We start from the raw sequence: 55,035 nt of genomic DNA, 5'->3' as shown, positions 1-55,035 counted from the left end.
CCGAGCGCCCCATGTCGAGGAACATGTCGACGCCCATGATCAGCAGCAACCCGGCTTCGGGCATGTTGAACTGGTTGAGCGTCGCCGCGATCACGACCAGCGACGCGCGCGGCACTCCCGCCATCCCCTTCGACGTGACCATCAGCATCAGCAGCATCGTGATCTGCGTGCCCAGCGGCAGATGGATGCCGTACACCTGCGCGATGAAGAGCACCGCGAACGTGCAGTACATCATCGAGCCGTCGAGGTTGAACGAATAGCCGATCGGCAGCACGAAGCTCGAGATCTTGCGGTTCACGCCGAAGCGGTCGAGCGCGTCCAGCAGCTTCGGATACGCGGCTTCGGAGCTCGCCGTCGCGAACGACAGCAGGAACGGCTCGCGAATCAGCCGGATCAGCGTGAACGCCCGCTTGCCGAGGAACGTCACGCCGGCGAGCGTCAGCACGCCCCACAGCAGCGCCAGCGCCAGGTAGAAGCTCGCCATGAACTTCGCGAACGTGAGCAGGATGCCGAGCCCCTGGGTCGTGATCGTCGACGCCAGCGCCGCGAACACCGCGACCGGCGCGAACCACATCACCGCGCCCGTCACCTTCAGCATCACCTGCGCGAGATCGTCGATCACGCCGGTCAGGCGCTTGCCCGACTCGCCGAGTGCGGACAGCGCGGTACCGAAGAAGATCGAGAAGACGACGATCTGCAGGATTTCGTTGTTCGCCATCGCTTCCGCGATCGACTTCGGCACCAGGTGGACCACGAAGTCCTTCAGCGTGAAGGCGCCCGTCTTCAGGCCGAGGGCCGCATCGGACGCCGGCAGCGGCAGGCTCAGATGGCTGCCCGGTTGCAGGATCGTCGCGGTCAGCAGGCCGAGCAGCAACGACGTGAACGACGCGATGAAAAACCAGCCGAACGCCTTGACGCCGACGCGGCCCACCGCGCTGCCGTCGCCCATCTGCGCGATGCCGACGGTCAGCGTCGCGAATACCAGCGGCGCGATGATCATCTTGATCAGGCGCAGGAACACGTCGGACAGCAACGACACGTAGCCGGCCACCTCCTTTGCCATGTTCGGGTCGGGAAATGCGCTATGACAGGCGTAACCCACTGCGATACCAAGGATCATCGCGACAACGATGTACTTGGTGATGTTGTGCTTCTTCTTCATTAGTAATCCAAATCACAAAGCGTATGTTGCTAACGGCTGGCACAGCTTTCGCGCCCGGCTACGAATCGAAACCCATGTCTCACTGGGTGCGACAAGTCCGCCGTTGGCAGTCGCCATGGCGGACAAGGGGGGGCATTCTAACGCAAATGGCACCCCGGCTTTCAAATCTGAAAGTCAGCCGGGTTGATCGGCGTCCGGATGTCGTCGAAAAGGCGGGTTTTGTCGCGATCCTGCCCGTTTCCTGCGCGGTCGGCGGCGGGGTAACCGGGCCACCTCGCCGTTCGCACCGGGCTCGCCACGGTTCATGTGCCGGCGAGTGGAAACACGTCGCCGGACTCCCCCTCGCCCCCAAGGCGGCATCGCACTGCGTGACGACACGGCCAACGATCGCGACACATTCTCACAAAGATGCGCAGACCTTGACACTACGGCCCGTAACGCGTCTGTAATATTTGGCAACGATTCGAGGTGACGTCCCGCCCGGGCGCCGATGCGCAATCGTGCATCGGCAGCACAGAACCGGATTCGAATCATTGCTCTCAACCGGCTGAGGTATTCATTTTTATCAGTAATCCTGCCCAATGAATGATCGAGGAAAGGCGGCATCGTGATGAACATACTGTATACCAACTTCCACGGCGACTACGGCGGCGGCCAGGACACCTACGTCCGCGATCTCGCCGCCGCGATGAGCCGGCATCATCGCGTGACCGTTGCGTCACCGGAAGGCAGCCGCCTGTCGCGACTGCTGAAGGACAGTCCCGACGTGGCCATCTTCGACATGGAATTCAAGCCGCGCTGGAACCGGATGTGCCAGGAAATCCTCCGGCTGCGCCAGCGGATCGTCGCCGAGCGCTTCGACGTCATCCACGTCAACGGGTCCGCCGATCACCGGCAGGTGATGCTCGCGCTGCTCGGCTGCCGGTATCGGCCGGCGGTCGTGCTCACCAAGCACAACACCTATCGCGCCGACAGCTTCGGCAACGTGCTGCGCGCCCGGCTGGCAACCGACCACACCATCGCGGTCAGCGACTACGTGGCGGGCATGCTCGCGCTCCGGTCGCCGTATGGAAACGTGACGGTCGTCAAGCACGGCGTGCGCCGGCAGGCCGCGGAGCGACTGGCCGGCGACGAAATCCGCCGCCGCAAGATCGCGCTGTTCGGGCCGTCCGGCGCGGACGCGATCGTGCTGGGCAGCAGCGCCGGCACCACGCCGGAGAAAGGCTGGATGGACCTGATCGCGGCGCTGGGCCGCTTGCCCGAACACGAGCGCGAGCGGTTTCGCGTGCTGCTGGTCGGCGCGGAGCCGACCGGCGAGCAACGCGAGCAGATCGCGCTGCACCGCATGGCCGCGCGCACCGCTTTCACCGGCCGGCTCGACGACGTGCGGACACCGTTCTCGATCGTCGACGTGTCGTTCGTGCTGTCGTACCAGGAGAGCCTGTCGTATGCGTGCCGCGAAGCGATGTCGCTCGGCTGCCCCGTGATCGTGACGCGCGTGGGCGGGCTGCCCGAGAACGTCGAGCCGGGCGTGGACGGCTGGGTCGTCCCGCCGCGCGAACCCGAAGCGATCGAGGCAATCCTGCGCGCGATCATGCGCGAGCCCGGGTGCGTGCAAGCGATGGGACACAACGCGCGGCTGAAGGGCAAGCGCGAGTTCTCGTTCGAACGATTCGTCGACGCGACGCTGTCCGTCTACCAGAAATCGATTCGCCACAACCCGTATCGTCGGGTGACGTCCATGAGGTCCGTTTGATGGCCATGAACATCTGGAAGAAGTACTGGGACCTGCGCACGCAGGAGTGCCCGTGCGACGTGCACTTCGTCGAATGGCTGGAAACCGCGCGCCTCAACGGCATCCGCATCTATCACTTCGGCACCGGCGGCCACCACCATGTCGGCGTGGAATGCGCGCGGCCGCACCTGAACAACACCGTCTTCGGCGTGACGGCGTCGCCGAAGGAATACAAGTCGTACGTCGATCTCGTCACGCGGCAACCGGAGGTGAGCAAGACCTATCTGGCCTATTTCGGCGACATCTACACGAGCAACTCGGACCTGCTGCCGGCGTTCGACGTCGTCACGCTGTTCCATCTGTGCGAATTCCGCGACGAGACGAACAGCCGCTACGGCGCGAAGACTGACGCCGACGTGCTCGACCTGTTCGCACGCCATACCGCGCGCGACGGCCACTTGCTGTTCTACAAGGGCTCGTCGGCGTACCGGAAGGCCGAGCCGATCATCGAGCAATGGGCGGCAAATGCCGATTTCGTCGAAGTCGGCGACTTCAAAACCCTGCGGATTTTCCGCAAGGCCGCGTCATTCCCCGTTCTCGCGACCCGCTCATGCTGCTGCCCGCCACGCGCTACCCGATCCTGATGTATCACCAGGTCCGCACGCCGCCGCCGCTCGACCGGTTGCGCGGCCTGAGCGTCGCGCCCGACGCGTTCCGCCGCCAGATGACACTGTTCAGGCGGCTCGGCTACCGCGGCCTGAGCGTGCGCGAACTGCAACCGTACCTGCGCGGCGAGCGCAGCGGGAAGGTCTTCGGCATCACGTTCGACGACGGCTTTCGCAACGTGCTGACGCATGCGATGCCCGTGCTGGACGCGTTCGGCTTCACCGCGACCTGCTACTTCGTCGCCGGCCGGTTCGGCGGCGAGAACGACTGGGACGCGGGCGCCGATACCGCACGCTCGCCGCTCATGACGTACGCCGACATGCTCGCATGGCGCGATCACGGCCATGAAATCGGCTCGCATACGCTCGATCACGTCGCGCTGTCGCACGTGCCGGCGCACGTATCGGCGGTTCAGATCATCGAATCGAAGCAGCGGCTCGAAGCGTTGAGCGGCCAGCCCGTCGAATCGTTCTGCTACCCGTACGGCGATCTGGACCCGCGCGTGCGCGACCAGGTCGCCGCCGCGGGGTACCACAACGCGACGACGACCCGGCGCGGCTGCGCCGATGCGTACGACGATCGGTTCCTGTTGCCGCGGATTCCGGTCGCCGGCGGCGTCGGTGCGATGCGACTGTGGTTCAAGTGTGCAAAGGCGCGGGTTCGGAGGCGCAGGTAGTTCACGCCGCCGCGACCGTGGCCCCGGCTATTCCGGGCGCTGCCCGCGGAATGCGAGCAGGCCGGCCAGCGCGATTCCCATAAAACGGAACCATCCCGACGCGCGCACTCATCCATCATGTTCTCCGCTGACGTTCGAGGCCGGCCAGGCGGAGCATGAAAAAAGCCCCATCCGTTTCCGGCGGGGCTTGGGGTGAGTTCGACGCACTGACCTACGACGCGCAACCTCCTCCCGGCCCGCCATGGGCGGTCGTGGTGGTGGTCGTGATGAAAAGTGCGTGCATGGAGAAGAATCTAGACAACCTGCTGTCGGACAGGAAGTCCGTCGACATCGCGGAAATCGCACCGGTCTTCCTGATATCGCATGGCCGCCGGACCGTGCAACCCTCCACGCACGGCCATGCGCTCACCGCTGGAACGCCCTGCGCATCCACGCGCCGGCCACGTCGAACACCTGGCGGGCTGCCGGCGTCACGCCGACCATATGGATGCACGCATGGATCATCCCCGGCAGCACGACCAATTCGACCGGCACACCGGCCTCCCGCAATCGTTCCGCATACGCGTGCGCGTCGTCGCGCACCGGATCGTACTCGCACGCCAGCAACGTGGCCGGTGGCAGACCCCCGACCGAAGCCGCCCGCAGCGGCGACACGCAGGGTGAGCCGGCATCGGCCGGATCGGTCAGGTACAGGTCGAAGCAATACTGCATGATGGCTTGCGTCAGGTAGTAGCCCTGCCCGCAGGTCCGATAGGACGTCGTGCTCATCGACGCATCCAGCGGCGGGTACAGCAACAGTTGATGCGCGATCGACGGGCCGCCCCGCTCCCGTGCGACCAGGCAGGCAGCCGCTGCAAGGTTGCCTCCGGCACTGTCGCCGCCGACGGCGATGCGCGCCGGGTCCAGCCCCAGGCCGTCCGCCTCGCCGAACACCCAGTCCAGCGCATCGCAGAAATCGTCCACCGGCACCGGAAACCGATGCTCCGGCGCGAGCCGGTAATCGACCGACAGCACGACGCACTGCGTCGCGTTGGCCAGCGCGCGGCAAGGATTGTCGTAAAGCTCGAGCGTGCCGAGGCACCACCCGCCGCCGTGCGCATAAACGATCGCTGGCCGCCGTGCCGCGCGCGCCGCCGCGACCGCCGGCCAATAGGCCCGCACGCGAATCTGCCGCCCGTCGCGCGTGGGCACCGCGAAGGTTTCCGTGCGGTCGACCGCTTCCAGCGGCCCGTGCCAGCCTCGCAGTGTCGTCTCGGTCGCCTGCCGCAACGCGCCCAGCGACGCAGGCGCTTCAGCCAGCGCCAGGCGCGCCAGCAGCGCGGCGATGTTGTCGTCGATCGGCATGTTCAGCGGCTCCGTTCCAGGAACGGCAGCAGATGGCCGATGAATGCGTCGGGCGCCTCTTCCATGATGAAGTGGCCGCAATCGGGCACGACCGCGCCCTGCAGATCCGTCGCGTTGTCGCGCATCGTGACCAGCGGCGCATCGCCGGTGGCATGTTCGGCGCCGATCGCGAGCACCGGCATCGTCAGCTTGCGCTGCGCCCGCGCCTGGTTCTGCCGGATCGTCTCCGGAATCGCACGGTAATAGGAGAAGCCGCCGCGCAGGCCGCCCGGCGCCGCATAGGCGTCGATATACACGTCGACGGCCACGCAATCGCGCCGGAACGACCAGCGGTTGAACATGAACTCCAGATAGGCGCGTTCACGTCCGGCAATCAGCGTCTCGGGCAGGTCGGCCAGCTGGTTGAACATGAAATGCCACAGGAAGATGTTCTGTTCCGGCGGAGCGAAGATCGACGGCGCCGGCGCCAGCCCGGGGATCACCGCCTCCGTGAGCGCCAGCGACTTCACCGCCTCGGGCCGATCGCTCGCCAGCGCATAGGCCACCCACATGCCGACGTCGTGGCCGGCCACCTGGTACACATCGAAGCCCAGTTGCACCATCACGCGATGCAACGTGGCCGCCGTGTGGCCCGTGTCGTAACCCGCATGCGGCCGGTCGGAATAGCCGGTGCCGGGCGGATCGACCGCGATGGCCATGAAGCCGCGCGCGGCGAGCGCCTGCATCACATGACGCCATGCGTACCAGGTTTGCGGCCATCCCGGAATCAGCAGGACCGGGGTGCCTGCGCCGGCCGTCACGCAATGAATGCGCTGGCCGTCGACGCGGACGTATTGATGGGCAACGCGTTGAGCGTCGGCTGACGATTGAAGTTGAGCGGACATATTGATGGTTCCTCGCAATGGGGGGCGGCTCAGGCGATGCCGAGCATGTCGTGGATTTGCCGTTGATCGACCGCGGCACCGGCGAAGTCGTCGAAGATGCGCTCCGTCACCCGGATGATGTGGTCGTTGATGAACGCAACCCCTTCGCGCGCGCCGTCCTCCTGGTCCTTGAGGCAGCATTCCCACTCGAGGGTGGCCCATCCTGCATAGTCGTACTGAGCAAATTTCGAAAAAATCGCCTTGAAGTCGACCTGACCGTCGCCGAGCGAGCGGAACCGGCCGGCGCGCTTGAGCCACGAACCGTAGCCGCCGTAAATGCCTTGTCGGCCCGAAGGCCGAAACTCGGCATCCTTCACATGGAACATGCGAATGTGGTCGCGGTAGATATCGATGTACGCGAGATAGTCCAGCTGCTGCAGCACGAAATGGCTCGGATCGAACAGTATCTTGCAGCGTGCGTGCTGGCCGACCAGCGCATGAAAACGCTCGAAGCTGACGCCATCGTGCAGGTCTTCGCTGGGATGGATCTCGTAGCAGAGGTTGACGCCGTTTTCATCGCAGACGTCGAGAATCGGCCGCCAGCGGCGCGCCAGCTCGTCGAAGGCCGCCTCGATCAGGCCGGCGGGCCGTTGCGGGAACGGAAACAGGTAGGGCCACGCGAACGAGCCCGAAAACGTGCCCATGTCGGTCAGCCCCAGGCGTCGGGAAGCCCGCGCGGCCAGCTTGAGCCGATCCAGCGCCCACGCGGTACGCGCGTTCGGGTTGCCACGCACGGCCTCGGGCGCGAAGTTGTCGCACATGGCGTCGTACGCCGGATGCACGGCGACCAGTTGCCCGAAGATGTGCGTGGTCAGTTCGCTGATCTCCAGCCCGTGTTCGGCCAACATCCCCTTCACGTCATCGCAATAGGCCTGGCTTTCCGCGGCCGTCGCCACGTCGAACAGCCGGCCTTCCCACGCGGGAATCTGCAACGCCTTGAAGCCGACGCCGGCCGCCCATTGCGCGATGTTCGGCAAGCTGTTGAACGGCACCGCATCGTCGGCGAACTGCGCGAGATGGAGACTGGGGCCCTTGAGGGTACGCATGATCAACTCCTATTGTTTGTTGATCGACAAAGAATAGGGTAGCGGTACGGCACGTGTCAACACGGCGCGCGATAAAATCGGTGCACGATGTGACGACGGACGAAAGGGATATGGCGGGACGACCGAGAGAATTTGATCGCGACACGGCGCTGAAACGCGCGATGCTGGCGTTCTGGCGACACGGCTACGAAGGCACGTCGATGTCCGACCTGGTCGAAGCGATGGGCATCGCGTCAGCGCGCATCTATGCCGCCTTCGGCAGCAAGGAAGCATTGTTCCAGGAGGCCGTGGCGCTCTACGAGCAAGGCGAAGGCGGCTTCGCCGATCGCGCGCTCGTCGAGGAAAGCGATGTCCGCGCAGCCGTCGAACGGATGCTGCGCGACGCCGTCGCCGCCTATACCCGGCGCGGCCAGCCGCACGGCTGCATGGTGGTCTCCGCCGCCACCAACTACTCCGCCGAAAACGAAGGGGTGATGGAATGGCTGGCCGCCCATCGGCGCGCACGCACACACTCGATCGTCGAGCGCCTGCAGCTCGCGGCCGAACAGGGGCAACTCGCGCGGGGCACCGACATCAAGGCGCTGGCCGATTTCTACGCGACGCAGTTGCACGGCATTTCAGTGCAATCCCGCGACGGGGTATCGAAAGAGCGGCTGCTCGCCTCCATCGGGCCGGCGATGCTGCCGCTCGCGATGGCGGTGCGCGACGCGGCGTGACGCGGCACGACTGACGGGACGCGGCGCTCCGATCGCGACGCGGACGCAGTCGGGAACGCTGAATCGTTGTCACCCTCCGGTTTGAGCACACCGGAAGGAAGCGCAATTCAAGTGCTTCCGGACCTCGAGGCATCGCCTCTCGCGGCACGTCGCCACCACCGGGAATATTCGCGCACACGGAATCGCGTCCCTCACCGTGTTTCTGCCGGACAACGTTCATCGAAAATCAGGTACGCACCGCAATGGACCAGGATATTCAGAACATGCTCCGCCGCTATCGCGAACGAGAGATCGCCCTGCATCAGGTACGCGCGTGGCTTGACGGCGAAAGAGCGCGTGTGGATGCACAAGTCCCACGCGGTGAATGGCTGAAACTCATGCGAGGGAGTGAAGCGCAAAGCAACGGCGCGATCGCGCGCCTGCTTCCGGCTTGCCTACACTGTCTCGGTGTCGGCAAGCCCAAAGCGTTCGCGTCGCGTCAGGAATATCAGCAATACACCCGTCGTCGTGACGCAGCCGTCGCAAGCGGCGTCCTCTCCGAAATCATTCCTCAACCTCATTTTGCTTCCGAAGGCCACGATTCAGCGGGTTCGGTCATGTACTGTCGCTGCACCTGCTGCCGCTCGATCTGGGCATTCGTCGAGCCAGAGAAATCGGAAAGCGGTTCATGGAACCGAATCCTCTAGACGCGGCGTCCGAAATCCCGCATCACCATCGCGGTCAGCATGCCGCCGGGCGCCACCGGGTGTCGCGACAGCGCAAGTTCCGACCTGGCACCTACCGCAGGGATCGGCCATCGCTTCGCCGTCGCGTACATCGCGCACGGATAGAAGTGGTCACGCCCGTCATATCCGGGATCAGAGCGGAGCGTGAGAGCGACGCGCCGATCGCCTCGGCGCGCCGCTTCGCGGCTGCGTTGCATATCGATATGCAAACATTCGCGCGGCCGCGCCATTTTCATCGCAATACACTGAGCCGGCTGACGGGCTCGGAAAGCGCGCAGAAGCTCCTTCGGGGTGCGCTTCGAATCAGCCGAGCGGCTAGCGATATCTCGGGCGACGTCCGGAGGACGCACTGAAGACCCGCTGCCTGACGTCACATCGATCGAGGCCGGTGCGGCGGGATAGGGTCGGGTACACACGTCGCGGGTTTGCAAAATTGCGGGGCTGCTCTCACGTCGTAGCCAGCCTATGTTCGGCGAAAGAAAACAGGGGGCGAGGCTTACCGGCTTGGACGTGGTTCCGCCGCATGTTCCCACCCCATCTCTTCAAACGCCTGCTTGATGAGCGGGCATTTTCTGTTTCGCTCCCCTTCGTCCGATTGTCCACAAGAAAGCGTGTATTTCGCACCCGCTCGCACGCAACGAGCGGTTGTTCGTGAACCTTGGATATGGGGCGCTACCGATCAGGTAGAGGGCGAGCGTACCGTCCCCATGATTGGGAAGGCGGTTCGTCTGCGCGGCATGACGCAGGACTTCGGAATCCTTCCTGCAAGACGCCTAGAATTCAGTCATGGCTGCATTCCACAAGGAGGCTGTCATGACTCAGTCGATGATTGGATGGGTGGTTGGTCTTGCGGTGATCGCGGTGGTTGCAGTCGCGTTGGCGCGTCGTTTCCAGAGCGAACATCCAGGTATGCACGTCGTTCAATGGTTGGATTCCCATCACTTGGGGTGGATGCATCGCAAACATTGACATCTCCGCGCGGGCGGCGATAACGCCGCCTTGCCGAAGTTTTCCGGGAACCACGCTCACGGACGCCGACGGGCGGGTGAAGTCGGCTATGTCGTTGTCTCACCAAGTGTCTTGGCAAGGAAGGCATCATGGATGACGAAGTGTGTACGACCCATACGCACGTGGCGCGCCTTCGTGTGATGAAGACCGTGTCTGGGCGCTATCGCGGCATCGTCCACTTGCACCGCATCGGAGAGGATCCAGGCTTCTCCGAACAACACGATACCGAAGGGGATTTTGCGACGAACGTGGAAGCGCGCGACGCCGCTCGGTCGCTCGCGCGCGCTTTGCTCGAAGAAAAAATCCAGGGGTACGAAAAGACGCAGGGAATCGATTGAACCAGCCTCGCGGCTCGGTCGTTACGCAGCCTCGATCGATAACACGACGTTCGTCAGCGCGTCGCGCGGGCGTTGCACAATGCTGCTGCAAGGAACCGACCATGACACCCCATGACGTGATGACAATCTTCGAGCGGATGAACGCACAGGGAAGGGCTGCCGCCGATCTGGACCATGCTTGCGCCGAGTTCGCCGGCTGGTTGGCGGAGGCATGGAGTCGATTGAGCGAGGATGAGGTCACACTGCTGACGTCGATCGGCGCGTCGCTGTATCGCGAGGGGTATGCGAGGCGGTACTAGGCAGGTTCTGGGGCCGGCGTGAATATATGGGCGGGGCGGATCGAAAGAGCGTATAAAGTTCGAATGACTATCCCTTCCGTTACCGCCGAGTCGGTCCTGGGTCTGTTCCGGCTAATTGCCGGAAGAGAGGAACGCCGGACTTCCGGCGAGTCGCCAAGAATGGCGGCGCTCCTGACACTTGCCGAGCAGCTTGCACGCAACCATCAGGTCATGACGGAAGATAGTTGGGATGCAACCGTTCGTGTTGGCGGCCTGCTGTTGCGAGCGGAAATGATCAACAACGACGCCGACACGATGGTGCTCGAGTTGCTGAGCCGGCTGCGGCAGCGGAAATGAGAAACCTCGTTCGAGAGTATAGCGAGTCGTCCCCTGTGGAGTGACCAACGTGTCGACACACCTGCATATTTTCTACAAGGGGTACGAACTTCATCCCCTCGTCTTCGCCCGCACATTCAGTCGCTTTGACGGACATTCCCGTTACGCCGAAGGGTATGACATCGCGGTACGGATATGTCGCCCGGGCGCGATCGCAACCTCCACCGCAAGCCGTGTTTTCAGGCTGGGCCAACCGCATGCATTCTCCGACTTTGGAATGGCAAGGCGTGCCGCCGGGCAGCAGGGAAAGGACATCATCGACGGAAAGGTGAGCGGAGCTTCGGTCCTCGACATGTGATCAGGCTGCCGGCGTCCTGCATCGGCTGATTGGTTCGGGCCGCGGGCGGCGCTCTCGTTGATGTTCACCCGGAATTGACCCGCCTGGGGCTGTCGGGGATCGCGATGCCAAGCTCGACCCGCATCTGGCCGCGGCCAATTCGCCGACTATCACAACGGAAGATCGCGGCGCCACTCCGCAGACTAATAAGACGGTTACACATCTAGTGTTGGAAGGATACGTTGACGACGTAATTCGCTACGTCGTTTCGCTTGAGGCAGGCGAGGGGGCTCGACTGTACAGAGCTACGGAGGGTACGTCCTACGAGGGCACGGAAATTTTTGCTAGCGATACCGTGATCTAGCGCCATCGACATTAAAAAAGGCCGACCGCTCCAAAGTCGACCAACAGAAAATCATTCATTTATGCATGGCGCTTCTCGTGATCCAGAAGCCATTGCTTACGAGCTAGGCCACCGCCATAACCTGTTAGCGTCCCATCCTTCCCCAGCACTCGGTGACACGGTATGACAATCGAGACTCGATTAGCCCCATTGGCGCCCGCTACTGCCCTCACTGCCAAGGGTTTGCCGAGTTTCTCCGCCTGCTCACCGTAACTGGCCGTACTTCCATAGGGGACGGCCTGCAACGCTTGCCATACCGATTGCTGGAATGGGCTCCCGGGCGTGTCTAGTGTCAGATCAAACTGTTTGCGCGTGCCGGCAAAGTATTCGCCGATTTCGCGCTCGGCTTGGCGCGTGTGAGCATTTTCCCCAGCTAGGATGCGTGCCCGCAAGAGTCGTTGGAGATCCTTGAATTCGGTTTCCAGCATCCGCCGATCAACGAACTCCAGCAGACATACGCCCTGCTCACTGGCGCACACGAACATCGGTCCCAAGGGCGTGGTGAAGCGATGGATGAGGATGACATTCGTCGCCTCGGTCGGCGCGCGCCCCGTCAGTTTCCTGCAGGTGTAGCCGAATCCGCTGAGCGAGTCGTATCCACTGTCTAACGCGACCTCGGTGGTACTCCGACCGGCCTTCAGTTCCTCCAGCGCCGTATTGATCCGCAGCGAACGCTGGAACGCTTGGAAACTCATCCCGTAGTGCTGCTGGAACCAGCGACGAATACGCTCCGGACTAAGACCGCGTTGCCTGAGGAGATAATCACTCAGGCGCTCCTTAGGATGGGTGCGCACCCAGTCGATGGCCTCCGCCACCTCGGGTGGCGCAGTGTTAGCGTTCTCGGTCGGCTTGCATACCTTGCAGGGTCGATAACCGGCGTCGAGTGTTTCCTTGAGCTCTGTATAGAACACGACGTTCTCGCGTTTTGGCTTGCGCGCCCGGCATGTCGCAATACAAAACACACCAGTGGTCTTCACCCCAACGTAGAAGATGCCGACATGGTCCGCCGCGCGCTCAACCAGCGCACGGTAATAAGTATCGATCTGCCGAGTGTCAGTGACTTGCATGATCGAATACCGGCTTGAAAGACTGGCTTGCTCGCACGTCGATGAAAAGTTTCTGTAATACTTGGAGCGCATGTTGGTGCAAGAAATTGCCCATGCTGACGCGCTTGACGCCCAGTGCAGCCAATCGCTCGAACGACGGCAAATTCGGCATGCACATCACGTTCAACGGAAGTGAAATACCGTCGACGATCGCGGCGATATCCGCTTCATCGGTTACGCAGGGCACAAAGAGACCATTTGCCCCGTTTTCCGCATAGCGCCGACCGCGGGCAAGGGTTTCTTCACGTGCATGGGCGACGCCCATCAGGAAGGTATCGGTGCGCACGTTGAGAAACAGCTTGACTCCGGATGCTAGCAAGCCCGTATCGATATCGTGCAGACGCCGCGAGAAGGTATCTGCGTCCACAAGGGTACGCTGCCCCTCACGCACCATGCTGTCCTCCAGATTGACACCGGCCACGCCCAGAGCGGCCAGTTCGCGGAGATTGGCTACCACGGCCTCGGGAGTCGCGCCATAGCCAGCCTCGACATCAACGGTCAGCGGCAGATCGGATACGGATCGCAAACGAGCGACCAGTGCCTTCAATTCCGGAAAACTGACCCCTTCTCCGTCGGCATAGCCCAACAAATCGGCAATAGCTGCACTGGAGGTTCCGAGCGCCGCGTAGCCGGCGGCTTCTGCCGCACGAGCACTGGTGGCATCCCAGACATTGGCAAGCAGCAGCGGTTCGTTTTGTTGATGGAGTTGGGCAAATTTCATGGACTGTTCCTCACTTGGATATGGTTCAAGTATGGGTTTCAGACCGATGACCTTACAACCGAAAACCAGACGGGTATTTTTTGGGTTCATCGTGGAAAGCCGTGGACGTTTTCGAGGCAATTGGTAATCTGATGCTGCTAGAAACGGGCGTTGGATGCCAAATTGCTGGATCGCAAAGCACTGCAGGCGCTGAGCTGCTGGACGGGCTACCGTGTTGAACGGGTGGAGTGGCCGTCAGAGAGCAGCCGAACGCTATCGCTGGATCTCAAGCCGGTCAGCAAGGCGGATGTACTGCGAACAGTGCGGCAAGCGCTGCCAGTACATTCATGAGACGACGATCCGACGGGGGCGGGATTTGCCGCTGTTCGAGTATCGAGTGGTACTGCGCGTTCCGCGCCGGCGGGTCTGGTGTGAACACTGCGGCGGCCCTCGGCTCGAGAAACTGGACTGACAGGAGCGCTACCCGCGAGTCACGGCCCAGTTTGCCAAGGCTTACGAAGTGCTGCTGAAGTCGACCAGTGTGCAAGCCGTGGCAGCGTGCTACGACTTGAACTGGCACACGGTCATATCCATCGACAAAGCGAGTCTGCAAACCAGTATTGTGCAACTCCACTGGACGCAAGTGCGCTATCTGGCGATGGACGAATTTGCCCTTCACAAGGGCCATCGCTATGCGACAGTGGTCGTCGATCCGATCAGCCACCAGGTGCTCTGGATCGGCCCCGGACGCTCGCGCGAAACGGCTCGAACCTTCTTCGAACAGTTGCCTGAAGGCGGTGCCGAACGCATCGAAGCGGTCGCGATCGACATGACCACGGCCTGTGAGCCGGAGATCAACGAACACTGCCCGCAAGCGGAAATCGTCTTCGATCTGTACCACGTCGTGGCCAAAATGCGGTCGCGAGGTGATCGACCGGGTGCGCGTGGATCAGGCCAATCAACTCCGACATCACAACGAATGTGGGCTCTCAGAAAAGATGTCTTTGGCACCCTATCGAAATCAATATCTCGGACATCTTTTCCGAGATAACTCGATGTCGCCCGTCTCAGCAATGACGTCCTTGGGCGCGGGAATTCCCAGAAAAGTTGTCTTTGAAAAAATCCCCCGCCAACGGAAGACGTTCAGGAAATGCGACTGTCGCCTGGGTCGTCGCGGCGAATTGCGGCACGTCAGATCCGGCCACGCCATTCGATGCCAAGCACTGGAGGAACTCCGAGTTGGCCTCGGCCGGCCATGCCCACACGAGAACGTCTTGGTACGCACCGGAGATCGCTCTGCTTGTTCGCTACGTTGCGATCTCGAGGCAGTGTCGCTGCCAGGGAACACCGCCACGGATTATTCGCGATCGGCATCGTAGTCGATGGACAGCCGTCGTACCAGCGACGCGGCAAAAGTGAAGTCCGTGCCACGAAGGTCAACGAGGCACTTCGCCATCGGCATCACGGATCGAGCGGGCAGTGCGTGGCCGGAACGATGGTTTGCTCGAAAGGCGGTTGCGGGAAATATTGCGTGGTCATCTGGACCTGCTTGGCGACATCCGATCCTGCGACACGCGCTATGATGGCCAGCGCCTCATCCAGTCCTGACGAAATGCCGCCGCCGGTGATCCGGTTGCCGTCGATGACATAGCGAGGGAAGCCTTCGGCTACCTTGATCGCGGGGAATTGGCTGAAGCAAGGGATAAACGCCCAATGCGTGGTCGCCCGATAGTTATCGAGCAGACCTGCGGCGGCGAGCAGCATGGCACCCTCGCATACGGACGAGACGTAGTCCGCGCCAGCGCTCTGCGCCTTCAGGAAGTCCAGATACGGGCCACCCTGCATCAACTGCTGCAGGGCACTCGGATTCCCACCCGGCACCCATAACAAGTGTGTTTGGGATACAGGCTCGGCGTAGTCGGCAAATCGACGCTGCGGCGTGAGGATCAGGCCATCGCGAGTTTTGAGCGGAGACAGGTGCTCCGCAGCCAGGGTGATCGTCGTCGCCCGCGTGGTCCAGGTTTCGGCCATCCAACTGAACAGCTCGACCGGCGCGGCCACGTCCAGCAGGTCAACACCGGGATAGATCGGGATCGTGATGTGGAACGGCGGACGTTCTTGCGTCATGGCGTATCTCCAGGTCACTCCGGGAAGGGCTCACAGCGGCGCCTGTTGCGAAGAGGCACCTGATCCGTCAGTCCGTCCCCAGCGGGATATTTACCTCGATGGTGGGGTTGCCCATCAACTCATACGGGAAGCGGTTCCCGAATTTCGACGAAAGAAAACTCATGGCGTAGGCCAATCAGCACCGCAGGCATGAGCGATGGTATCGCCAAGCTACGGTGTGGAAGCCCTGACGCTGGCTTAGGGGAAGTCGCCGGTCGGATGGTTGTGGTTCGCGTGATTCATGCCAACCATGCCGATGCCGCCGCCGGGGGCCGTCGCATCCGGAACAATGCGGATGTTGGTCATCATCCCGCCGTCTTCGTGATCGAGGATATGGCAGTGGATAACGAACTCGCCGATGTAGCGGTCGTAACGCGTGCGCACAAGCACCTGGTAGTTGTTCTGCACGAAGACGGTGTCCTTGAAGACGTGCCACATCCCGCAATACTGGTTTTGCAGGCCGATGTCGTCGGGCGGAACCAGGCACTCTCCGTTCGGGCCGAAGATGCTCTTGGGCTGCGCACCTGGCGGCGCGTAGCGGACATCCATCACCTCGAACGGGTTGACATGGATATGGAAGATATGCGGTTCGCCCTGCGAGGTGAGCACCCAGTCGTCCGTGGTCCCCACTTGGCGCGTGAAGTCGACGCGGTCTGGATCGTAGGCCTTGTAGTTGATGTAGAAACCGAACGGGCCAGTCCAAGGCGCACCCGGCTTGGCTGGCGGCGTGGCAGGCGGCGCCGGCGGGAAGGGCGGATTGCCGATGAAGAAATCGACCTTCTGCACAGCGGGGTTGACAGCCACATTCCTGAGGTCGTCCATGGCACGCCAGGGTGTCAGGTCACCTGCCAGCAGCCCATTCAGGGCCGCGGGTGGAAGCGTTTTGTCGGCCTTGTTCCCGTCATAGAGAGCCTGCTGGACATAGGTTTTGAGATCGCCAGCCACAGGCTTGCCGTCCGACACGATCACCGTTGCGAGCAGCTGCGTCTCGTTTGGCCCTTGGCCGCCCGGCCCGCCATGGGGGCCAGCGTTGGCCCGCTCCGCAGGCGTTGCAGCCTGGTTCAGGATGCAATAGGTACCTGGCCGCGGGAACGCGATCAACACGTCGCTGCGATAGCCCGGCTGCAGGAAATTGCTGCCGATGCCGCCGCTCACGCTTTTCTTATCGACGCCGATCGCGCGTATGGCCGTACGGGTCAGGCCATCTGATGCGATTTCAAATTGTGGCACCAGGTCGACAGGCTTGCTCTTGTCCGGCACAAGCACCGGGCAGAGTGCCGCGACCGCGGCCAGCTGCTCCTTGCGCGAACCCGTCAGTACGCCCGCGAGTGCCGCCCGGGACTCAGGCGTATTGGTGGCCATTGGCACGATCTGCAAGTTGATCGTGTCGTGGATGCCTGCATGGATGAAGCGCCAGCGCTGAATCTCCCCAGCGGCTACGTTACGTAGCGTCGGTTGGACAACGCCGTTGATGCTTGTGAACCGGCCGCTGTCGTCCCATACGGTTGACGAAGAGAGTTGCTCGTTGAAGTCTTCAACGACACCGACCTTTCCAGCCGGACATGACCATTGGCCCTTCGCCTGGATGATCTTGCCTTCGTCGTCGAAGCAAGCGTACGGAATTTGCTGGAAGAGGAAGATTTGCTCGGGGATCGGCCGTCCCGAGGCGTCGTGCAGGATGGTATCGATGTCTCCCGGCGCTGCACCGACGTAGCGCCGATTGCCGCGCACGATCAGCGGCCCTGCCGCTCCGCTCGCGACTTGTAGCGCAGTTGAGCCGTGGCGGTGCGCGTGGTACCAGAAGGTGCCCGATGGATGATCGGACGGGATGTTGATCTCGTACTCGAATTTTGTTTGCGGGCCGACGTTGAGCAGGACATTGTCGCTGTTTCCGGCAGGCGACACATGCAGTCCGTGGAAATGCATGTTGATCGTGTTGAAGCAGCCTGGCCTCCCGCCCGCCGGATCGCGCCCGCCAGGACAGCTCGGGTCATGCTTGTCCAGCCGGTTGTCAAGATTCACCCGCAGCGTGTTTCCGGGTTTCAGTTCAAGCAGCGGGCCGGAAAGGCAGCCGCCATACGACCTCAGCCTGACGCGATCCTCCGCTCCGTTGGGATTGCCGGGGTTGTAGATCTGGTTCTCTCGCTTCTCGACCTCCAGGTTGAGCGTGACGGTCTGCCCGTCACGCGTGATATCGCCCGAAGGATTGCATGTCGTCGCAGAGGGTTGCTTCTCGATTGTCGCCAGCGCTTCCAGCGGCCCCTTCTCTGCCAGCTTTGGCGGAGGAAGAAAAGGCTGCGCGGCCAATTGCGCCAGCGCGGGTTCGTTGGCCACAAGCATCAACATTGCCCATCCAGCGATGCAAGCCGCTTTCATTGTGCGCCCCCGGGAAATGCCGCAAAAGGCGGAGTCTTCACGTCTTTGTATTAAAGCTGATTCTAGAAATCGCGCACTGATACTGCAACCTCGTTTTCATGAAAATAAATTTCATCTGCGATATAACGCACTATGCACTTATTTTAGAATTTTCAAGTTTGAGGCGATATGACGGTAAAACGAAACAATAAAGATGACAAAATCGCTTTATCGTGACCACCGCTTCCAGGCTGTCGTCATTAGCTGTGCGATTCACTGGTATTTCCGGTTCAACCTGAGCCTGCTGGACATCATGGAGTTGCTGCTCGATCCTGGTGTCGTGGGCACATGCGAAACGATTCGTTGCTGGTGCAACAAGTTTGGCGTGGTGCCCCTTACCGACTGAGCGCCTTGCTTACAGCACGGGTTTCAGTGCAGCCAGGTGTGAAACTGATGGTCGCGTGCGAAAGCAAAAAAGTCATTCAGCATCGCCTGCTCGAACTCGTCGTGCCGATTTTCAATCTGGTCGAGGGCGTGAGCGCGCTCGGCGGCAAAATGGATCGAGAGCGAATAAGTCTGCGCGGATTGCAAGTTTCTCACCGCGATCGACGTGACGCGCGGCGAGTCCGCCTTGGTCTGGTCGTAAAGAAGCTCGCAAAGGTAGTGAACGATGAGCGTGTTTTCTGGCTTCTTGAACAGATCATTCAGTTGCGCTTTCGCCCGTTTCCAGCGGTCGTAAAGGTCTTGTTGTTGGCCCATGGTCCCGTGGCTTTTACTCGTTCCGGCGCATAAACCTAGCACGACTCAATCTGCACGACGGGCGCCGGTTTCCAGGTGCCGCGCTGTTAGAGACCAAGACGATCGCCGTTGAGCGGCGGCAGCGGGACGTCGATCACCTCGTCCGCCACGTCGCGCAGCGTACCGGCTTCGCGGACTTGGCAAGCACGCCACCAATCGCCACAAGATCGCTCGAAGGTCTTCTTACCGCAAAAATCGACTCTATATTCGACTCATGGCGCCGCAGATAGAGCACATATCCAGTGAAACGTCGCTTTTTATTCAAAGACAACATATTGAGACTGCAGACATCTTTTCTGAGAACCAACAACAAATGTGGGCTCGCAGAAAAGGTGTCTTTGGGCCCCTATACAGATCAAGGACTTGGACATCTTTTTTGAGAACACCGCATGCTTCTTGTCTCAGAAAAGATGTCCTTGGCCACGAAAATTCTCAGAAAAGTTGTCCTTCGGAATGTCACGCCCCTACCTAGGCGCCTCGGCGGAACTCGGCGACCGGCAGCACAATGGATGAGCGTTTCAGCGGCCAGCGATGTCGGCACTTCTTGTGCTATAAATGTGCATATAGTGTGCGCCAAGAAAGCTTCCATGAGCCCCGGTCTGGCCCGAGATTCAACGCCACCCCTCGATTTCGATCACTTCCTGGCGTCTTTGAAGGACTCGGAGAGCGCTGCGCCGATCGTCTCGGCGCGACGCTTCGCGGCCGCCCTGCATATCGATATGCAGACACTCGCACGGCTGGCCCATGTCCATCGCAATACCATCAGTCGTCTTCCCGGCGCCGAAAGCGTGCAAAAGTATCTTCGAGACGCGCTGCGGGTCATCCGAGCTGCAACCGATATCTCCGGAGATATACGGAGCACGCTGTTTTGGTATCGCAATGAACCACTGCCGACCTTTGGCTACAAGACTGCCGAAGAGCTGATATCGGAGGGACGCACTGAAGACCTGCTGCGTTACGTCACATCGCTCGAGGCCGGTGCGGCTGGATAGCCGGAGACACACGTTGCGGGTCCGCAAAATTGCGGCTAACCGCAATTTCCTTTGCGAGTCCAGAGCGGCCTCGAGCAATGAAGCGACATCGGCGTTGCGCATGCCGAGTACCGCAGCTATCCGCTCAATTTGTTCGGTCGATGGCGGCGGCTTAACCGCGCGCTCGAGCTTCCAGACATATTGAATCGCGACCCCAAGTTGCTTGGCCACATTCGTTTGACTGAGACCAGCTCGCTTTCGGTAGTACACCAATGCATTTGAGAATGGAGTCATCGCCTTGCACCTACACATGTCCTATCTCTCAATGTATGTGGTGACCCAGCCGTCGGACAAGTAAATTTTTTCTTCTTCTACGCCACAACAAAGGCGGAAGAACCATCGTTCGGATCAAAAAATAGAGGCATGCGTTATGGAAACGCTGAAAAGGAGAAGAAAATAATTTCCCTTTTTGTACAAGTGTCGGCTCGTATATTTCTCGAGTAGGGTCGATTCATTCGTCAAACTTCTGAACGGCGTACGCAAGGAAATCGACGAAAATTGATCTATAGGTGTTCAAACGACACGCAGATTTGCGGTGACGGATGAACGGTGCCGGCCGGCCGATAAGCATCTGTTGCGCGAAAGTTACACTCTCAGGACAAGTATGGGCCGGGTTGCAAAGCGACATAAATAGCCATGGTTCACATCGCCACGATTGGTATGACAATTCGGAGTTTGTACCGCAGAAAAGCTGCACAGAGCCTCTAGGTTTACTTCGTCAGGCCATCAAGACGATCGACAAAGCCATCCCCGGCGATTCGATGAAGTTCTCGCTAAAGACAACCTCCGACTCGGAGCGGCCGTAGAAGCCGATCTTGGCGATGCGCTCAAGTGCCACATCGACCTGCACGGGGAGGGTTAGCCGAACGAGCCGAGTGGCTTCGGCAGATGGCTTGCGCCCTGCACTAAGCATCGCCCCCCCATTGGCTTGTGGAGACACGCCCCAGACGTGAAACGGCGATTGGGCATCGCCAATGCGACGACATCGATCTGACACCATCGACTAAACATTGCGTCGTAGGCCGTCACTGCCAAATATTCTCCGATCATTTTCTGCCTATCCATACGGGTTACATTCCCAACGCATGGAAGGTAGCCAATTATTCAAAGACAACTTATTGAGACTGCGGACATCTTTTCTGAGAGACAACAACAAACACTCGCAACACAAGCCCACCCACCTCTCCCCGTACCGGCAATCGTCAATCCAACTGTACCGGTACTGTACAGAAATCCATCGCTAAACTGACCTCCATCCCAGTCCAGAACCGAACGGAGAATCCGCGATGGAATTCCTCACCCTGAGCGCGTTGCCCGCCGGCATGCTGTTCGCGCTCGTCACGTCGATCACGCCCGGCCCGAACAACACGATGCTGCTCGCATCCGGCGTCAACTTCGGTTTCCGCCGCACCATGCCGCACCTGTTCGGCATCAGCACCGGCGTCGCGATCCTGATGCTCTGCGTCGGCTTCGGCCTCGGCGAAGCGTTCAAGCGCATGCCGCTTCTGTACACGATCCTCGAAGCCGCGAGCGTCGCGTACCTGCTGTACCTCGCGTGGCGCATCGGCACGTCGGGCGAAGTGAAGGCGCACGGCGGCAAGCCGCGTCCGATGACGTTCATCGAAGCCGCCGCGTTCCAGTGGATCAATCCGAAGGCATGGATGATGGTGCTGACCGCCGCGACGACGATCCGCCTGTCCGCCGACTACGGAATGAACGCCGCATGGATGGCCGTCGTGTTCATCCTGATCGGCTTCCCGTGCATCAGCCTATGGGCTGCTTTCGGGCTCGGCCTGCGACGCTTCCTGTCGAACCCCCGCGCGCTGCGCATCTTCAACGTGACGATGGCCGTGCTGCTGATCCTGTCGCTGTATCCGCTGGTCGCACACCTGCTGGCGTAGTGGGTGCTCGCCGTGCGCCCGTTGAGATTCGCCCGATGCAGGCGTACCCTTTTGTGACGGGCGCGCGCAACCGTTTCGCTGGTTGCGCCGCCGCTGCCGGGAGAGTGCCGATGAAGCCACTGCTGAGGGCGGGCGAACACATCGAGGGGATGCACTGGATCGCCGAATATCATCCGCTCACGCACGAGATTCGCGTGCTGCGCGAAAACATCGAGATCGGCATCTACTGCGCCCCGCCGACGATGTTCGGCGAAGAGGAAGACATGGGCGCCGCGAACCTCGCCGATCATCGCGGCCGGGAGGCCGCGCTGCGCGCGTATCTGCGCAACTTCGTGAAGGAACACGACGCGGAAGAATAGCCGGCGGCCGCCGTATCGGCGGGCCGGCGCATCGCACCGGCCCGCGCTTCGCTCAATGCCCGAGCGACTCGATCTTGCCTGCCGGCTGCGTCACGCCATGCGGCCGTGCCATCTGCTTGATCAGCAGCGCGACACACGCGAGCAAGCCCGCGACGGCGATCGTCGCGAACACGCCCGTGAACGAGACATGCCGGCGCGTCAGTTCGGCGACGAGGAACGATCCTGCAATCCCGCCGAAGCGGCCGACGCCGAGCATCCACGCGACACCCGTGCCGCGCCCTTCGGTCGGATAGAACGCAGCGGCGAGCGCCGGCATCGACGATTGCGCGGTATTCATCAGCACACCGGCCACGAAGACGACCAGCACGAGCAGCCCGACGTTACCGGCCGCCTGCCCGATCGCATAGACGCTCACCGCCGTCAGCGCGTAGCACACGGCGATCACGCGGTTCGCGTTGAAGCGGTCCATCAGCACGCCGCACAGCACCGCACCCACGCCGCCAAGCGGGAACAACGCGGAGATCAGCGTCGCGCTCTTCGGCGTCAGGCCGGCATCCTTCAGCAGGATCGGCATCCAGTTGATCGACGCGTAGAAGATCACGAGCCCCATGAAGTACGCGAGCCACAGCATCACCGAGCCGACGATGTACGAGCGCGACAGCACGACGCCGAGGCCCTTGCTGCCCGTCTGCGGCGCGGCTTCGGTCATCGCGAACGAGCCGGCGTTCAGCGCATCGCGCGAAATGCGCGCGAGCGTCGCGCGGATCTTGTCGACAGCGTGATTGTTGGCGACCATGAAGCGCACCGATTCCGGCATCTTCAGCAGCAACAGCACACCGAGCAGCAACGGCGTCACGCCGCCGAGGATCAGCACGCTGCGCCAGCCGAAATGCGGAATCATCCAGGCAGCCAGGAAACCGCCGAACGCGGCGCCGAGCGGAAAGCCGCAGAACATCAGGTTGATCACGGTTGCTCGGCGCTTGTCCGGGCAGAACTCGCCCATCATCGTGACCGCGTTCGGCATCGCCGCGCCCAGCCCGACGCCGGTGATGAAACGAAGGATCGTCAGGTGCCCGATCGTCGTCGAGAATGCGGACATCAGGCATGCGACGCCGAACAGGAATACCGAACCGAGCAGCAGCGAGCGACGCCCGAGTTTGTCGGACAGCGGGCCCGACACGAGCGCGCCGCACGCGAGGCCGAACAGCGCGGCGCTCAGCACCGGTGCAAGATCCGGCTTGGTGAGGTTCCATTCGCCGAGCAGCGACGGCGCGATAAAGCCGATCGCAGCCGTATCGAAGCCGTCGAGCAGCACGATCACGAAACACATGAGGAATACGAGCCATTGAAAACCGCCGAACGGCTGCTCGTTGATGAAGGTCTGGACATCGACCACGGGTGTGCGATTCATCGCTAGTCTCCTTGTCGGCCGGCGTTGTTACGCCAGTCCCATGCAACACCGATATAGATGCAAGAAGCGCGGCCTCCCAGCCGCGCCATTCTTCTGTTCACGCGCCGATGCGTTGCCGGCGCGATCATTCATCATCGAGGCCCGCCGACCATCAGCGGCCTCGCCTCGACATCGAACTACAGCCGGCACTTAACCGGCCGCATCCTGTTCCTTGAAGATCTTGTCCGCGAGATGGAACGCGGAGTTCGCGGCCGGTACGCCGCAGTAGATCGCGGTCTGCAGCAGCACTTCCTTGATCTCGTCGCGCGTCACGCCGTTGTTGCGCGCGGCGCGCAGGTGCAGCGCGAGTTCCTCGCCGCGGTTCAGCGCCACCATCATCGCGATGGTCAGCAGGCTGCGCGTATGGCGCGGCAGCCCGTCGCGCGTCCAGATCTCGCCCCATGCATAGCGCGTGATCAGGTTCTGGAATTCGTCGGTCACCTCGGTGCGGTTCTCGATCGAGCGGTCGACGTGCGCGTCGCCGAGCACCGCGCGGCGCACCTTCATCCCTGCTTCGTAACGTTCCTGGTCGTCCATCGCCGGTGCCTCACGCGGTCAGGAAATCGAGCAGCGCGCGGTTGAAGCCGTCGGTGCACTCGATGTTCGAAATATGCGCGGCGTCGAATTCGACGTGCCGCGCGCCCGGAATCGCGGCTGCAAGCGCGCGGCCCTGGTCGGGCGGCGTCGACATGTCCTTCGCGCCGGTCACGACGAGCACCGGCAACGCGATGCCTTTCACTTCTTCGCGCAGGTCGGCCGCGTTCAGCGCGTCGCAGTTCGCCGCATAGCCGTCCTTGTCGGTATGCACGAAGGTGTCGCGGATCGCATCGAACAAACGCGGCTCGCGTTCGACGAATGCGTCCGTGAACCAGCGCGGCAGCACCGCGTCGGCGAGCGCCGCCATCCCTTCGGCACGCGCCTTCTGCGCACGCGGCGCCCACACTTCCGGCGATCCGATCTTCGCGGCGGTGTTCGACAGCACCGCGCGAACGATGCGCGACGGGAAACGTGCAGCCAGCGCAGCACCCGTCAGCCCGCCCATCGAGATCCCGCAGAAATGCGCGCGGGCGATGCCGACGTGGTCGAGCAGGCCGATCACGTCGCCGGCGAGCTGGTCGATCGTGTACGAACCGGCCGGCGCATCGGAATGGCCGTGGCCGCGCGTGTCGTAGCGCAGGATGTTGAAGTGCTGCGTGAGCGGGCGGATCTGGGGTGCCCACATCTGCAGGTCGGCGCCGAGCGAGTTCGAGAAGACGAGCCACGGCGCGTCGTCGCGCGCGGTACGGTCGATCCGGTAATGCAGTTTCACGCCGTTGACAGTGGCGAATGGCATCAATGTTCTCCTGGTGATTGCGCGCCCGCGTGCAGCGCGAGCACGGCGTCGACGTAGGCCTGCGCCTCGCCGACGTAATGAGCGGGATCGAGCAGCCGCGCGAGCGCGTCGCGCGAGAGGTGCGCCGATACGGTCGCGTCGGCGGCAAGCACATCGAACAGCGTCGCGCCGGTGCGAACGGCTTCCTTCGACGCATGTTCGACGACGTGATGCGCGTCGAGTCGGCCGATCTTGTCGCCGAGCGCGAGCATCACCGCTTCGCCGAGAATCAGCCCGCGCGTCAGGTCGAGGTTCGCGGCCAGGCGTTCGGTGTTCACGTCGAGGCCCGCGACGATCTGCGCGATCTGCGCGAGCGCGCCGCCGGTCAGGCGCGCGAGGTCGGGCAATGCATCCCATTCGGCCTGCCAGCCGCCGAGTGCGCGCTCATGTTCCTGGACCATGCCCGCGAACACCGTCGCGACGAGGTTCGGTGCGCGCACGGCAGCCGTCAGCACGGCCGCGCAGCCGACCGGGTTGCGCTTGTGCGGCATCGTCGACGAGCCGCCCTTGCCGGCGGCGGCCGGCTCGCCAAGCTCGCCGACTTCAGTCTGCATCTGCAGCGACACGTCGCGCGCGATCTTGCCGAGCGTACCGGTCAGCATCCCGAAGCAGGATGCGGCTTCCGCAATGCGATCGCGCTGCGTATGCCACGGCACGGCCGGCGCCGCGAGCTTCAGGTCCGCCGCCAGCGCGGCCGTGACGCCGCGCGCGTGCTCGCGCAGGCTCGCGAGCGTGCCGGCCGCACCGCCGAACTGCAGAACGAGCGCACGCTCGCGCAATTCGGCAAAGCGCGTGCGATGGCGCAGCAGCGCATCGAGCCATTGCGCGAATTTCAGGCCGAGCGTGATCGGCAGCGCCTGCTGCAGCCAGGTGCGGCCGATCATCGGCGTCGCGCGATGCGTGCGCGCGAGCGTCGCGAGCGATGCGCACGCTTCGTCGAGCATCGGCTCGAGCACGTCGAGCGTGTCGCGCAACTGCAGCACGGTGGCGGTATCGATGATGTCCTGGCTCGTCGCGCCCCAGTGCACGAACTTCGCGGCCTCGGGGTCGTCGGCCTTCACCTGCGCGGTGAGCTGCTTGACGAGCGGAATCGCGAGATTGCCGCCAAGCGCCGCGCCGTGCGCGAGCGCGTCGGCGTCGAGCCGGCCGGCATCGCACGCGCGTTCGATCGGCGCGACCGCGGCGGCGGGAATCACCTGCTGCGCGGCGAGCGCACGCGCGAGCGCGGCCTCGACGTCGAGCATCCGCTGGATCGTTGCGCGAGGCGACCAGATCCGGTTGAGCGGCTCGGTGCCGCAGATGAGGGAGGTCAGGCTGGCGCTGTCTTCGAGCATGGCATCAGATTGGGGAAACGGCGTGCGCCTATTGTCCACCCAAGCGTGCCGGCATGCGCGCAGGCGCACGCGCCGGCACGCCTGCGGTTCAGGCAGCGGCCTTTTGCGTCGCGTCGATCAGCGGCACGCCGGTCAGCGTCTGCAGTTCGTCGAACGACAGGTCGGTGAAGATCTCGCTCACGGCAAGACCGTCGGCCGTCACGTCGAGCACGGCGAGATCCGTATAAATGCGGCTTACGCATTGCACGCCGGTGACCGGATACGAGCACTGCGCGACGATCTTGCTCTCGCCCTGCTTCGTCAGGTGCTCCATCATCACGAACACCTGCTTCGCGCCGATCGCGAGGTCCATCGCGCCGCCAACCGCCGGAATCGCATCGGGCGCACCCGTATGCCAGTTCGCGAGGTCGCCGGTCGCGGATACCTGGAACGCGCCGAGCACGCAGTAGTCGAGGTGACCGCCGCGCATCATCGCGAACGAATCCGCATGGTGGAAATACGCGCCGCCGGTGAGCAGCGTCACGTGCTGCTTGCCGGCGTTGATCAGTTCGTCATCCTCTTCGCCGGGCGCGGGTGCGGGGCCCATGCCGAGCAGGCCGTTCTCGCTGTGCAGGAAGATTTCCTTGGATCGGTCGAGGTGGTTCGCCACCAGCGTCGGCACGCCGATGCCGAGGTTCACGTACGCGCCTTCGGGGATGTCCTGGGCAACGCGCTTGGCCATTTCATCGCGGGTCAGTCGTTTCATTTCGGGTCTCCTCAGGCGGCTTGCGATGCGTGTTCGGCGGCCAGCTCGGCCGCGTGCGCGGCCTGCGGCACCTCGACGACGCGCTGGACGAAAATGCCCGGCGTCACGATGTGTTCCGGGTTCAGCGCGCCGAGCGGCACGACTTCCGACACTTGCACGATCGCGACCTTCGCGGCGCTGGCCATGATCGGCCCGAAATTGCGCGCGGTCTTGCGATACACGAGATTGCCCCAGCGATCGCCCTTGTACGCCTTCACGAGCGCGAAATCGGCGTGGATCGGCGTCTCGAACACATACGGCTTGCCGTCGATCACGCGCGTTTCCTTGCCTTCCGCGAGCTTGGTGCCGTAGCCGGTCGGCGTGAAGAAGCCGCCGATGCCGGCGCCCGCCGCGCGGATGCGCTCCGCGAGGTTGCCCTGCGGCACGAGCTCCAGCTCGATCTCGCCGGCGCGGTACAGCCCGTCGAACACCTGCGAGTCGCTCTGGCGCGGGAACGAACAGATGATCTTGCGCACCTGCTTCGCCTTCAGCAGCGCCGCCAGGCCCGTCTCGCCGTTGCCCGCGTTGTTGTTGACGATCGTCAGGTCGCGCGCGCCCTGTTCGATCAGCGCGTCGATCAGCTCGGACGGCATGCCTGCCGTGCCGAAGCCGCCGATCATGATTGTCGCGCCGTCGTGGATGTCGGCCACCGCCGACTGAAGCGATTCGAAAATCTTGTTGACCATGTCTCTTCCTGATACGAACCCGCGGCTCGGTGCGCGGCCTGTCGAGGGGACACGCGCGTGCCGCGTGCCGCGCCGGGGCCGATCTCGATCCCGGTTTTGTTCGCTATTCGAACCTAGATTCGTTTAGCGAACGATGGCCGATCATAGAGTCGCGCACAGCGCGTTGTCAAGGCGGGTTGCCTCGGGGGCCGTCACATCGTCGAACGGCAGCCCGACGTAGTTTTCGGCAAGCGACTGCGCGGCGGCCCGCGAGCGCGTCACGTATTTCAGCTCGGCAAACTTCAGGCGATTGACGAACGGCGAATCCTCCGGCGACGCATGCAACATGTTCGTCATGAAGTACGAGAAGTGCTCGGCGCGCCACACGCGTTCGAGGCAGGTCGCCGAATACCGGTCGAGCGGCGTCGCATCGCCCGTCCGGTAGCGCGCACCGAGCGCGCGGGACAGCGCGCGGACGTCGGCCACTGCCAGGTTCATCCCCTTCGCGCCGGTCGGCGGCACGATGTGCGCGGCGTCGCCGGCGAGGAACAGGCGTCCGTGCTGCATCGTCTCGGACACGAAGCTGCGCATCGGCGTCACGCTTTTCTGCGTGATCCGGCCCTCGGTCGGCGTCCAGCCCGTGTCGTTCGAGAAGCGCGTGTGCAACTCGTCCCAGATCCGCGCGTCGGACCATTCGGTGAGGTCTTCATCAGGCTTGCACTGCAGGTACAAGCGCGTGACCGTCGGCGAGCGCATCGAGAACAGCGCGAAACCGTTGTCGTGATGCGCATAGACGAGTTCGTCGAGCGACGGCGCCGCATCGGCGAGGATGCCGAGCCACGCGAACGGGTAGACGCGCTCGAACGTGTTCAGCCGCTCGACCGGAATCGTCTGGCGCGCGATGCCGTGGAAGCCGTCGCAGCCGGCGATGTAGTCGCAGTCGATGCGGTCTTCGCGGCCGTCGGCATGCTTGAACGTGACGAACGGGTGTTCGCCTTCGACGTCGTGCAACGCAACGTCGCTCACTTCGAAGTGCATCGCGTGGCCATGCTCGACGCCGGCCGCGATCAGGTCGCGCACCACTTCATGCTGGCTGTACACGGTGATCGCCCGCCCGCCGGTCAACGCGGACAGGCCGATGCGGTGGCGCTGCCCGGAGAACAGCAGCTCGATGCCGTGGTGCTCGAGCCCTTCGCGGCGCATCCGGTCGCCGAGGCCGGCTTCGTTCAGCGTGTCGACCGTACCCTGCTCCAGCACGCCGGCGCGGATGCGGTTCTCGCAGTATTCGCGCGAACGTGCTTCGACGAGGATGGAATCGACGCCTTGCAGGCGCAGCAGATGGGAAAGCAGAAGGCCGGACGGACCGGCGCCGATGATTGCAACTTGAGTGCGCATTGTTTGTCTCCTGTCGACCGGAGTTAGCGCTTCAGCGCTTACTCCGGTCCCATGCTTTGCGGAACATTGGTTCGAGTAATGGAACACATTTGAGCGCTTTCCCGACTATGCGGCAACGCGATTCAGGAGATATGTTGTATACGTTTTGAAGATACTGGCCTGGCGATGGAAGCGCTCGATCTGAACCTCATTCCCTACCTCGTCGCGCTCGACGACACGCGCAACGTGAGCCGCGCCGGCGACCTGCTCGGCGTCAGCCAGCCGCGCGTGAGCACGGCGCTCGGCCGCCTGCGCGCGTACTTCGGCGATCCGCTGTTCGTGCGCACGTCGCGCGGGATGGAGCCGACGCCGCGCGCGCTCGCGCTGCTGCCGGCCGCCCGCGACGCGCTTGCGCAGATCGAGCGCGGCCTCGTCGCGCCGCACGACTTCGATCCGGCCGCGAGCACGCATACGTTCTCGATCGCGCTGTCGGACGTCGGCGAGATCGTGTTCCTGCCGAAGCTGCTGCAGGCGTTCGCGACGCGCGCGCCGCACGCGAACCTGCGCTCGGTCTCGCTCGCGCACGACGAAGTCGGGCGCGGCCTCGAGGCCGGGTCGATCGATCTCGCGGTGGGCTACTTCCCGGATCTCGACGGCAACAACTTCTTCCAGCAGCGGTTGTTCACGCACCGGTTCGTCTGCCTGATGCGGCGCGGCCATCCGTTCGAGCAGGCGCCGCCGTTCACGGTCGAGCAGTTCCTCACGTGCGGACATGCGGTCGTACGCGCCGAAGGCCGCAGCCAGGAGGTGCTCGAGAAATATCTCGCGAAGCAGCGCATGCAGCGCCGCGCGGTGCTCGAGACGCCGCACTTCATGAGCCTGCCGTTCATCCTGAGCCGCACCGACCTGATCGCGACGGTCCCGCATGCGATCGGCTACGCGTATGCGGCCGAGCATGCGTTCATCGTGCCCGTCGAGCCGCCGCTCGCCCTGCCGCGCTTCGACCTGAAGCAGCACTGGCATCGCAAGTACCACAACGATCCGCGTACCGCGTGGCTGCGCGGCGTGGTCGCGTCGCTGTTCAACGACGAGCAGGACGAATGGCCGAAGTGAGCGCCAGGCCTCGCGCACGCCCCGCGAAAGCATGAAACAATGCCCGGATTCCGCGCCGCCCCGGCGGCGGCATTCGATGGAGCAGATAGATGGGTAAAAAGAAGTCCGCACCGGCCGAAACGGCCGCATCCCGCCCGAGCCGTGAAGAAGCAGAAGCCGCGGTTCGCGTGCTGTTGCGCTGGGCCGGTGACGATCCCGCGCGCGAAGGCCTGATCGACACGCCCGCCCGTGTCGTGCGCGCCTATGAGCAGTTCTTCGCCGGCTATGCGCTGGAGCCGCGCGACATCCTCGCGCGCACGTTCAGCGAAGTCGACGGCTACGACGAAATGATCGTGCTGAAGGACATCCGCTTCGAGAGCTACTGCGAGCACCACATGGTGCCGATCATCGGCCGCGCGCACGTCGCGTATCTGCCGAATCATCGCGTGGTCGGCATCTCGAAGCTTGCACGCCTCGTCGACGCGTTCGCGAAGCGCCTGCAGATCCAGGAAAAGATGACCGTGCAGATCGCCGACACGCTGTTCGACGTGCTGCAGCCGAAGGGCGTCGGCGTGATCCTCGAAGCCGCGCACCAGTGCATTTCGACGCGCGGCGTGCACAAGCCGGGCGTCGAGATGGTCACGTCGCGCATGCTCGGCACGTTCCGCACCGATCCGTCGACACGGCGCGAATTCCTGTCGATCGTCGCCAATCCTTCTTCAGTCAACCTGACGAATACGTAATGGAGCAGACGAAGCAAACGGCGCACGCGCCCGTCGTGCTCGTGACCGGCGCCGCGCGCCGGGCCGGGCGCGCGTTCGCCGAGTATTTCGCCGCGCACGGCTATCGCACCGCGGTGCATTACGACCGTTCGGCCGATGCCGCCCAGGCAGCGGCCCGTGCGATCGCCGAGGGCGGGCACGATTCGGTAGCGCTGCAGGCCGACCTGTCGGACGCCGCCCAGATCTCCGCGCTGATCGACCAGGTGTATGCGCGCTTCGGGCGCCTCGACGTGCTCGTCAACAACGCATCGGTGTTCTGGCAGGACCATTTCCCGAGCTTCGACCTCGCCGCGTTCGACCAGGCGTGGGCGGTCAACTGCCGCGCGCCGATCCTGCTCACGCGCGCGTTCTACGAACGGGCCCGCGCGGCCGGCACGCAGGGTGTCGTCGTGAATGTGGTCGACCAGAAGATCAAGGAAAACTTTCACCGCGACCATTTCAGCTATACGGTCGCGAAGGCCGCGCTCGGCAACCTCACGCAGATGCTCGCGCTGTCGTCCGCGCCGGTGCTGCGCGTGAACGCGGTATTCCCCGGGCTGATGCTGCCGAGCGACGACCAGACGCAGGCCGACTTCGAACACGCGAGCCGCGCATCGACGCCGCTCGCACGCATCGCCGGCCCCGACGACGTCGCGAGCGCGATCCTGATGCTGACGGGCAACGCGTACAACGGGGTGGACTTCGTCGTCGATGCGGGGCAGAACCTGATCCGCGTCGACCAGGATGTGCTGTACAAGCACCGCGCGCCCGACGGCAAGCACTGACCGACGCGCGCGGCGGCCGGCCGCCGCGCGCCGCGTTACGGCTTCTCGCCGCTCCCGCCTTCGCGAACCTTGCCCTGCGCGACACTCGTGCCGGGCGGCACGCTGTGCGTGAGCCACACGTTGCCGCCGATCACCGAGCCGCGCCCGATGGTCACGCGGCCGAGAATCGTCGCGCCCGCGTAGATCACCACGTCGTCCTCGACGATCGGGTGCCGCGCATTGCCCTTGACCAATGCCCCTTCGCCATCGGCCGGGAAGCTCTTCGCACCCAGCGTGACGGCCTGGTACACGCGCACGCGCTCGCCGATGATCGCCGTCTCGCCGATCACGACGCCCGTGCCGTGGTCGATGAAGAAACTCGGGCCGATCTGCGCGCCCGGGTGGATGTCGATGCCGGTGGCCGAGTGGGCGATTTCATTGATGAACCGCGCCAGCAGCGGCACACCAAGCTGGTGCAGCGCGTGCGCGAGCCGGTGATGCATCATCGCCAGCACGCCGGGGTAGCACAGCAGGATCTCGGTGATGTGCTGCGCGGCCGGATCGCCGGCATACGCGGCCTGGATATCGCTGACGAGCAGCGCGCGGACCGCCGGCAACTGCCGGCCGAATTCGCGCGCGATCTCGAACGCGCGTTCGTCGAGCTCGGCGAACGGCGTATCGGCATGCTCGGGCAGGAACGGCAGCGCACGGCGGATCTGTTCGGACAGAATGCGCAGCGTGCTTTCGAGCGTGTGACCGACGTAGAAGTCGACGCTTTCGTCGGTCAGATCCGGTGCGCCGTAGTGCGTCGGAAACATCGACGCGCGCAGGCCGGTCACAATCTTGCAGATCGCATCGCGCGACGGCAGTTCGCGGATGCCGCGCGGATGGCGCGTGCGATGGAGTTCCTCGCGCGACTCGCGCAAGCCGGCGACGATTTCTTCAAGGCCCCACTGACGGGCGGGTGATGTCGACATATGCCAATGCGGGCGGCCGCACTCGGTCGCACGGCCGCAAATATAGTGACGGGTTCCGCAAGATTACCGCGTTTTTTGTCCGGGGGCGGCACGCCGGCAATCGGCCGGACGGCCGATTGCGCCGAATCGCGGCGGCGTCAGATCGTGACGCTGCTCGCGTCGATCCAACGCACGGCCCAATCGCGCGCGTGCGCGATTGCGTCGCCTTCGTCGTTGAACTGGAGCTCGATCGGAAAAAAGCGGTTCGCAACGAGTTCCCCGTCGCTCGATCGGGAGATCACGACGTAGGGTTTGAACGAACCGTCGCTGGCGCGCGCGGGCGCGCAATTCAACAGATAACCGCGGTGCGTGAAGGCAGTAGTCGCTTGCATGAATCCGCCACCTCTAGTCCCTTGCCTTGTTGTTCACTACCCGTCTTAAGGGTGCTGCGGCGCCCCGGCGCGGGCAGAGGCGGCGCGGCCCAATCCCCTGTCGCCGCTTCGCAGGAAAAGAATCATACTCTGTAGAAAACGCGTCTTCTAGCTGAAATAAATCACGACAAATCAGTGCGCGTCGCGCGACCGCGGCGATCGCCCGCGCGCCTTTTCCCGTCATGCCCGGAACGGGATTTGCTTCGATCCGGAACGCTTCGCCGCGAGGAGAGCCGCGATGGAATCATCCGGTCAAACCGAACGTTCGCATCCCCGCAGCATCGAGCTCGACAACGACGACACGCACGACAGCACGGTCGACACCGACGGCAAGAACCGCGAGGCGGCGCGCCTCGCCGGCGGCGGGCCGATTTCGCCCGACCAGATCACGCGCAGCAACGCGTCGCTCGTCAACGCGATGCCGGAAGCTGGCGACGGCTTCGCCGGTTTCGACAGCCGCCCCGGCGGCAATCATCCGGCGTTCGCGCTGCGTGCCGGCTACATGGTGATCGAGAAAGGCTTCGACGCGCCGCCGCCTATGAGCGACGCGCTGTTCGGCCCCGTCCACCGGATGTACGGCAGCGCGTACTGGCCCGGCCACCAGCGGCGGCCGGAGCGCGTCTTCGAGCTGACGGCCGTGCCGAGATAGCCGGCGCGGCGTTTGAATCGATCGTTCGTTTGCGAACCGGTATCGGCCGACAGCCGATGGCTGGGGGATCGACGTACGCCATCGCTGCACGCCGACCGTGTGCGAGTCACTGCGCGATGCAAAAGCGAACGATTCCGCGCGGCGACACTGGCGGTGTCATGCATGCCGTGAATCGCCTCGACGCACGTGCATTGATCGAGGTCATGTCGAATCGCCACGATTGCGATTGAATGGCGATGCGGGCGATGCCTCCGCGTGACCGTCGTGTCGCGTCGTGTCGATGCGATCGGCGTGCGCGGCGATGCGTATGTGCTTGCGTATGCGCTTGCGTGTGCGTGTGCCACACGCGACATCGATGCGCGCGCATGCAATTCCGCCGACGATGTAGACAGCACCCCCACGCCCACGGCGCGCGACACGCGGCGCAGCCTGCGCCAAGTGCATGTCAGTACGCCGCAGAAGCCGAAGCAACGCCGTCGCGCGGCGCGATCGGCGCCGCACTGCAAAGTCCCGGCTATTGGTTTACTCTGCCTCGCAGCATTGCCCAGCCCGATCGGCCATCCGGCCGACTTCGTTTCAACCCGCCACTCGGAGACACTATGTACAAGCGTATTCTGGTTGCCGTCGACGGCAGCGACACGTCCCGCCACGCGTTCGATGCCGCGTTGGCGCTCGCGAAATCGCACGGCGCCGAGCTGCAACCGTTCTACGTCGTCGAGAACGCCGCGATCTACTACAACGTACCCGGCTACGATCCGTCCGTGCTGCGCGACCAGCTCGTCGAGCAGGGCAACGCACTCGCGAAGGATTTCACTGCGCTGATGCAGGCGGCGGGCGTGAAGGGCGAGACGAAGCTGAGCGAAGCGACGTCACTCAACGACGTGTCGTCGCTGATCCTCGACGGCGCAAAAGCGTTCGATGCCGATCTGCTCGTGCTCGGCACGCACGGCCGCCGCGGGTTCCGCCGTCTCGTGCTCGGCAGCATCGCCGAGCAATGCGTGCGCCACGCGAGCCTGCCCGTGCTGCTGATTCCGGCGGCCGCCAACGTCGACACACCGGCCGCGTGAGCAGCATCCGGCATGCGCGGGCAGTCGCGACGTTTTGTCACCCGACAGCGGCAAGTTGCGGTGGGACAATGATTCCGTCGATTCAACGCCGGAGTAAACGATCATGCTGACGCCCGTCGCCACACGTCCCGCCGCCACGCCTCATGCCGGCGGCTGGGCTCCCCGCCAGGCCGCGCACTGCTCGTCGTGCGCAATGCGGCACCTGTGCATGCCGCAGGGCCTGGCGCCCGAAGCGCTCAGTCGTCTCGAGTCGGTCATCTGCGCGGCACGCCCCGTCAAGCGCGGCGAAGCGCTGTTCCGCGAAGGCGACGCATTCGACAACCTGTACGCGGTACGCTCGGGTTCGCTGAAAACCGTCGCGACGCGCCACGACGGCCGCGAGCAGGTCACCGGGCTGCATCTCGCCGGCGAAGCGCTCGGCCTCGACGGCATCTGCGACGACACGCATCCGCGCACGGCGGTCGCGCTGGAAGACAGCTCCGTCTGCGTGATTCCGTACAGCGCGCTCAAGGCGCTGTGCTCCGAAGCCGGTTCGATGCAGTTGCGCATGCACAAGCTGATGAGCGAACAGATCGTGCGCGAAACGTCGCAAACGATGCTGCTCGGTTCGCTGAACGCCGAAGAACGCGTCGCCGCGTTCCTGCTCGACGTATCGTCACGCTACCTGAAGCGCGGTTACTCGCCGTCGGAATTCAACCTGCGGATGACGCGCGAAGACATCGGCAGCTACCTCGGCATGACGCTCGAAACGGTCAGCCGCACGCTGTCGAAATTCCAGAAGCGCGGCCTGATCGAAATGCAGGGCCGCCACGTCCAGATCGTCGATTTCGACGGTTTGCATCACGTCTGATGTGATGCCGCACGGCGCGCACCTCGCGCGCGCCGCCTGCGTCAAGCGATCGATCAATCGAGAAACAGCGCGGCGCGCGCCTTCAGCGCCGCGCTGAAATCGTCGAGCCAGCCGATCGACAAACGCCAGCTCTGCCAGTAAAGATCGATGTCGATCGTTCGCCCGCGCGACATGTCGACCAACTCTCCCGCCGCCAGCTGGCGGTCGACCATCCGGTCCGGGCACATCCCCCATCCCAATCCCGTTTCGCACGCACGCAGGTAGCCTGCGACGTGCGGTATCCAGTGCTGCGGCGGATCGAGATCCGCGCGCGTCACGCGCCGGATGAAACGCGCCTGCAGCCCGTCCTTCGGATTGAACATCACGCACGGCGCACGGCGCAGCGCATCGCGCGTGATGCCCGCGCCGAAGTAGCGTTCGTAAAACGCCGGCGAGCACACCGCGCGATAGCGGATGCGCCCGAGCCGCTCCGAGCGGCACCCCTGGATCGGCTCGGCCTGCGCGGTCACGGCGCCCTGCACGCTGCCGTCGCGAATGCGCGAGGCCGTGTAATCCTGGTCGTCGATCACGAGGTCGAGCAACGTCTCGCGCTCCGTGCAGAACGGCCCGACCGCGTCGATGAGCCACGTCGCAACGCTGTCGTCGTTGACGGCCACGCGCAACGTCGGCCACGCGCTCCCGATCTGGCCCGGAAGCGCCGGCATCCTGCCACCCAGCTCGGCCTCGAGCAGCTGCACGCGTTCGGTATGCCGGCACAGCAGCGCACCCGACGTCGTCGCGACGCACGGCTGCCCGCGCTTGACGAGCACGCTGCCGACCCGCTCCTCCAGCAGTTTCACGCGCTGCGACACGGCCGACGGCGTGACGTTCAGCTCCTTGGCCGCCCGCTCGAACGAACCGTGCCGGATCACGGCCGCGAGGGCATCGAGCAACGCGTAGTCGAGCATTAGATTTCCTTAATCTGCATTAGGTGATTTAGCTTCTCTTATTTTCATGCTGACCGCAGACTAGCGCTACCCGACTCATCCGTCTACTGCTTCCACTGCTGTCACCCACCATGAACTGGCTTGCTTTTTCCCACGGCGCCGCACTCTGCGGATCGCTCATCGTCACCATCGGCGCGCAGAACGCCTTCGTGCTGCGGCAAGGCATCATGCGCTCGCACGTCGGCAAGATCGTGCTGCTGTGCGCGCTGTCCGACATGATCCTGATCGGCGCGGGCGTCGGCGGCGCATCGGCGCTCGTCGAACGCTATCCGACCTTCGTCCACGCGGTGCTGTACGTCGGCCTCGCGTATCTCGCGTGGTTCGGCATCAACGCGCTGCGCCGCGCGTTCAAGCCGGGCCACGAAACGCTCGACGTGCGCGGCGACGCAATCGCGCCGCCGCCGCAGAGCGGCCTCGCGATCGTGCTGATGACGCTCGCGTTCACGTGGCTCAACCCGCATGTGTATCTCGACACGTTCCTGCTGATCGGCACGGCCGGCGCACGCGAGCCGGAAGGCGCGCGGCTCGCGTTCGCGATCGGCGCGATGTCGGTCAGCGTCGTGTGGTTCCTCGGGCTCGGCTACGGGGCGCGACTGCTGGCGCCGTGGTTCCGCAAGGCGGTGGCGTGGCGTGTGCTCGATGGCGCGATCGGCAGCATGGTGCTGTTTCTCGCCGCCGTGCAGTTGCGCTGACCGGCTCACCCACGCACGGGCGGTTGCCTGCCGCCCGTCGTCCCGCCCGCTCCGGCGCAACGCCGGAGCAGCCACCTTCCCGCCCACTTCCGCCCACGCGCCGTTCCGTGCCCCGTCACGCCAGCCGCAACAAAAATCGGTTCCCGATCGAATGCAGCCACGCGAAGCGCTCACGCAACGGACGAGGCGTCCGTCATCTGCGTCAAGCCGTCCGCCATCGCGGCCGCGCGCCGACTGCACGAATCGGAGCGATCGGCGAGAATGTCCGGCGTCCCGCGGCATCGGCGTGACCGCACCCGTACCCGTCGTCTCGCCGCGATCGTCCCGGCCCATCCCGCAGTTCAATTCCGTCACCCAGCAGAAATCGGAGCAGAACATGGCACTACGCACCCTCGGCACGTCGAACATCCAGGTTTCGCCGCTCGCGTTCGGCGGCAACGTCTTCGGCTGGACCGTCGACGAGCACACGTCGTTTGCGTTGCTCGACGCGCTCGCCGACACCGGCATCAACTTCATCGACACGGCCGACGTCTATTCGGCCTGGGCCCCCGGCAACAGCGGCGGCGAATCGGAAACGATCATCGGCAAGTGGCTCAAGCGTTCCGGCAAGCGCGAGCAGGTCGTGATCTCGACCAAGGTCGGCCTGCTGGCCGCGCGCGCGGGGCTGACCCGGGACAACATCCTGAAAGCCGCCGACGATTCGCTGCGCCGTCTGCAGACCGACTACATCGACCTGTATTTCTCGCACAGCGATCTCGCCGATACGGCCCCGCTCGAAGAGACGCTCGGCGCCTATCAAACGCTGATCGACGCGGGCAAGGTGCGAATCATCGGCGCATCGAACTACAGCGGCGCGCGCCTGCGCGAAGCGGCCGACATCAGCAAGCGCGACGGCCTGCCCGCGTACCAGGTCATCCAGCCTGAATACAACCTGTTCGATCGCACCGACTACGAACGCGATCTCGAACCTGTCGTGCGCGACCTGAAGCTCGGTGTCGTCAATTACTACGCGCTCGCAAGCGGCTTCCTGTCGGGCAAGTACCGCAGCGAGGCCGACTTGAAGAAGAGCGTGCGCGGCGATCGCGTCGCCGGGTATCTCAATGAACGCGGGCTGCGCATCCTCGCGGCGCTCGATGCGGTGGCGGCGAAGCACGGCACGCAGCCGGCCGCGATCGCGCTCGCATGGCAGATCGCGCGGCCGACGATCACCGCGCCGATCGCGAGCGCGACGTCGCTGGCGCAGCTGGCATCGCTCGGCGAAGCGATCCGCGTTCAGCTCGATCAGGACGACATTCGCCGGATCGACGAGGCCAGTGCGGCCTGAAGTCGTCGGCAGCGGGCCGGTCGACCGGATCGCGCAGCCTGCGCGGTTCCGCGACCGGCCTGTGTCACGAGCATGCCCGTGTCGCCGTATTCGCGGATGCAGGCGATCCGGGACTGGCGGATGAATACAATGGCGTGCATCCCGGCGAGCGGCCGCGCAACGCGACGCGGCCGGGTCGATACCCACGATGCCCGACCCAACGCCACGCACAAAGACCGCCCATGCCCCGACACCCCCGTCACGCCCGCTACGTCTCCCCGTTCGCCGCCACGCTCGCCGTGCTGTGCGCGTGCGCGCCGGCCACGTCTTGCGCAGGCTGGTACGAAGTCGTCAACTACACCGGCACGATCGGCGATGCGCCCGTCCACGTATCGCTGCAGACCTACGACGCCATCGACCGCAACGACGCGGGCCGCTGGCGCGTCGACGGCAGCTACTACTACGACGCGCATCGCAAGCCGATCCCGTTGCGGGGCCGCCGCGAGCCCGACGGCTGCACGACACTGTGCGAAGCATCGCCGCCCGCATCGAGTGCCGAATCGCCAGTCGTGCCCGCCGCATCGCCATCGCGGCCGAAGCCCTGCCCGATCGCGCTGAACGTCGCCGGTCAAACGGCAACCGGCACCTGGGACGACGGTCGCAAGGCATTCCCGATCACGCTGCACGAAGTCGGGAGACTGAACGACAACGATCAGGATCACCTCCAGTTCGACGGCACCGTCGAGATTCCGATGTGGTATCGCACGAAGACGCACATGCTGGTCGGTGTCTATGCACTGTCGGCCAAGTGCGGCATTGCGATGCGGTCGCTGCGGGCCATAAACATCGCGACGGGCAGCATCGACCGCACGATCCCGCTCGACTGCGACGCGGGCATGGTGATGACGTCGATCTATGCGAACGTCGCCGATGCGCGGCGGGCCGGGTACGTCAGCGTCGAATTCCGCGGCGGCAAGATGGGTTACGAGCAGGTCGTGTCGCTCGGTCTGCAATCGACTGCATCGAAGTAAGCCGGCACGACCTAACCCGAAATCGCACACGTGTCTTGACTCGCACGGCCGCTTCCTTTGACTCGGCCGGACATCGATCGCGCCTCCGCCCGCAACGCCCCGCTGCAGGCGCGTCACACGTCCGCCCCGGGTCTTTCACGGATTGACCGCGCCATTCGCCCTGCCCGAGACTGCGCCGCACGAGCGGTCATTGGGAGAACGTCATGCCGGACACCAGCACGGAGATCGCCACGATCTCGACGCGCGCCGTACGCGGCCACGAACGCGTCGACTTCTGGGTCGACCATGTCGCTCGCACGCTCGTGCGGATCGAATGCAGCGGCAAATCGTCCGAAGGCATCGACGCGTCGCTGCGCAAGCGCGATCTCGGGCTGTTCGGCGCCTGCGACATCGTCGCGAACCGGCACGCGGTCGTGCGCACCCCGCACAACATCCATGCGGACCCGCGCGACGCCGTGTTCATCTGCCTGATGCACGCAGGGCAAGGCTATACGTTCCAGGACGTCGACTGCATGCAACACGGGCCCGGCGACCTCGTCCTCTACGACACGTCGATGCCGTACGGCCACGGCTTTCCCGCCGACATGGCGATGACCGTGCTCGACGTGCCGCGCGACGTGTTCGAGGCGCGCGTCGGCCCGTGGCGCTACCGCAGCCTCGTCAAGATCGACCGTGACGACGGCATCGCGTCGTGGGCCGTGCGGCAGGTCTATTCGCTGCTCGCCGCGCCGCAGGCGCCCACGCCCGATGCGCGCGAACATCGCGCCGCCGCGATCCTCGATCTCGTGCAGTCGATGCTGCGGCTGCGCGACGGCGACGCGTCGCCGACCAAGTCGACCGTCCATACGCTGTCGCGCGCAAAGGCGTTCATCGACAGCCATCTCGCCGACGACGATCTCGACAGCCACTCGGTGAGCCGCGCGATCAACCTGTCGCCGCGCCAGCTCGCGCGCATCTTCGAAATCGAAGGGATGCCGCTCACGCGTTACATCCTGGCGCGGCGGCTCGAACGCTGTCGCGCCGACCTGCGCGACCGGTCGCTGAAGCACCTGACGGTCAGCGAGATCGCGTTTCGCTGGGGCTTCAACAACAGCGCGCACTTCAGCCGCAGCTATCGCGCGCGCTTCGGCGAGACGCCGAGCGATACCCGCGCGCCGGCGCCGGCCGACGCGCGCTAGTTCGTCCACCGCCCGCCACTTGCCACCCGCCGCCGTGTCCCTGCGAGGCAAGCACGGCGTCCGTCCCGGTCAAATGGGGCCGCATAGCGGCCGCTAAGCTGGCTTCCTGCGCGGCGGCACTCGTTTCGCCGCCCGACAGCAAGGAGAAGAAGCGGGATGGAGACGTACGACCATATCGTCGTCGGCGGCGGTTCGGCCGGCTGCACGGTTGCGCACCGGCTGGCGAAGGCCGGCAGGCGCGTGCTGCTGCTCGAGGACGGCCCGAAAGACGACAGCCTGTTCATCCGGATTCCGGCGACGTTCATCCGCGTGCTCGGCACGCGGCGCACGGTCACGTTCGAGAGCGAGCCGCAAGCCGGTGCGGCGGGACGCAGGACCTACGTGCCGCAGGGCCGCACGCTCGGCGGCGGCAGTTCGGTCAACGCGATGCTGTACGTGCGCGGCACGCGCGACGACTACGACGACTGGGCCGCGCTCGGCTGCACGGGCTGGGGCTGGGACGACGTGCTGCCCGTGTTCAAGCGCGCCGAATCGCACCTGCGGCTCTCCGAGCCGTTTCACGGCACCGACGGGCCGCTGAGGGTCGGCGACACGCGCTTCCGCCACCCGCTGAGCCTTGCGTTCGTGAAGGCCGCGCAGGAAACCGGCATCGCGTACAACGACGATTTCAACGGCGCCGCGCAACAGGGCGTCGGCTTCTACCACACGACGATCTTCGACGGGCAGCGCGGCAGTACCGCGGCCACCTATCTCGCCGACGCGATCGGCCACCCGAACCTGCGCGTGCTGACCGGGTGCCGCGTCATGCGCATCCGGTTCGACGGCCGGCGGGCGACCGGCGTCGACTGGCGGACGGAAAACGGCGCGACGGGTTCGGCCACCGCGCACGCCGACATCGTGCTCGCGGCCGGCGCGCTGAGCACGCCGAAGCTGCTGATGCTGTCGGGCATCGGGCCCGGCGCGCACCTGCACGCGCACGGCCTCGACGTACTGCACGACAGCCGCGACGTCGGCACGAACTACCAGGATCACCTCGAAGTCTCGATCTACGGCCGCAGCCACGCGCCGGTCAGCCTGCTGGGCGAGGATCGCGGGCTGAAGGCATTGCGGCACGGGCTGCAGTGGATGCTGTGCCGCACGGGCCTGCTGACGTCGAACGTCGTCGAATCCGGCGCGTTCGTCGATACCACCGGCAGCGGCCGCCCGGACATCCAGTTTCACGTGCTGCCGACGCTCGTCGGCGACGTCGACCGCGAGCCGCTGCCCGGCCACGGCCTGTCGATCAACCCGTGCCTGCTCCGGCCACGCTCGCGCGGCTCCGTTCGATTGCGCGGCAACGATCCGGCCGCGCCGATCCTGTTCGACAGCGGCGCGCTGTCCGATCCGGCCGATGTCGACGGCCTCGTGCGCGGCGTCGCGCTCGCGCGGCAGATCATCCGCGCGCCGTCGCTCGCCCGCATCGTGCGCGAAGCCGAGGCGCTGACCGACACGGCACTCGCCGACTACGTGCGGCGCCGCGCGAAAACCGTCTATCACCCGGCCGGCACCTGTCGCATGGGCAACGACGAGCATGCGGTCGTCACGCCGCGCCTCGCGGTGCAGGGCGTCGACGGTTTGCGGATCTGCGATGCGTCCGTGATGCCGCGCATCGTGTCCGGCAACACGAACGCGCCGACGATCATGATCGCGGAGCGCTGCGCGGCGTTCATGCTGGCGGAGTGACGAAACGCGGCGCGGCACGCGTGCGCCGCCGTTCACTGCACTGAACCGAAGCACGGCGCGGGAGACACGCGCCGCCACCTCCACTACCGGAATCAGCTTCCGGTCACACGCGCCGCCTCGCGCAGCGCCATCGGCGACGCACCGTAGCGCTCGCGAATCGCACGACTGAAGTGCGCCTGGCTCGAGAAGCCCCAGCGGAACGCGATTTCGCCGACGCTCGTCTTGCGCAGCCGCGCATCGGTCAGCTCGCGATGCGCATGCGACAACCGCTCCGACCAGATGTGCTGCGTGATCGACTCGCCTTCGGCCGCAAAGATCCGGCTCAGATGCCGCAGCGACAGCCCGACCGCGTCGGCAACGGCTTGCGGCCCGAGTTCCGGGTCGCCGAGATGCGTCGCGACGTACTGCTTCGCGGTCAGCAGATACGACAGCGACGCACGCGACGCGCCCGCGCCGTTCACCTCCGCATCGATGAGTTCCGCGATCAGCGTGCGCGTGTGCTCGGCGAACCGTGCGGCGTCACGCTCGACCGGATCCTTCATGAAGCGCTCGACGCTCGCGCGCAACGTCGCGCCGAGCATCGCGCCCGCGCCGGGTTTCGGCGCGATCCGCAGCGGCAGCGCGGCCAGTTCCGCATCGAGCCGGTCGTCGAAGGTCGTCATCGGAATATCGATCAGCAGCTGCCGCATCGGCGTCAGGAATCCGAACAGATAGGGCACACGCGTGTCGTAGACGACGACATCGCCGGCGTCCGCGAGCAGGCAGCGATCGCGCTGGATGAAATACGCGCGCCCGCTCAGGATCTGGCACGCAAACAGCGACTCCTTCGGCAACTGGCGCACCAGCGCGGGGCTGCGCTCGATCACGTGATCCTGGCCGCGGATGTCCGCGACGCCGAGGCCCGGCAGCGCGATATCGGTCTTCTCGACCTCGAGCCCGGCCGGCGACAGCGACGAACAACGCAGCCCGACCAGCGTCGCCGCGTTGAACGCGTCCCAGTACGCCATCCGGTCGCGCGCCGGCACGTCGGCCGTCGAGCCTCGCGTGCGGGAAAAAACGGTCGAATTCGTCACGTCGCCTCCTGCCGGCGCCTGTCGTGCGGAGCAGCACGAATTGGGGGATGGTTCGTCTGGATTCTGGTGCGATGCCATGTCCGGCGCGGTCAAGCAATTCGTCCAGCCCAGTCAAGAGCGGCGCGCACCGGCTGGCTAAAGTCGAGCCCACGACAACTCATACATCAGGAGACACACCGTGGTCGACAAAGCCGTAGCCGAATTCTGGCAAAACATTCCGCCGATTGCCAATCCGTTCAAGCCCGATGCGCTGCCCGAAGCGTACATCGCGGACGCGGCCACCGACGACGAGCGCTATTACGTTCCGTTCACCGAAACGGTTTCGTCGCGGCCGCTGTGGATCTCGCCGTCGCAGAACAAATGGTGCGATATCCTGATGGCCAGGGAAGCCGGGCTCGTGAACCGGCACTATCACCCGCATGAGGTGTTCGCTTACACGCTGTCAGGCAAGTGGGGTTATCTGGAGCACGAATGGACCGCGACGCGCGGCGATTTCGTATACGAGACGCCGGGCGAAGGCCACACGCTCGTCGCGTTCGATCACCCGGAGCCGATGCGCGCGTTCTTCATCGTCAAGGGGCCGCTGATCTGGCTCGACGAAGCAGGCAACCCCGACGGCTACTTCGACGTGCATTCGTACATCGCGATGTGCAAGGCGCACTACGAGAAGGTCGGCCTCGGCGCGCAAGCGATCGAGAAGCTGTTCCGCTGACGCGCGGCGAGGCTCACCATGACATCCGCTTCCTCCTCCAGATCCGCCTGGACGTACGAGAACAGGCTGCTGCTGATCCTGTTCATGACGTTCGGCTTCGTGTTCTTCGACCGCCTCGCGCTGTCGTTCCTGTTCCCGTTCATGTCGGCCGAGCTGCACCTGACGAACACGCAGCTCGGCATGGTGTCGTCCGCGCTCGCGCTCACGTGGGCATTGTCCGGTGCCGCGACGGGCGCGTGGTCCGATGCGCGCGGCACGCGCAAGCCGCTGCTGATCGCGGCCGTGTTCGGCTTTTCCGTGTGTTCCGCGCTGTCGGGGCTGGTCGGCGGTTTCGCGAGCCTGATCGCGTTCCGCGCGCTGATGGGCATCGCCGAAGGCCCCGTGCTGCCGCTGTCGCAATCGCTGATGGTCGAGAGCTCGACGCCGAGCCGCCGCGGGCTGAACATGGGCCTGCTGCAAGGCTCCGCCGCCGGCCTGCTCGGCGCGATGATCGGCCCGCCGGTGGTCATCGGCATCGCGACCGCGTACGGCTGGCGCGAAGCGTTCTACGTGTCGTGCGTGCCGGGCTTCCTGATCGCGTTCTGTATCTGGCGCTGGGTGCGCGAAGCGCCGCCCGGCGGCGTGCGGCACGCGCAGGCCGATACCGCCGGCACGCCGGCCGCGAGCGGCGCGGCAGTCAGCCGCTGGGCGTTGCTGAAGGAACGCAACATCCTGCTCTGCATGCTGATCAGCTGCTTCTTCCTCACGTGGTTCATCGTGATCATCTCGTTCGCGCCGGTGTTCCTCGTGGAAAGCCGCCACCTGTCGCCGTCCGACATGGGCGTCGTCATGACCTGCCTCGGCGCAGCGTGGGTGTTCTGGGGCTTCGCGGTGCCGGCGATCTCCGACAGGATCGGCCGCAAGCCGACGATGATCGCGTTCGCGCTGGTCGCGGCCGTCTGCCCGATCGTGATGATCCATGCCGTCTCGCTCTGGGCGCTCGGCGCGCTCGTGTTCGCCACGTACACGGGCCTCGGCTGCTTCACGCTGTTCATGGCGACGATCCCGGCCGAAACGGTGCCGCCGCGCGCGATCGCCAGCGCGCTCGGCCTGATCATGGGCGCGGGCGAGCTGATCGGCGGCTTCGTCGCACCGACCGTCGCCGGCTTCGCGGCCGACAAGTACGGCCTGCAGTTCGCGATGTGGACGTCGGCCGCCGGCGCGATCCTCGCGTGCGTGCTGTCGTTCGGCCTCGTCGAGACCGCGCCCGCCGTGCTGCGCAAGCGTGTCCTCGACGGCACGGCCGCGAGCCGTCTCGATACGCAAAACCTCGGAGGACGCTGACATGCGGGCACTTCAATGGCATGGCCCGCGCGACGTCCGTCTCGTGGAAATCGACACGCCGCGCGTCGGACCTGGCGAGGTGCGCATCGCGGTCGCCTATTGCGGGATCTGCGGCAGCGACCTGCACGAATACGCGGACGGCCCGCACGCGATCCCGGTCGACACGCCGCATGCGCTGTCGCGCCGCACCGCGCCGCTGACGCTCGGCCACGAGTTCTGCGGCACCGTCGTCGAAGTCGGCGACGGCGTGACGGCGCTGCGCGCGGGCGATCGCGTCGCGGTCGAGCCCGAGTATCGCTGCAGCCAGTGCGCGTATTGCCGCTCGGGGTCGTACAACCTGTGCGTGTCGATGGGTTTCGCCGGGCTGATGGGCGACGGCGGCATGGCCGACTTCGCGGTCGTGCCGGCCTACATGCTGCATCGGCTGCCCGACGGCGTGAGCCTCGAACAGGCCGCGGTGATGGAGCCGGCCGCCGTTGCGCTGCATGCGCTGCGGCGCGCCGAACTGCGGCTCGGCGAGACCTGCGCGGTGTTCGGGCTCGGGCCGATCGGCCTGCTGCTGATCATGCTCGCGAAGCTGCAGGGCGCGACGACGATCGTCGCCGTCGACGTGTCGCCCGAACGGCTCGCGGCGGCCACGCGCTTCGGCGCGACACATACGTTCGACGCACGCGCACTCGGTGCGCCCGCGCTGCAGGACGCGATCCGCGCGGCCACGGGCGGGCTCGGCGTCGACGCCAGTTTCGAAGCGGCCGGGCTGCCCGTCACGTTCGAATCGTCAATGCAGGCGCTGCGCAAGGGCGGCCGCGTCGTGATGGTCGGCCTGATGCCGCATGCCGGCTTCGACGCATTCCGCGCAGTCAACGACGAGCTGACCTTCACGGCGAGCGTCGGCTACCGGCACGCGTACGAAGACCTGCTTCGCATCGTCGCGTCGGGCGCGCTCGATCTCACGTCGATCGTCACGCGCACGGTGTCGCTCGAAGATGCCGTCGCCGACGGCTTCGACGCGCTGCTCGCCGACCGCGCGCAGATCAAGATCCTCGTTTCACCCGCGCAACGGCCGGCCCGTCGCGCACACACCATCGGGAGCGTCGAGCATGAGTCGTCAGTGGGCGTTTGAAGGCCAGTCCGTCGTCGTGACGGGCGGCACGTCGGGGATCGGTGCGCGCACGGCGATGCGGTTCGCGCAAGCCGGCGCGTCGGTCGTCGCGCTCGGGCTCGACGCGGCCGGCCCGCATGCGCCCGCGCATGCGGGCATCCGGTGCGTGGAACTCGACGTGACCGACAGCGATGCACTGACGCGCACGATCGCGGCCCTGCCGCGGCTCGACGTGCTCGTCAACGGCGTCGGCATCAGCCGACACGGGGACGAATACCGGATGGACCAGTTCGAGCTCGTGCTGAACGTGAACCTGACGTCGGTCATGCGGGCATCCGACGCCGCGCGGCCGGCACTCTCGGCGCACGGCGGCAGCATCGTCAATGTCGCGTCGATGTACACGTACTTCGGCAGCAAGGACCGCCCCGCGTACAGCGCGAGCAAGGGCGGCATCGCGCAGCTCACGCGCTCGCTCGCGCAGGCGTGGGCCGATCGCGGCATTCGCGTGAACGCGGTCGCGCCCGGCTGGATCGACACGCCGCTCAGCAGCGGCCTGATGGCCGACACGCAGGCATCGCGACGCATCCTCGAGCGCACGCCCCTCGGGCGCTGGGGCACGGCTGACGAAGTCGCGGACGTGATCCTGTTCCTGTGCTCGCCCAGTGCATCGTTCGTGACCGGAGCGGTCGTGCCGGTCGATGGCGGGTATTCGACGGTCTAGCGCAGCGCGTGCGGGGGCATCGGCGGTCGACCAGAGCTACCAATGCCCGTTGCACGCCGCGGCTTCCTTCGGCCGCGGCTGAATCGTCGACTCATTCGGTTCACGTTTGTTCATATCAATCAGTAGTCCAATCAAAAATATCCGACCCGATCGGAAACATGTGAGGAGCACATTGGAGATGACGAAAAAGACCCTTCTGGCGCTCGCGGCATGCGCCATGCCCGCCGCGTCGTTCGCGCAGAGCAGCGTGACGATGTTCGGGCTGATGGATGCCGGCATCAGCTATGTCAGCAATCAGGGTGGCCACGGCGCCGCGAAATTCGACGACAACATCTTTTTCCCGAACCTGCTCGGTTTCGAAGGCAAGGAAGATCTCGGCGCAGGCACGCACGCGATCTTCCGGCTCGTCAACCAGTATTCGCTCGGCAACGGCTCGATCATCGGCGGCGGGCTGTTCGCACGCACCGCCTATGTCGGCCTGCAGCACGACCGGTACGGCACGCTGACGCTCGGCAACCAGTACGAATTCATGGTCGATGCGCTGGCCGCGAGCGGCAACGAGATCGCGCAGGATCTCGTCGGCCTGTACGGCTTTCGCAACGGCCCGTTCGACAAGCTCGCGCTGCCGAACAATCCGACCGGCGCATTCGACTGGGATCGCGTCGCGGGCAGCAATCGCGTCGCGAATTCGGTCAAGTACACGAGCCCGTCGCTGTCGGGCCTGACGTTCGGCGCGCTGTACGGCTTCGGGAACGTCGCGGGGTCGATCGGTGCGAACAACACGGTCAGCGTCGGCGCGAGCTACGACAACGGGCCGTTCGGCGCGGGCGCGGCCTATACGAACCAGAAGTACGGCGCGTCGGACGGGCTGCCGCCGACCAGCGTGCGCAACTGGGGCGCGGGCGCGCACTATACGCTCGGCACGGTCACCGCGAAGGCGCTCTTCACGACCGTGCACAACGCGCAAAACGGTGTGGGCGCGTGGTCGGCGGAGGCCGGCGCGGCATGGCGACCGTCGCCCGCATGGGTGATCGGCGCGAGCTACACGTACATGAAAGGCAACGACACGCTCGACGACGCGCACGCGCACCAGTTCCTGGCCGCCGTCCAGTACTGGCTGTCGAAACGCACGATGGTGTACGTCGCAGGTGTGCATCAGCGCGCGAGCCACGGCAGCAGCGCGCAGATCAACGGCGTGATGGACGCGAACGGCGCGTCGAGCGGCGCGTTGCAGTCGATCGCGCGGATCGGGTTCAGCACGCGGTTCTAGGTTCTACCGCGGGTGAATCGTGTCGGCGATCCCGCGTCCGGATCGCCCGGCGGCGCGGGAGCAGGCGCGGACTTAGCTTCGGCCCGGCCCGCCGCCTTCGACGTCGCACGCGTGCCGCCCGCTTTTCGGAGCGGCGCGCGTTCGCGCAATCATGACGAACGCGACGATTCCGTCCCGCCCCCGTCCTGCATCGCGGCATCCCGACACTGCGACGGCGTAACCCCGAAGCGCCGGCGAAACAGGCGCGCGAAATACGCCGGATCGGAAAAACCCGACTGCAGCGCGAGACGCGTGATGCTCGCCCCGTCGGCACCGGTCTGCGACAGCACTTCGTGGCACTTCTCGAGCCGCAGGCGCTGGATCATCGCCTGCGGCCGCTCGCCGATCGATTCGAACGCCTGGTAGAGCGTGCGGCGGCATACCTTCAATGCCGCGGCGATGCGATCGGGCGACAGTTCACCGTCGTCCAGATGCCGATGGATGTACTGCTGCGCGTCCCGCAACAACGTCTCGCGGATCTTGCGCCGCGACGCGGGCGCCGTGCCGTCCGTGAAATCGATGGCCTCGGCGAGCAGCGTCGCCACCAGCTCCAGCACGCCGAAGCGGCTGCGCGGATTCATGCGCCGGCCCTCGGCGATCATCGCCTGCAGGCTGGCGAGCGCCACGGCCGCGCCGCCCGTCGTCGGCATCGTGCGGCCGATCGCGTGCCGGGCCAACGCCAGCAGCGCGTCATGATCGGCCACCTCGCACAGCATCGTGACGAACTCACCGTGTGCGTCGCTTTGAATCCAGTACGGGCTGCTCGCCTCGTACAGCGTGAAATGCCCGGACGGCACGATCACTTCACACGCCCCCTGCTCGAGTCTCGCCACGCCGCTCAGTTGCCAGATCACCTTGACGTAGCGGTGCTTCAGCGTCTTGCACGCATCGCGCCCGATGGAGGCGCTGTGCGCGCTCGCCGCAATGCGCGCCACGCGGCAGCGCGCATGGTCGAACACGTCGACGTTCGCGTCGAATTCGCCGGATGCGCCGGCGTTCAACTCCAGCGGAAAGAACCGATGCCGGATCTGCTCCGACCAGCACGCGATGCCGCCCGCCTGCCGGGGCAGGTGAGATCCCGAATCGATCATGACGTTCGCCTCCAGAAATATCCGGCCTTCAAGGACGTCCATTGCCTGGCCGCCTGCATACACAGGCAGCGGACGCGACGATCGACTCGCCCGACTTCCGCCGTGTGCGGCAACACGCGCCCGGCCGGCATCGATGAGAGGGGATCGAGTCAGAGCGTACGGCGCGACGACGCAAAAGAATATTCGCACAACTCCCATGCGCGGCCGGAACGCTACCTGACGCAGTAAAGATTTCCCCTAGATGCACCGCACTCCTGACGGCTCTGCACGCAAACACATGCGAGCGAAAAACGGGCGCGGCACCCTGCTGACGGGCGGAAAACGGCGTCCGGCCGGGTTTCACGTGCGAGGCCCATGCGGTCACGCACGCCGCCCAAAGACAATCGGCGGCCGCTCACGCGCCGCAGGAGGAGACAACCGATGAAACGACGATCCCTTTCCGTGATGCTGTCCGCGCTCGTCATCGCGCACGGCGCTCACGCCACCGAAGGCGGCGGCTCCGTCTACCCGACCGGGGCGGAAGGCTACCTGTGCTGCGCACTGCCGCCGCCGGGGCTCTATGCGCTGATCTATGCAGAGCGCTACCACGCCGGCGAACTGCGCGACAACGACGGCCGCAACGTCGCGCCACCGGACTTCGACATCACCGCCTATTCGGTGACGCCGCGGATCGTGTGGGTGACGCCTTACACGTTTGCCGGCGCATCGCTGGCGATGCATGCGCTGCTTCCGCTCGTCATGCTCGACGTGCACGCGGGCGGGCAGTCGCAACGGAAGACCGGCGTCGGCGACATGACGTTCGGGCCGGCGCTCGGCTGGCACGTCACGCCGACGCTCCACACGCTGCTCGCCGTCGATTTCTTCGCACCGACCGGCCAGTACGACAAGAGCGACCTGGCCAACATCGGCCGGAACTACTGGGCGATCCAGCCGATCGCGGGCATCTCGTACGGCGGCCGCACCGGGCCGGTATTCGATGCGAAGCTGATGTGGACCTTCAATCAGCGCAACCATGCGACGGACTATCAGTCCGGCCAGGAATTCATCGTCGACTATTCGGCGGGTTGGGGTTTCGGCAACGGGCTGACGGTCGGCGCGGGCGGCTATGTCTACCGGCAGATGACGGACGACTCGCAGGCCGGGCAGACCATCGCCGGCAATCGTGGCCGTGCGTTCGCGATCGGCCCGTCGATCAAGTACGACAGCGGGAAAGGCTGGTTCGTGACCGCCAAATACCAGATGGAAACCGACGTACGAAACCGCCCGGAAGGCGCGGCATTCTGGCTCAAGGCCGTGTTTCCGCTCTGATTCGAACGCAATCGCGTCGGCATCGCCCGACGCGAAGGCGGCGCAGGTCATCCCTGCGCCGCCCGTTTCATCGACCGAGCAGCAGATCGGCGCCGCGTTCGCCGATCATGATCGCCGGCGCATTGGTATTGCCGCTCGGCACCTGCGGGCAGATCGAGCAATCGATCACGCGCAGATTGGAGAAGCCGTGCACGCGCAACGTCTTCTGGTCCACCACCGACGTCCGCGGGTCCGCGCCCATCCGGCAGGTGCCGGCCGGGTGATAGACGGTCTTGATGTCCTGCCGCACGAACGCCTCGATCGCCGTCAGGTCGTCCGGATCGATCCGGGCCGGCGCGACGATTTCCTTCACGTGCGCCTGCAGCGCCTTCGCCGACAGGATCCTGAGCCCGGCCTGAACGGCCCGGATCTGGCCGTCGAGGTCGGCCGGGTCGCTCAGGAAATTCGCATCGATCCTCGGACGGTCCGACGGATCCTTGCTGCGCAACCCCACCTGCCCGCGCGATTTCGGTTGCAGATGGCCGACCTTGACCGACATGCCGTGCTCGCTCGCCGGCGGCTTCTCTCCCGGCGTATTGTCGAAGTTGTCGAGCAGCGGCAGAAAATGGAACTGAACGTCCGGCCGCCCGGTGCCCAGCGTGTCGATGAATGCACCGCCTTCGAGGATGTTGCTGGTCAGCAGCCCGCTCCGGAAGCACTTCCATTGCAGGAAATGGCGCATCGCCCGGAGCCCCGTATTCTCGCCGTAGAGGCTCGCCGGCGTGCGAATCGACGCCTGCACCGACATGTGCAGATGATCGTGAAAGTTCCTGCCGACCGGCAACGCGGCAACGGTGTCGATCCCGAGCGCCGCAAGATGCTCCGCCGGCCCGATGCCGGACAGCATCAGTACCTTCGGACTCCCGATCGCTCCCGCGCTCACGACGACCTCGTTGCGCACGCGCACCGACACGGCCGCATTGCCGCCCTCGCTGAATTCGACCGCGACCGCACGCCCCGCATCGGCCCGGATCCGGTGCACGAGCGCGCCGGTCACCACCTTCAGCTTCGCGTCGTTGCGCACCGACGCCAGATAGGTTTGCGCAGTGCTTGCGCGTTCGCCGTTGCGCGTCGTCGTCTGGTAATAGCCGATACCCTGCTGCACTTCGCCGTTGAAATCGTTGACGTAGCGCAGCCCCATCTCCTGCCCGGCCCGGATGAACGCAGCCGTCAGCGGATGGCGATAGCGGTTCTCGCTGACCGGCAGCGGGCCCGTCTGGCCGTGATATGCGGGCCCGAGGCTCTCGTTCGCTTCCGCCTTCATGAAATACGGCAGCACGTCGTCGTAGCGCCAGTCCGTGCACCCCCACTGCGTCGCCCAGTCGTCGTAGTCCTCGCGCTGCCCGCGGATGTAGATCATCCCGTTGACCGAACTGCCGCCGCCCAGCACCTTGCCCTGCGCGATGATCATGCTGCGGCCGTTCGCGTTCGGCTGCGGTTCGGTCATGTAAGGCCACGATTTCTTCTGGAACACCTGCATCACGCCGCCCGGAATCCGGTGAAACGGATTGTCGTCGCGTGTGCCGGCCTCCAGCAACAGCACCGAACCAGCATTCTGCTGGATCAGCCGCGCGGCCACGACGCATCCGGCGGAACCCGCGCCGATGACGACGTAATCGAAGGTCAGGTCTTGAGTAGTCATGTGTCTGTCGATAGGAATGGGCGGGCGCGCAACGCAACGCCCGCGATCTTGTTGTCGTGGTGTCTCCGTGCCGGCACGTGCGCGGCTACATCGCGATCGTGACGACCTTCTCCTCCAGGTACGCATCGAGCCCGCTTTGCGACAGGTCGCGCCCGACGCCGCTCTCCTTGAAGCCGCCCCACGGCAGCCGCGCATCGAGCGGGCTCCACGCGTTCACCGCCACTGCGCCAACCCGCAGACGGGCGGCAGTGCGATGCGCGGTCGCGAGATCGCGGGTCCACAGCGACGCGGACAACGCGTAGACGGTGTCGTTCGCCAGCGCGACGGCCTCGTCTTCCGTCTCGAACGGAATGATCGTGCCGACCGGCCCGAACACTTCGTCGCGCGCGATGCGCATCGCCGGGTCAACGTTCGCAAACACTGTCGGCCGCACGAAGAAGCCTTGCGACGGCACCGGCTCGTCGCCCGCGACCATCGTCGCGCCGTCGCGAAGCGCCGCGGCGATATGCGTCTTCACACGATCGGCGTGGCGGGCGCTGATCAGTGCGCCCATCTGCGTCGCCGGGTCGAACGGCATGCCGACCCTGACCGACCGCGCCGCATGCGCGAGCGCGCCGACGACGTCGTCGTAGTGACGACGCTGCACCAGCACGCGCGTGCCGGCCGCGCACGTTTGCCCCTGGTTGACGAACAGCCCCATCGCGACGCCGGCGATCGCCTGCTCGAGATTCGCGTCGTCGAAGATGATTTGCGGCGCCTTGCCGCCGAGTTCCAGCGTCAGCCGCTTGAACTGTGCGCCGGCTTCGCGCGCGATCGTGCGGCCGACCTCGGTGCTGCCGGTGAAACTGATCTTGTCGACGCCCGGGTGATTGACCAGCGCGGCCCCGACCGACGCGCCGATGCCGTGCACGAGATTCACGACACCCGGCGGAAAGCCCGCCTGCGCCGCCAGGTCCGCCAGCGCGCCGACCGCGAGCGGCGCGTCCTCCGACGGCTTAAGCACGACCGTGCAGCCGGCCGCGAGCGCGGGCGCCAGCTTCCAGCACGCGATCATCAGCGGCGCATTCCACGGCACGATCAGGCCGGCGACGCCGACCGCTTCGCGCACCGTGTAGTTGACGGTCGGACGCCCCATGAAGCCGCCGGTCGGAATCTGGCGGCCTTCGAGCTTGTCCGCCCACCCGGCGAAGTAGCGCAGCGTGTCGATCGACATCGGCAGGTCCATCATGCGCACTTCCATGACGGGGCGACCCTGTTCGCGCGCCAGCAGTTCGACGAAGCGTTCCGCGTCCTGCTCGAGCAGGTCGGCCAGCCGATGCAGCAGCTTCGCCCGTGCCGCGCCGGGCAACCGGCTCCAGTGCCCGCCGTCGAATTGCGCGCTGGCCGCACGCACGGCCCGGTCGACGTCGGCGCCGGTGCCGGCCGCCACGCGCGCAAGCAGGTGTCCGGTGCAGGGTTCGAATTTCTCGAACCATTCGCCCTGCGCGGCATCGCACGCCTCGCCTGCGATACGGTGTTGAAGGGTGTACTCGGCTGTCATGTGGCTGTCTCCGGATTAAAGGCCGATCCGGCGCTGAAAGCCGGATCGGCCTGTCTGGCCCACTGTAGAACGCGGGTTCTGGCGACGCTGGGACATCCGTGCACCGAATGCCGGATTCACATGCACGCGCGCACGAAGTGTCCGTCGACGCCGAATGCGGGTGTGGCGTCGCCACGATCGGCTTGCGCGGCCAGCGCGCGGCTGGCTCGCGCATGGTTCGCGCGCCGCACGGCCGGCGGCATCGACGCGTATGCCGCGTCGCGAATCAACGCGTGACGGAACGAATAGAACACGCGATCGCGCCGATGCCGCGCAAACATGATCCGCTCTTCAAGCAGCAGTTGCAGGTGCGCGTCGAGCGTCGCGCGATCATGCGGCGATGCCGCGGCCAGCAGGTGCGCATCGACCTCGAGCCCGATCGTCGCGGCGAGCTGCGCGGTGTCGCGCGCGTCGTCGATCCGGTCGAACGTGCGCCCGAGTATTCCGCCGAGACTGAGCGGCAGCGGGCACGGGTCGGTCGTTCGCAGCCCCGCGTGCGGGCTGTCCGCACCGCTCGTCGCCAGCTCGCGCGCGACGGCCTCGATGAACAGCGGAATGCCCGCCGT

At 65.0% G+C, this 55,035-nt stretch carries 54 protein-coding genes and 4 pseudogenes (2 of these 58 only partly in view); 32 read left to right on the top strand and 26 right to left on the bottom strand.

Annotated features, from left to right (window positions below):
• A protein-coding gene (locus HWX39_RS02100; protein WP_175965342.1) for a dicarboxylate/amino acid:cation symporter crosses the window boundary here: on the bottom strand, positions 1-1,162 show its 5' portion. The gene continues 143 nt to the left of window position 1, outside the view; 1,162 of the gene's 1,305 nt are visible here — the first part of the coding sequence; its start codon is at positions 1,160-1,162; its stop codon lies off the left edge, out of view.
• A gap of 610 nt (positions 1,163-1,772) precedes the next feature.
• On the opposite strand from HWX39_RS02100, the gene HWX39_RS02095 reads away from it, so the two are divergent.
• Genes HWX39_RS02095 through HWX39_RS02085 form a run of 3 tightly spaced genes read left to right on the top strand, consistent with a single transcriptional unit; the run spans position 1,773 to position 4,239 of the window.
• Entirely contained in the window at positions 1,773-2,918 is a 1,146-nt protein-coding gene (locus tag HWX39_RS02095; protein WP_175965341.1) for a glycosyltransferase family 4 protein, read from the top strand.
• The gene (locus tag HWX39_RS02090) at positions 2,918-3,541 is read left to right on the top strand and encodes a hypothetical protein (RefSeq protein ID WP_244134873.1); all 624 of its coding nucleotides are present in this window, start codon (positions 2,918-2,920) and stop codon (positions 3,539-3,541) included. The genes HWX39_RS02095 and HWX39_RS02090 overlap by 1 nt, the downstream gene beginning before the upstream one ends.
• Positions 3,508-4,239 carry a polysaccharide deacetylase family protein gene (locus tag HWX39_RS02085; RefSeq protein WP_175965340.1) on the top strand — a complete coding sequence of 244 codons (732 nt, stop codon included), beginning with the start codon at positions 3,508-3,510 and terminating at the stop codon, positions 4,237-4,239. The genes HWX39_RS02090 and HWX39_RS02085 overlap by 34 nt, the downstream gene beginning before the upstream one ends.
• Before the next feature lie 405 nt (positions 4,240-4,644).
• Here HWX39_RS02085 and HWX39_RS02080 read toward each other — a convergent pair whose 3' ends face one another.
• Genes HWX39_RS02080 through HWX39_RS02070 form a run of 3 tightly spaced genes read right to left on the bottom strand, consistent with a single transcriptional unit; the run spans position 4,645 to position 7,552 of the window.
• On the bottom strand, positions 4,645-5,583 hold the full coding sequence (locus HWX39_RS02080) for an alpha/beta hydrolase (RefSeq protein ID WP_175965339.1): 939 nt from the start codon (positions 5,581-5,583) through the stop codon (positions 4,645-4,647).
• 2 nt (positions 5,584-5,585) lie between these two features.
• Positions 5,586-6,467, bottom strand: coding sequence for an alpha/beta hydrolase (locus HWX39_RS02075; RefSeq protein ID WP_175965338.1), 882 nt, complete (start codon positions 6,465-6,467; stop codon positions 5,586-5,588).
• A gap of 29 nt (positions 6,468-6,496) precedes the next feature.
• A complete protein-coding gene (locus HWX39_RS02070; RefSeq protein ID WP_175965337.1) occupies positions 6,497-7,552 on the bottom strand; it encodes a sugar phosphate isomerase/epimerase family protein in 1,056 nt (351 codons plus the stop codon).
• A gap of 110 nt (positions 7,553-7,662) precedes the next feature.
• Between HWX39_RS02070 and HWX39_RS02065 the strand changes: the two genes are divergently transcribed.
• The 7 genes from HWX39_RS02065 to HWX39_RS02035 all read left to right on the top strand — a co-directional run bounded on the left by HWX39_RS02065 (position 7,663) and on the right by HWX39_RS02035 (position 11,311).
• Complete coding sequence (locus tag HWX39_RS02065) at positions 7,663-8,268, top strand: TetR/AcrR family transcriptional regulator (protein ID WP_175966037.1); 606 nt, start codon at positions 7,663-7,665, stop codon at positions 8,266-8,268.
• A 242-nt stretch (positions 8,269-8,510) separates the two neighbouring features.
• Positions 8,511-8,954 carry a hypothetical protein gene (locus tag HWX39_RS02060; protein ID WP_175965336.1) on the top strand — a complete coding sequence of 148 codons (444 nt, stop codon included), beginning with the start codon at positions 8,511-8,513 and terminating at the stop codon, positions 8,952-8,954.
• A gap of 825 nt (positions 8,955-9,779) precedes the next feature.
• On the top strand, positions 9,780-9,962 hold the full coding sequence (locus HWX39_RS02055; RefSeq protein ID WP_175964990.1) for a hypothetical protein: 183 nt from the start codon (positions 9,780-9,782) through the stop codon (positions 9,960-9,962).
• A 128-nt stretch (positions 9,963-10,090) separates the two neighbouring features.
• Entirely contained in the window at positions 10,091-10,339 is a 249-nt protein-coding gene (locus HWX39_RS02050) for a hypothetical protein (RefSeq protein WP_226200187.1), read from the top strand.
• A gap of 101 nt (positions 10,340-10,440) precedes the next feature.
• Positions 10,441-10,638 (top strand): hypothetical protein, encoded by a 198-nt coding sequence (locus HWX39_RS02045; protein ID WP_175965335.1) that lies wholly within the window; start codon positions 10,441-10,443, stop codon positions 10,636-10,638.
• A 63-nt stretch (positions 10,639-10,701) separates the two neighbouring features.
• Entirely contained in the window at positions 10,702-10,974 is a 273-nt protein-coding gene (locus HWX39_RS02040; protein WP_175965334.1) for a hypothetical protein, read from the top strand.
• 49 nt (positions 10,975-11,023) lie between these two features.
• The gene (locus HWX39_RS02035) at positions 11,024-11,311 is read left to right on the top strand and encodes a hypothetical protein (RefSeq protein WP_175965333.1); all 288 of its coding nucleotides are present in this window, start codon (positions 11,024-11,026) and stop codon (positions 11,309-11,311) included.
• A 402-nt stretch (positions 11,312-11,713) separates the two neighbouring features.
• On the opposite strand, the gene HWX39_RS02030 is transcribed toward HWX39_RS02035, so the two are convergent.
• Together HWX39_RS02030 and HWX39_RS02025 are read right to left on the bottom strand one after the other, a co-directional pair.
• Positions 11,714-12,760: a methylated-DNA--[protein]-cysteine S-methyltransferase gene (locus HWX39_RS02030; RefSeq protein ID WP_175965332.1), complete on the bottom strand. Its 1,047-nt coding sequence runs from the start codon at positions 12,758-12,760 to the stop codon at positions 11,714-11,716.
• Positions 12,747-13,520, bottom strand: coding sequence for an isocitrate lyase/phosphoenolpyruvate mutase family protein (locus tag HWX39_RS02025; protein WP_175965331.1), 774 nt, complete (start codon positions 13,518-13,520; stop codon positions 12,747-12,749). Before HWX39_RS02025 ends, HWX39_RS02030 begins: the two co-directional genes overlap by 14 nt.
• Positions 13,521-13,682: 162 nt before the next feature.
• Between HWX39_RS02025 and HWX39_RS02020 the strand changes: the two are divergent.
• A pseudogene (locus HWX39_RS02020) lies at positions 13,683-14,470 on the top strand (ISL3 family transposase); the annotation flags it as partial.
• Positions 14,471-14,960: 490 nt separating this feature from the next.
• Here the strand turns inward: HWX39_RS02020 and HWX39_RS02015 are convergent.
• Together HWX39_RS02015 and HWX39_RS02010 are read right to left on the bottom strand one after the other, a co-directional pair.
• Positions 14,961-15,626, bottom strand: a complete 666-nt coding sequence (locus HWX39_RS02015; RefSeq protein WP_175965330.1) for a DJ-1/PfpI family protein — start codon at positions 15,624-15,626, stop codon at positions 14,961-14,963.
• A gap of 237 nt (positions 15,627-15,863) precedes the next feature.
• Entirely contained in the window at positions 15,864-18,011 is a 2,148-nt protein-coding gene (locus tag HWX39_RS02010) for a multicopper oxidase domain-containing protein (protein ID WP_175965329.1), read from the bottom strand.
• A 217-nt stretch (positions 18,012-18,228) separates the two neighbouring features.
• Between HWX39_RS02010 and HWX39_RS02005 the strand changes: the two are divergent.
• A pseudogene (locus HWX39_RS02005) lies at positions 18,229-18,405 on the top strand (IS6 family transposase); the annotation flags it as partial.
• Positions 18,406-18,449: 44 nt separating this feature from the next.
• Here the strand turns inward: HWX39_RS02005 and HWX39_RS02000 are convergent.
• Positions 18,450-18,779, bottom strand: coding sequence for a hypothetical protein (locus tag HWX39_RS02000; protein ID WP_244134872.1), 330 nt, complete (start codon positions 18,777-18,779; stop codon positions 18,450-18,452).
• 626 nt (positions 18,780-19,405) lie between these two features.
• On the opposite strand from HWX39_RS02000, the gene HWX39_RS01995 reads away from it, so the two are divergent.
• On the top strand, positions 19,406-19,810 hold the full coding sequence (locus HWX39_RS01995) for a DUF2384 domain-containing protein (RefSeq protein WP_175965328.1): 405 nt from the start codon (positions 19,406-19,408) through the stop codon (positions 19,808-19,810).
• Between the two features lie 90 nt (positions 19,811-19,900).
• On the opposite strand, the pseudogene HWX39_RS36035 reads toward HWX39_RS01995, so the two are convergent.
• A pseudogene (locus HWX39_RS36035) lies at positions 19,901-20,083 on the bottom strand (helix-turn-helix transcriptional regulator); the annotation flags it as partial.
• A 484-nt stretch (positions 20,084-20,567) separates the two neighbouring features.
• Complete coding sequence (locus tag HWX39_RS36605) at positions 20,568-20,699, bottom strand: hypothetical protein (RefSeq protein WP_279613054.1); 132 nt, start codon at positions 20,697-20,699, stop codon at positions 20,568-20,570.
• Positions 20,700-21,135: 436 nt separating this feature from the next.
• On the opposite strand from HWX39_RS36605, the gene HWX39_RS01985 reads away from it, so the two are divergent.
• Positions 21,136-21,750, top strand: coding sequence for a LysE family translocator (locus HWX39_RS01985; RefSeq protein WP_175965327.1), 615 nt, complete (start codon positions 21,136-21,138; stop codon positions 21,748-21,750).
• A gap of 110 nt (positions 21,751-21,860) precedes the next feature.
• Positions 21,861-22,109: a hypothetical protein gene (locus HWX39_RS01980; protein WP_175965326.1), complete on the top strand. Its 249-nt coding sequence runs from the start codon at positions 21,861-21,863 to the stop codon at positions 22,107-22,109.
• Between the two features lie 52 nt (positions 22,110-22,161).
• Here the strand turns inward: HWX39_RS01980 and HWX39_RS01975 are convergent, their stop codons facing one another.
• The 7 genes from HWX39_RS01975 to HWX39_RS01945 all read right to left on the bottom strand — a co-directional run bounded on the left by HWX39_RS01975 (position 22,162) and on the right by HWX39_RS01945 (position 29,109).
• A complete protein-coding gene (locus HWX39_RS01975; RefSeq protein ID WP_175965325.1) occupies positions 22,162-23,520 on the bottom strand; it encodes an MFS transporter in 1,359 nt (452 codons plus the stop codon).
• A gap of 189 nt (positions 23,521-23,709) precedes the next feature.
• On the bottom strand, positions 23,710-24,096 hold the full coding sequence (pcaC, locus tag HWX39_RS01970; RefSeq protein ID WP_006480129.1) for a 4-carboxymuconolactone decarboxylase: 387 nt from the start codon (positions 24,094-24,096) through the stop codon (positions 23,710-23,712).
• Positions 24,097-24,106: 10 nt separating this feature from the next.
• Positions 24,107-24,892 (bottom strand): 3-oxoadipate enol-lactonase, encoded by a 786-nt coding sequence (gene pcaD / locus HWX39_RS01965; RefSeq protein WP_175965324.1) that lies wholly within the window; start codon positions 24,890-24,892, stop codon positions 24,107-24,109.
• On the bottom strand, positions 24,892-26,265 hold the full coding sequence (locus HWX39_RS01960) for a 3-carboxy-cis,cis-muconate cycloisomerase (RefSeq protein ID WP_175965323.1): 1,374 nt from the start codon (positions 26,263-26,265) through the stop codon (positions 24,892-24,894). Before HWX39_RS01960 ends, pcaD begins: the two co-directional genes overlap by 1 nt.
• Before the next feature lie 88 nt (positions 26,266-26,353).
• Positions 26,354-27,010 (bottom strand): CoA transferase subunit B, encoded by a 657-nt coding sequence (locus tag HWX39_RS01955; RefSeq protein ID WP_175965322.1) that lies wholly within the window; start codon positions 27,008-27,010, stop codon positions 26,354-26,356.
• Positions 27,011-27,021: 11 nt separating this feature from the next.
• Entirely contained in the window at positions 27,022-27,735 is a 714-nt protein-coding gene (locus HWX39_RS01950; protein WP_085038225.1) for a 3-oxoacid CoA-transferase subunit A, read from the bottom strand.
• Between the two features lie 141 nt (positions 27,736-27,876).
• The gene (locus tag HWX39_RS01945) at positions 27,877-29,109 is read right to left on the bottom strand and encodes a 4-hydroxybenzoate 3-monooxygenase (RefSeq protein ID WP_175965321.1); all 1,233 of its coding nucleotides are present in this window, start codon (positions 29,107-29,109) and stop codon (positions 27,877-27,879) included.
• A gap of 165 nt (positions 29,110-29,274) precedes the next feature.
• Here HWX39_RS01945 and HWX39_RS01940 point away from each other — a divergent pair, with 165 nt between their 5' ends.
• From HWX39_RS01940 to HWX39_RS01930, 3 genes are all read left to right on the top strand, one after another.
• Positions 29,275-30,201 (top strand): LysR family transcriptional regulator, encoded by a 927-nt coding sequence (locus HWX39_RS01940; RefSeq protein ID WP_175965320.1) that lies wholly within the window; start codon positions 29,275-29,277, stop codon positions 30,199-30,201.
• Positions 30,202-30,290: 89 nt separating this feature from the next.
• Entirely contained in the window at positions 30,291-30,923 is a 633-nt protein-coding gene (gene folE, locus HWX39_RS01935) for a GTP cyclohydrolase I FolE (protein WP_175965319.1), read from the top strand.
• A complete protein-coding gene (locus tag HWX39_RS01930) occupies positions 30,923-31,726 on the top strand; it encodes an SDR family oxidoreductase (protein WP_175965318.1) in 804 nt (267 codons plus the stop codon). Before folE ends, HWX39_RS01930 begins: the two co-directional genes overlap by 1 nt.
• 35 nt (positions 31,727-31,761) lie before the next feature.
• Here the strand turns inward: HWX39_RS01930 and epsC are convergent, their stop codons facing one another.
• Entirely contained in the window at positions 31,762-32,682 is a 921-nt protein-coding gene (epsC, locus tag HWX39_RS01925; RefSeq protein ID WP_175965317.1) for a serine O-acetyltransferase EpsC, read from the bottom strand.
• Positions 32,683-32,819: 137 nt separating this feature from the next.
• On the bottom strand, positions 32,820-33,053 hold the full coding sequence (locus tag HWX39_RS01920; protein WP_175965316.1) for a hypothetical protein: 234 nt from the start codon (positions 33,051-33,053) through the stop codon (positions 32,820-32,822).
• Between the two features lie 277 nt (positions 33,054-33,330).
• Between HWX39_RS01920 and HWX39_RS01915 the strand changes: the two genes are divergently transcribed.
• The 3 genes from HWX39_RS01915 to fnr all read left to right on the top strand — a co-directional run bounded on the left by HWX39_RS01915 (position 33,331) and on the right by fnr (position 35,658).
• Positions 33,331-33,741 carry a DUF3005 domain-containing protein gene (locus HWX39_RS01915; protein ID WP_175965315.1) on the top strand — a complete coding sequence of 137 codons (411 nt, stop codon included), beginning with the start codon at positions 33,331-33,333 and terminating at the stop codon, positions 33,739-33,741.
• 599 nt (positions 33,742-34,340) lie between these two features.
• Complete coding sequence (locus HWX39_RS01910; protein WP_175956991.1) at positions 34,341-34,808, top strand: universal stress protein; 468 nt, start codon at positions 34,341-34,343, stop codon at positions 34,806-34,808.
• 103 nt (positions 34,809-34,911) lie between these two features.
• Positions 34,912-35,658 carry a fumarate/nitrate reduction transcriptional regulator Fnr gene (gene fnr / locus HWX39_RS01905; RefSeq protein ID WP_175965314.1) on the top strand — a complete coding sequence of 249 codons (747 nt, stop codon included), beginning with the start codon at positions 34,912-34,914 and terminating at the stop codon, positions 35,656-35,658.
• Between the two features lie 53 nt (positions 35,659-35,711).
• Here fnr and HWX39_RS01900 read toward each other — a convergent pair whose 3' ends face one another.
• On the bottom strand, positions 35,712-36,605 hold the full coding sequence (locus HWX39_RS01900; RefSeq protein WP_175965313.1) for a LysR family transcriptional regulator ArgP: 894 nt from the start codon (positions 36,603-36,605) through the stop codon (positions 35,712-35,714).
• A gap of 110 nt (positions 36,606-36,715) precedes the next feature.
• On the opposite strand from HWX39_RS01900, the gene HWX39_RS01895 reads away from it, so the two are divergent.
• From HWX39_RS01895 to HWX39_RS01875, 5 genes are all read left to right on the top strand, one after another.
• Complete coding sequence (locus tag HWX39_RS01895) at positions 36,716-37,336, top strand: LysE/ArgO family amino acid transporter (RefSeq protein ID WP_175965312.1); 621 nt, start codon at positions 36,716-36,718, stop codon at positions 37,334-37,336.
• A 376-nt stretch (positions 37,337-37,712) separates the two neighbouring features.
• Positions 37,713-38,660, top strand: a complete 948-nt coding sequence (locus HWX39_RS01890) for an aldo/keto reductase (protein WP_175965311.1) — start codon at positions 37,713-37,715, stop codon at positions 38,658-38,660.
• 221 nt (positions 38,661-38,881) lie between these two features.
• Positions 38,882-39,670, top strand: coding sequence for a hypothetical protein (locus HWX39_RS01885; protein WP_175965310.1), 789 nt, complete (start codon positions 38,882-38,884; stop codon positions 39,668-39,670).
• A 203-nt stretch (positions 39,671-39,873) separates the two neighbouring features.
• A complete protein-coding gene (locus HWX39_RS01880) occupies positions 39,874-40,848 on the top strand; it encodes a helix-turn-helix domain-containing protein (RefSeq protein ID WP_175965309.1) in 975 nt (324 codons plus the stop codon).
• Between the two features lie 156 nt (positions 40,849-41,004).
• Positions 41,005-42,570 (top strand): FAD-dependent oxidoreductase, encoded by a 1,566-nt coding sequence (locus tag HWX39_RS01875; RefSeq protein ID WP_175965308.1) that lies wholly within the window; start codon positions 41,005-41,007, stop codon positions 42,568-42,570.
• A 92-nt stretch (positions 42,571-42,662) separates the two neighbouring features.
• Here the strand turns inward: HWX39_RS01875 and HWX39_RS01870 are convergent, their stop codons facing one another.
• The gene (locus HWX39_RS01870; RefSeq protein ID WP_175965307.1) at positions 42,663-43,643 is read right to left on the bottom strand and encodes a helix-turn-helix domain-containing protein; all 981 of its coding nucleotides are present in this window, start codon (positions 43,641-43,643) and stop codon (positions 42,663-42,665) included.
• Between the two features lie 178 nt (positions 43,644-43,821).
• On the opposite strand from HWX39_RS01870, the gene HWX39_RS01865 reads away from it, so the two are divergent.
• The 5 genes from HWX39_RS01865 (at position 43,822) to HWX39_RS01845 (ending at position 48,771) form a co-directional block, all read left to right on the top strand.
• The gene (locus HWX39_RS01865; RefSeq protein ID WP_175952820.1) at positions 43,822-44,355 is read left to right on the top strand and encodes a 2,4'-dihydroxyacetophenone dioxygenase family protein; all 534 of its coding nucleotides are present in this window, start codon (positions 43,822-43,824) and stop codon (positions 44,353-44,355) included.
• 18 nt (positions 44,356-44,373) lie between these two features.
• Entirely contained in the window at positions 44,374-45,678 is a 1,305-nt protein-coding gene (locus tag HWX39_RS01860) for an MFS transporter (protein ID WP_175965306.1), read from the top strand.
• Position 45,679: 1 nt separating this feature from the next.
• On the top strand, positions 45,680-46,801 hold the full coding sequence (locus HWX39_RS01855) for a 2,3-butanediol dehydrogenase (protein ID WP_175965305.1): 1,122 nt from the start codon (positions 45,680-45,682) through the stop codon (positions 46,799-46,801).
• Complete coding sequence (locus HWX39_RS01850; protein WP_175965304.1) at positions 46,779-47,501, top strand: SDR family oxidoreductase; 723 nt, start codon at positions 46,779-46,781, stop codon at positions 47,499-47,501. Before HWX39_RS01855 ends, HWX39_RS01850 begins: the two co-directional genes overlap by 23 nt.
• A 178-nt stretch (positions 47,502-47,679) precedes the next feature.
• Positions 47,680-48,771: a porin gene (locus tag HWX39_RS01845; RefSeq protein ID WP_175965303.1), complete on the top strand. Its 1,092-nt coding sequence runs from the start codon at positions 47,680-47,682 to the stop codon at positions 48,769-48,771.
• Positions 48,772-48,920: 149 nt separating this feature from the next.
• On the opposite strand, the gene HWX39_RS01840 is transcribed toward HWX39_RS01845, so the two are convergent.
• Positions 48,921-49,943: a helix-turn-helix domain-containing protein gene (locus tag HWX39_RS01840; protein WP_244134871.1), complete on the bottom strand. Its 1,023-nt coding sequence runs from the start codon at positions 49,941-49,943 to the stop codon at positions 48,921-48,923.
• A 378-nt stretch (positions 49,944-50,321) separates the two neighbouring features.
• Between HWX39_RS01840 and HWX39_RS01835 the strand changes: the two genes are divergently transcribed.
• Positions 50,322-51,209 carry a transporter gene (locus tag HWX39_RS01835; protein WP_175965302.1) on the top strand — a complete coding sequence of 296 codons (888 nt, stop codon included), beginning with the start codon at positions 50,322-50,324 and terminating at the stop codon, positions 51,207-51,209.
• 67 nt (positions 51,210-51,276) lie between these two features.
• On the opposite strand, the gene HWX39_RS01830 is transcribed toward HWX39_RS01835, so the two are convergent.
• The 3 genes and pseudogenes from HWX39_RS01830 to HWX39_RS01820 all read right to left on the bottom strand — a co-directional run.
• The gene (locus tag HWX39_RS01830) at positions 51,277-52,890 is read right to left on the bottom strand and encodes a GMC family oxidoreductase N-terminal domain-containing protein (protein WP_175965301.1); all 1,614 of its coding nucleotides are present in this window, start codon (positions 52,888-52,890) and stop codon (positions 51,277-51,279) included.
• An 85-nt stretch (positions 52,891-52,975) separates the two neighbouring features.
• Positions 52,976-54,430 (bottom strand): aldehyde dehydrogenase family protein, encoded by a 1,455-nt coding sequence (locus tag HWX39_RS01825; RefSeq protein ID WP_175965300.1) that lies wholly within the window; start codon positions 54,428-54,430, stop codon positions 52,976-52,978.
• A gap of 125 nt (positions 54,431-54,555) precedes the next feature.
• A pseudogene (locus HWX39_RS01820) lies at positions 54,556-55,035 on the bottom strand (TOMM system kinase/cyclase fusion protein); its annotated part runs 2,382 nt beyond the window's last position; the annotation flags it as partial.

Source organism: Burkholderia sp. BCC0322, assembly GCF_902833045.1.
Classification (GTDB): Bacteria; Pseudomonadota; Gammaproteobacteria; order Burkholderiales; family Burkholderiaceae; genus Burkholderia.
The sequence above is the reverse complement of the archived record's forward strand: the minus strand, read 5'-3'. Positions and strand labels throughout refer to the sequence as shown.

What these genes read in the sequence shown, in the direction of transcription:
- HWX39_RS02040 (WP_175965334.1), top strand. Translation starts at nt 10,702, where the DNA reads ATGACTATCCCTTCCGTTACCGCCGAGTCGGTCCTGGGTCTGTTCCGG.
- HWX39_RS01860 (WP_175965306.1), top strand. Translation starts at nt 44,374, where the DNA reads ATGACATCCGCTTCCTCCTCCAGATCCGCCTGGACGTACGAGAACAGG.
- HWX39_RS01980 (WP_175965326.1), top strand. Translation starts at nt 21,861, where the DNA reads ATGAAGCCACTGCTGAGGGCGGGCGAACACATCGAGGGGATGCACTGG.
- HWX39_RS02000 (WP_244134872.1), bottom strand. Translation starts at nt 18,779, where the DNA reads ATGGGCCAACAACAAGACCTTTACGACCGCTGGAAACGGGCGAAAGCG.
- HWX39_RS01880 (WP_175965309.1), top strand. Translation starts at nt 39,874, where the DNA reads ATGCCGGACACCAGCACGGAGATCGCCACGATCTCGACGCGCGCCGTA.
- HWX39_RS01850 (WP_175965304.1), top strand. Translation starts at nt 46,779, where the DNA reads ATGAGTCGTCAGTGGGCGTTTGAAGGCCAGTCCGTCGTCGTGACGGGC.
- HWX39_RS01830 (WP_175965301.1), bottom strand. Translation starts at nt 52,890, where the DNA reads ATGACTACTCAAGACCTGACCTTCGATTACGTCGTCATCGGCGCGGGT.
- HWX39_RS02075 (WP_175965338.1), bottom strand. Translation starts at nt 6,467, where the DNA reads ATGTCCGCTCAACTTCAATCGTCAGCCGACGCTCAACGCGTTGCCCAT.
- HWX39_RS01910 (WP_175956991.1), top strand. Translation starts at nt 34,341, where the DNA reads ATGTACAAGCGTATTCTGGTTGCCGTCGACGGCAGCGACACGTCCCGC.
- HWX39_RS01920 (WP_175965316.1), bottom strand. Translation starts at nt 33,053, where the DNA reads ATGCAAGCGACTACTGCCTTCACGCACCGCGGTTATCTGTTGAATTGC.
- HWX39_RS01885 (WP_175965310.1), top strand. Translation starts at nt 38,882, where the DNA reads ATGCCCCGACACCCCCGTCACGCCCGCTACGTCTCCCCGTTCGCCGCC.
- HWX39_RS01895 (WP_175965312.1), top strand. Translation starts at nt 36,716, where the DNA reads ATGAACTGGCTTGCTTTTTCCCACGGCGCCGCACTCTGCGGATCGCTC.
- HWX39_RS02030 (WP_175965332.1), bottom strand. Translation starts at nt 12,760, where the DNA reads ATGCAAGTCACTGACACTCGGCAGATCGATACTTATTACCGTGCGCTG.
- HWX39_RS01955 (WP_175965322.1), bottom strand. Translation starts at nt 27,010, where the DNA reads ATGAAACGACTGACCCGCGATGAAATGGCCAAGCGCGTTGCCCAGGAC.
- HWX39_RS02080 (WP_175965339.1), bottom strand. Translation starts at nt 5,583, where the DNA reads ATGCCGATCGACGACAACATCGCCGCGCTGCTGGCGCGCCTGGCGCTG.
- HWX39_RS01825 (WP_175965300.1), bottom strand. Translation starts at nt 54,430, where the DNA reads ATGACAGCCGAGTACACCCTTCAACACCGTATCGCAGGCGAGGCGTGC.
- folE (WP_175965319.1), top strand. Translation starts at nt 30,291, where the DNA reads ATGGGTAAAAAGAAGTCCGCACCGGCCGAAACGGCCGCATCCCGCCCG.
- HWX39_RS01995 (WP_175965328.1), top strand. Translation starts at nt 19,406, where the DNA reads ATGAGCCCCGGTCTGGCCCGAGATTCAACGCCACCCCTCGATTTCGAT.
- HWX39_RS01915 (WP_175965315.1), top strand. Translation starts at nt 33,331, where the DNA reads ATGGAATCATCCGGTCAAACCGAACGTTCGCATCCCCGCAGCATCGAG.
- HWX39_RS01960 (WP_175965323.1), bottom strand. Translation starts at nt 26,265, where the DNA reads ATGCTCGAAGACAGCGCCAGCCTGACCTCCCTCATCTGCGGCACCGAG.
- HWX39_RS01950 (WP_085038225.1), bottom strand. Translation starts at nt 27,735, where the DNA reads ATGGTCAACAAGATTTTCGAATCGCTTCAGTCGGCGGTGGCCGACATC.
- HWX39_RS01940 (WP_175965320.1), top strand. Translation starts at nt 29,275, where the DNA reads ATGGAAGCGCTCGATCTGAACCTCATTCCCTACCTCGTCGCGCTCGAC.
- HWX39_RS02045 (WP_175965335.1), top strand. Translation starts at nt 10,441, where the DNA reads ATGACACCCCATGACGTGATGACAATCTTCGAGCGGATGAACGCACAG.
- HWX39_RS02070 (WP_175965337.1), bottom strand. Translation starts at nt 7,552, where the DNA reads ATGCGTACCCTCAAGGGCCCCAGTCTCCATCTCGCGCAGTTCGCCGAC.
- HWX39_RS02085 (WP_175965340.1), top strand. Translation starts at nt 3,508, where the DNA reads ATGCTGCTGCCCGCCACGCGCTACCCGATCCTGATGTATCACCAGGTC.
- epsC (WP_175965317.1), bottom strand. Translation starts at nt 32,682, where the DNA reads ATGTCGACATCACCCGCCCGTCAGTGGGGCCTTGAAGAAATCGTCGCC.
- HWX39_RS02010 (WP_175965329.1), bottom strand. Translation starts at nt 18,011, where the DNA reads ATGTTGATGCTTGTGGCCAACGAACCCGCGCTGGCGCAATTGGCCGCG.
- fnr (WP_175965314.1), top strand. Translation starts at nt 34,912, where the DNA reads ATGCTGACGCCCGTCGCCACACGTCCCGCCGCCACGCCTCATGCCGGC.
- HWX39_RS01945 (WP_175965321.1), bottom strand. Translation starts at nt 29,109, where the DNA reads ATGCGCACTCAAGTTGCAATCATCGGCGCCGGTCCGTCCGGCCTTCTG.
- pcaC (WP_006480129.1), bottom strand. Translation starts at nt 24,096, where the DNA reads ATGGACGACCAGGAACGTTACGAAGCAGGGATGAAGGTGCGCCGCGCG.
- HWX39_RS02095 (WP_175965341.1), top strand. Translation starts at nt 1,773, where the DNA reads ATGAACATACTGTATACCAACTTCCACGGCGACTACGGCGGCGGCCAG.
- HWX39_RS01985 (WP_175965327.1), top strand. Translation starts at nt 21,136, where the DNA reads ATGGAATTCCTCACCCTGAGCGCGTTGCCCGCCGGCATGCTGTTCGCG.
- HWX39_RS02055 (WP_175964990.1), top strand. Translation starts at nt 9,780, where the DNA reads ATGGCTGCATTCCACAAGGAGGCTGTCATGACTCAGTCGATGATTGGA.
- HWX39_RS01900 (WP_175965313.1), bottom strand. Translation starts at nt 36,605, where the DNA reads ATGCTCGACTACGCGTTGCTCGATGCCCTCGCGGCCGTGATCCGGCAC.
- HWX39_RS01930 (WP_175965318.1), top strand. Translation starts at nt 30,923, where the DNA reads ATGGAGCAGACGAAGCAAACGGCGCACGCGCCCGTCGTGCTCGTGACC.
- HWX39_RS01840 (WP_244134871.1), bottom strand. Translation starts at nt 49,943, where the DNA reads ATGGACGTCCTTGAAGGCCGGATATTTCTGGAGGCGAACGTCATGATC.
- HWX39_RS01975 (WP_175965325.1), bottom strand. Translation starts at nt 23,520, where the DNA reads ATGAATCGCACACCCGTGGTCGATGTCCAGACCTTCATCAACGAGCAG.
- HWX39_RS02060 (WP_175965336.1), top strand. Translation starts at nt 8,511, where the DNA reads ATGGACCAGGATATTCAGAACATGCTCCGCCGCTATCGCGAACGAGAG.
- HWX39_RS02050 (WP_226200187.1), top strand. Translation starts at nt 10,091, where the DNA reads ATGGATGACGAAGTGTGTACGACCCATACGCACGTGGCGCGCCTTCGT.
- HWX39_RS02090 (WP_244134873.1), top strand. Translation starts at nt 2,918, where the DNA reads ATGGCCATGAACATCTGGAAGAAGTACTGGGACCTGCGCACGCAGGAG.
- HWX39_RS02065 (WP_175966037.1), top strand. Translation starts at nt 7,663, where the DNA reads ATGGCGGGACGACCGAGAGAATTTGATCGCGACACGGCGCTGAAACGC.
- HWX39_RS01875 (WP_175965308.1), top strand. Translation starts at nt 41,005, where the DNA reads ATGGAGACGTACGACCATATCGTCGTCGGCGGCGGTTCGGCCGGCTGC.
- HWX39_RS02025 (WP_175965331.1), bottom strand. Translation starts at nt 13,520, where the DNA reads ATGAAATTTGCCCAACTCCATCAACAAAACGAACCGCTGCTGCTTGCC.
- HWX39_RS01855 (WP_175965305.1), top strand. Translation starts at nt 45,680, where the DNA reads ATGCGGGCACTTCAATGGCATGGCCCGCGCGACGTCCGTCTCGTGGAA.
- HWX39_RS01890 (WP_175965311.1), top strand. Translation starts at nt 37,713, where the DNA reads ATGGCACTACGCACCCTCGGCACGTCGAACATCCAGGTTTCGCCGCTC.
- HWX39_RS01845 (WP_175965303.1), top strand. Translation starts at nt 47,680, where the DNA reads ATGACGAAAAAGACCCTTCTGGCGCTCGCGGCATGCGCCATGCCCGCC.
- pcaD (WP_175965324.1), bottom strand. Translation starts at nt 24,892, where the DNA reads ATGCCATTCGCCACTGTCAACGGCGTGAAACTGCATTACCGGATCGAC.
- HWX39_RS02015 (WP_175965330.1), bottom strand. Translation starts at nt 15,626, where the DNA reads ATGACGCAAGAACGTCCGCCGTTCCACATCACGATCCCGATCTATCCC.
- HWX39_RS01835 (WP_175965302.1), top strand. Translation starts at nt 50,322, where the DNA reads ATGAAACGACGATCCCTTTCCGTGATGCTGTCCGCGCTCGTCATCGCG.